Annotated in this window: 43 protein-coding genes (2 of these 43 cut by a window edge); 35 read left to right on the top strand and 8 right to left on the bottom strand. The window is 38.9% G+C overall.

Features of this window, described 5'->3' with window-relative positions; genetic code table 11:
* From tal to dnaJ, 5 genes are all read left to right on the top strand, one after another.
* Positions 1–643, top strand: the 3' portion of a protein-coding gene (gene tal, locus JEP36_RS05145; RefSeq protein WP_198619308.1) for a transaldolase. Its footprint begins 311 nt before the window's first position; 643 of the gene's 954 nt are visible here — the last part of the coding sequence; its start codon lies off the left edge, out of view; it ends in the stop codon at positions 641–643.
* Positions 644–826: 183 nt separating this feature from the next.
* Positions 827–1,810 (top strand): tetratricopeptide repeat protein, encoded by a 984-nt coding sequence (locus JEP36_RS05140; protein WP_109371853.1) that lies wholly within the window; start codon positions 827–829, stop codon positions 1,808–1,810.
* A 224-nt stretch (positions 1,811–2,034) separates the two neighbouring features.
* Positions 2,035–2,622, top strand: a complete 588-nt coding sequence (mog, locus tag JEP36_RS05135) for a molybdopterin adenylyltransferase (protein WP_198619309.1) — start codon at positions 2,035–2,037, stop codon at positions 2,620–2,622.
* A gap of 484 nt (positions 2,623–3,106) precedes the next feature.
* A complete protein-coding gene (gene dnaK / locus JEP36_RS05130) occupies positions 3,107–5,032 on the top strand; it encodes a molecular chaperone DnaK (protein WP_198619310.1) in 1,926 nt (641 codons plus the stop codon).
* Between the two features lie 105 nt (positions 5,033–5,137).
* Entirely contained in the window at positions 5,138–6,277 is a 1,140-nt protein-coding gene (gene dnaJ, locus JEP36_RS05125) for a molecular chaperone DnaJ (protein WP_196532347.1), read from the top strand.
* 74 nt (positions 6,278–6,351) lie between these two features.
* On the opposite strand, the gene JEP36_RS05120 is transcribed toward dnaJ, so the two are convergent.
* Positions 6,352–7,197 carry a DMT family transporter gene (locus tag JEP36_RS05120; protein ID WP_198629933.1) on the bottom strand — a complete coding sequence of 282 codons (846 nt, stop codon included), beginning with the start codon at positions 7,195–7,197 and terminating at the stop codon, positions 6,352–6,354.
* Between the two features lie 455 nt (positions 7,198–7,652).
* On the opposite strand from JEP36_RS05120, the gene nhaA reads away from it, so the two are divergent.
* Both nhaA and nhaR read left to right on the top strand, forming a co-directional pair.
* Positions 7,653–8,831, top strand: coding sequence for a Na+/H+ antiporter NhaA (nhaA, locus tag JEP36_RS05115; RefSeq protein ID WP_196532345.1), 1,179 nt, complete (start codon positions 7,653–7,655; stop codon positions 8,829–8,831).
* Between the two features lie 190 nt (positions 8,832–9,021).
* The gene (nhaR, locus tag JEP36_RS05110) at positions 9,022–9,942 is read left to right on the top strand and encodes a transcriptional activator NhaR (RefSeq protein WP_196532344.1); all 921 of its coding nucleotides are present in this window, start codon (positions 9,022–9,024) and stop codon (positions 9,940–9,942) included.
* Between the two features lie 72 nt (positions 9,943–10,014).
* On the opposite strand, the gene rpsT is transcribed toward nhaR, so the two are convergent.
* Complete coding sequence (gene rpsT / locus JEP36_RS05105; protein WP_004248964.1) at positions 10,015–10,275, bottom strand: 30S ribosomal protein S20; 261 nt, start codon at positions 10,273–10,275, stop codon at positions 10,015–10,017.
* Between the two features lie 431 nt (positions 10,276–10,706).
* Between rpsT and ribF the strand changes: the two genes are divergently transcribed.
* From ribF to JEP36_RS05060, 9 genes are all read left to right on the top strand, one after another.
* Positions 10,707–11,648, top strand: a complete 942-nt coding sequence (gene ribF / locus JEP36_RS05100; RefSeq protein WP_198619312.1) for a bifunctional riboflavin kinase/FAD synthetase — start codon at positions 10,707–10,709, stop codon at positions 11,646–11,648.
* Between the two features lie 29 nt (positions 11,649–11,677).
* Entirely contained in the window at positions 11,678–14,488 is a 2,811-nt protein-coding gene (gene ileS / locus JEP36_RS05095) for an isoleucine--tRNA ligase (protein WP_198625965.1), read from the top strand.
* Between the two features lie 3 nt (positions 14,489–14,491).
* Complete coding sequence (lspA, locus tag JEP36_RS05090) at positions 14,492–15,007, top strand: signal peptidase II (RefSeq protein WP_109371833.1); 516 nt, start codon at positions 14,492–14,494, stop codon at positions 15,005–15,007.
* A 69-nt stretch (positions 15,008–15,076) separates the two neighbouring features.
* Entirely contained in the window at positions 15,077–15,547 is a 471-nt protein-coding gene (fkpB, locus tag JEP36_RS05085) for an FKBP-type peptidyl-prolyl cis-trans isomerase (RefSeq protein ID WP_075673711.1), read from the top strand.
* Positions 15,528–16,481, top strand: coding sequence for a 4-hydroxy-3-methylbut-2-enyl diphosphate reductase (gene ispH / locus JEP36_RS05080; RefSeq protein ID WP_109371829.1), 954 nt, complete (start codon positions 15,528–15,530; stop codon positions 16,479–16,481). The genes fkpB and ispH overlap by 20 nt, the downstream gene beginning before the upstream one ends.
* A gap of 233 nt (positions 16,482–16,714) precedes the next feature.
* Positions 16,715–17,536, top strand: coding sequence for a 4-hydroxy-tetrahydrodipicolinate reductase (gene dapB / locus JEP36_RS05075; protein WP_198619314.1), 822 nt, complete (start codon positions 16,715–16,717; stop codon positions 17,534–17,536).
* Between the two features lie 434 nt (positions 17,537–17,970).
* Positions 17,971–19,134 carry a glutamine-hydrolyzing carbamoyl-phosphate synthase small subunit gene (gene carA / locus JEP36_RS05070; RefSeq protein WP_198619315.1) on the top strand — a complete coding sequence of 388 codons (1,164 nt, stop codon included), beginning with the start codon at positions 17,971–17,973 and terminating at the stop codon, positions 19,132–19,134.
* Positions 19,135–19,151: 17 nt separating this feature from the next.
* Positions 19,152–22,379: a carbamoyl-phosphate synthase large subunit gene (gene carB, locus JEP36_RS05065; protein WP_198619316.1), complete on the top strand. Its 3,228-nt coding sequence runs from the start codon at positions 19,152–19,154 to the stop codon at positions 22,377–22,379.
* A 478-nt stretch (positions 22,380–22,857) separates the two neighbouring features.
* Entirely contained in the window at positions 22,858–23,007 is a 150-nt protein-coding gene (locus JEP36_RS05060; RefSeq protein ID WP_409283055.1) for a Hok/Gef family protein, read from the top strand.
* A 227-nt stretch (positions 23,008–23,234) separates the two neighbouring features.
* Here the strand turns inward: JEP36_RS05060 and JEP36_RS05055 are convergent, their stop codons facing one another.
* The 3 genes from JEP36_RS05055 to JEP36_RS05045 all read right to left on the bottom strand — a co-directional run bounded on the left by JEP36_RS05055 (position 23,235) and on the right by JEP36_RS05045 (position 32,600).
* Positions 23,235–30,368, bottom strand: coding sequence for an Ig-like domain-containing protein (locus JEP36_RS05055; RefSeq protein ID WP_198629932.1), 7,134 nt, complete (start codon positions 30,366–30,368; stop codon positions 23,235–23,237).
* Positions 30,369–30,583: 215 nt separating this feature from the next.
* Complete coding sequence (gene dkgA, locus JEP36_RS05050; protein ID WP_198619318.1) at positions 30,584–31,414, bottom strand: 2,5-didehydrogluconate reductase DkgA; 831 nt, start codon at positions 31,412–31,414, stop codon at positions 30,584–30,586.
* Between the two features lie 28 nt (positions 31,415–31,442).
* The gene (locus JEP36_RS05045; protein ID WP_198625968.1) at positions 31,443–32,600 is read right to left on the bottom strand and encodes an iron-containing alcohol dehydrogenase; all 1,158 of its coding nucleotides are present in this window, start codon (positions 32,598–32,600) and stop codon (positions 31,443–31,445) included.
* 179 nt (positions 32,601–32,779) lie between these two features.
* Here JEP36_RS05045 and JEP36_RS05040 point away from each other — a divergent pair, with 179 nt between their 5' ends.
* On the top strand, positions 32,780–33,562 hold the full coding sequence (locus tag JEP36_RS05040) for a class I SAM-dependent methyltransferase (RefSeq protein ID WP_198629931.1): 783 nt from the start codon (positions 32,780–32,782) through the stop codon (positions 33,560–33,562).
* Between the two features lie 163 nt (positions 33,563–33,725).
* Here JEP36_RS05040 and JEP36_RS05035 read toward each other — a convergent pair whose 3' ends face one another.
* The gene (locus tag JEP36_RS05035; RefSeq protein ID WP_198625970.1) at positions 33,726–34,394 is read right to left on the bottom strand and encodes a DedA family protein; all 669 of its coding nucleotides are present in this window, start codon (positions 34,392–34,394) and stop codon (positions 33,726–33,728) included.
* Positions 34,395–34,519: 125 nt separating this feature from the next.
* Positions 34,520–35,710, bottom strand: coding sequence for a cystathionine beta-lyase (gene metC, locus JEP36_RS05030; RefSeq protein ID WP_198629930.1), 1,191 nt, complete (start codon positions 35,708–35,710; stop codon positions 34,520–34,522).
* Positions 35,711–36,039: 329 nt separating this feature from the next.
* On the opposite strand from metC, the gene exbB reads away from it, so the two are divergent.
* The 14 genes from exbB (at position 36,040) to yedF (ending at position 50,753) form a co-directional block, all read left to right on the top strand.
* The gene (gene exbB, locus JEP36_RS05025) at positions 36,040–37,050 is read left to right on the top strand and encodes a tonB-system energizer ExbB (RefSeq protein WP_198625972.1); all 1,011 of its coding nucleotides are present in this window, start codon (positions 36,040–36,042) and stop codon (positions 37,048–37,050) included.
* Between the two features lie 6 nt (positions 37,051–37,056).
* Entirely contained in the window at positions 37,057–37,485 is a 429-nt protein-coding gene (gene exbD / locus JEP36_RS05020; protein WP_099074169.1) for a TonB system transport protein ExbD, read from the top strand.
* Between the two features lie 1,873 nt (positions 37,486–39,358).
* Positions 39,359–40,483: a hydrogenase 2 small subunit gene (gene hybO / locus JEP36_RS05015; RefSeq protein ID WP_109371805.1), complete on the top strand. Its 1,125-nt coding sequence runs from the start codon at positions 39,359–39,361 to the stop codon at positions 40,481–40,483.
* Positions 40,480–41,493: a hydrogenase 2 operon protein HybA gene (gene hybA / locus JEP36_RS05010; RefSeq protein ID WP_109371803.1), complete on the top strand. Its 1,014-nt coding sequence runs from the start codon at positions 40,480–40,482 to the stop codon at positions 41,491–41,493. Before hybO ends, hybA begins: the two co-directional genes overlap by 4 nt.
* A complete protein-coding gene (hybB, locus tag JEP36_RS05005) occupies positions 41,480–42,661 on the top strand; it encodes a Ni/Fe-hydrogenase cytochrome b subunit (protein ID WP_023580918.1) in 1,182 nt (393 codons plus the stop codon). The genes hybA and hybB overlap by 14 nt, the downstream gene beginning before the upstream one ends.
* Positions 42,658–44,361, top strand: coding sequence for a hydrogenase 2 large subunit (gene hybC, locus JEP36_RS05000; protein ID WP_064718974.1), 1,704 nt, complete (start codon positions 42,658–42,660; stop codon positions 44,359–44,361). The genes hybB and hybC overlap by 4 nt, the downstream gene beginning before the upstream one ends.
* A complete protein-coding gene (locus tag JEP36_RS04995) occupies positions 44,361–44,849 on the top strand; it encodes a HyaD/HybD family hydrogenase maturation endopeptidase (RefSeq protein ID WP_023580916.1) in 489 nt (162 codons plus the stop codon). Before hybC ends, JEP36_RS04995 begins: the two co-directional genes overlap by 1 nt.
* Positions 44,846–45,340, top strand: a complete 495-nt coding sequence (hybE, locus tag JEP36_RS04990; protein WP_198619324.1) for a hydrogenase-2 assembly chaperone — start codon at positions 44,846–44,848, stop codon at positions 45,338–45,340. Before JEP36_RS04995 ends, hybE begins: the two co-directional genes overlap by 4 nt.
* Before the next feature lie 62 nt (positions 45,341–45,402).
* Positions 45,403–46,683, top strand: a complete 1,281-nt coding sequence (hypB, locus tag JEP36_RS04985) for a hydrogenase nickel incorporation protein HypB (protein WP_198629929.1) — start codon at positions 45,403–45,405, stop codon at positions 46,681–46,683.
* A complete protein-coding gene (gene hybG, locus JEP36_RS04980) occupies positions 46,674–46,940 on the top strand; it encodes a hydrogenase maturation factor HybG (RefSeq protein WP_006535180.1) in 267 nt (88 codons plus the stop codon). The genes hypB and hybG overlap by 10 nt, the downstream gene beginning before the upstream one ends.
* A complete protein-coding gene (gene hypD, locus JEP36_RS04975; RefSeq protein WP_075674243.1) occupies positions 46,927–48,063 on the top strand; it encodes a hydrogenase formation protein HypD in 1,137 nt (378 codons plus the stop codon). Before hybG ends, hypD begins: the two co-directional genes overlap by 14 nt.
* The gene (gene hypE / locus JEP36_RS04970) at positions 48,060–49,079 is read left to right on the top strand and encodes a hydrogenase expression/formation protein HypE (RefSeq protein ID WP_109371795.1); all 1,020 of its coding nucleotides are present in this window, start codon (positions 48,060–48,062) and stop codon (positions 49,077–49,079) included. Before hypD ends, hypE begins: the two co-directional genes overlap by 4 nt.
* A gap of 208 nt (positions 49,080–49,287) precedes the next feature.
* The gene (yedE, locus tag JEP36_RS04965) at positions 49,288–50,514 is read left to right on the top strand and encodes a selenium metabolism membrane protein YedE/FdhT (protein ID WP_198629928.1); all 1,227 of its coding nucleotides are present in this window, start codon (positions 49,288–49,290) and stop codon (positions 50,512–50,514) included.
* Positions 50,511–50,753: a sulfurtransferase-like selenium metabolism protein YedF gene (gene yedF, locus JEP36_RS04960; RefSeq protein WP_069368619.1), complete on the top strand. Its 243-nt coding sequence runs from the start codon at positions 50,511–50,513 to the stop codon at positions 50,751–50,753. The genes yedE and yedF overlap by 4 nt, the downstream gene beginning before the upstream one ends.
* A 71-nt stretch (positions 50,754–50,824) precedes the next feature.
* Here the strand turns inward: yedF and rdgC are convergent, their stop codons facing one another.
* Positions 50,825–51,733 (bottom strand): recombination-associated protein RdgC, encoded by a 909-nt coding sequence (gene rdgC / locus JEP36_RS04955; RefSeq protein ID WP_198629927.1) that lies wholly within the window; start codon positions 51,731–51,733, stop codon positions 50,825–50,827.
* A gap of 1,332 nt (positions 51,734–53,065) precedes the next feature.
* Here rdgC and JEP36_RS04950 point away from each other — a divergent pair.
* The 4 genes from JEP36_RS04950 to JEP36_RS04935 all read left to right on the top strand — a co-directional run.
* Positions 53,066–54,250, top strand: a complete 1,185-nt coding sequence (locus JEP36_RS04950; RefSeq protein ID WP_232797549.1) for a porin — start codon at positions 53,066–53,068, stop codon at positions 54,248–54,250.
* Positions 54,251–54,336: 86 nt separating this feature from the next.
* Complete coding sequence (locus JEP36_RS04945; protein ID WP_109371787.1) at positions 54,337–56,292, top strand: bifunctional 2',3'-cyclic-nucleotide 2'-phosphodiesterase/3'-nucleotidase; 1,956 nt, start codon at positions 54,337–54,339, stop codon at positions 56,290–56,292.
* A gap of 86 nt (positions 56,293–56,378) precedes the next feature.
* Complete coding sequence (locus JEP36_RS04940; RefSeq protein WP_069368615.1) at positions 56,379–57,155, top strand: ribonuclease T2 family protein; 777 nt, start codon at positions 56,379–56,381, stop codon at positions 57,153–57,155.
* A gap of 19 nt (positions 57,156–57,174) precedes the next feature.
* Positions 57,175–57,671: the 5' portion of a bifunctional metallophosphatase/5'-nucleotidase gene (locus JEP36_RS04935; protein ID WP_198619330.1), read on the top strand. Its footprint extends 1,126 nt past the window's final position; only the first 497 of its 1,623 coding nucleotides appear in the window; it begins with the start codon at positions 57,175–57,177; its stop codon lies beyond the right edge, outside the window.

Here is a 57,671-nt window from a genome sequence, read left to right as displayed (position 1 = left end):
CACACAAGCATGTATCGAAAAAGCACGTCATTTAATAAAACTTTATAATGATGCAGGTATCAGTAACGACCGTATTCTTATCAAATTAGCATCTACTTGGCAGGGGATCCGTGCCGCAGAGCAATTAGAAAAAGAAGGTATCAACTGTAATCTGACTTTACTGTTCTCTTTCGCTCAAGCGCGTGCATGTGCTGAAGCAGGTGTTTACCTGATTTCTCCATTTGTTGGTCGTATCATGGATTGGTATAAAGCCAATACAGATAAAAAAGAATTTGCTCCAGCTGAAGATCCAGGTGTGATTTCTGTTACTGAAATCTATAACTATTACAAACAACACGGTTATAACACTGTTGTTATGGGCGCAAGCTTCCGTAATATGGGTGAGATTTTAGAATTAGCAGGTTGTGACCGTTTAACTATTGCACCAGCACTGTTAAAAGAATTATCAGAAGCTGAAGGTGAAGTTGAACATAAATTATCTTACAAAGGTGAAGTGAAAGCGCGTCCAGAAGCTATCACTGAAGCTCAATTCTATTGGGAGCACAACGCTGACCCAATGGCAGTAGATAAATTATCTGACGGTATTCGCAAATTTGCTGTCGATCAGGAAAAATTAGAGAAAATGATTGCGGATTTATTATAATTCGTCGTTAAATTCTTATAAAAATCTTAAATACCCATCTTATACAGGTGGGTATTTTCATTTTTTGCTTCTCAAAATAACATTTAAGTAAATTTTAAGATTAAATTGATTGGAATATATTATTTATCCAGTAATAATTATAAAAATATATTATTAAAATACTCTATTTATTATTGGTGAATTATGAAAAAGATTGTCTTGGCAACGGTACTTGCATCGTTATTTTTTAGTGGCGCTGCAATGGCAGAAAGTAAAACGGCTTTCTCTTTACCTGCAATTGAAAAAAGTGCTGAAAGTGGAAATGCAGCATCTCAGTATCAATTGGGTGTGAAATATGAGAATGGTGAAGGTGTTGAGCAAGACTCACAAAAAGCACTAGAGTGGTATACCAAAGCGGCAGAACAAGGCCATGCTGAAGCACAGTTAAATTTAGCACTTATGTATGACATGAGTGATGATATTGACCGTGATGCAGAAAAAGCGGTTTATTGGTATAACAAAGCGGCTGTTCAAGGTGTCTCTTTAGCCCAATACAATCTTGCGGTTTCTTACGATGATGGTGATGGCGTAGCGCAAGATCATGAGAAAGCAGTGTATTGGTATACTAAAGCGGGTGAGCAAGGTGATAGTGATGCTCAATACAACCTTGGGATCTCTTATGATGAAGGTATCGGTGTAGCACAAGACCATGAAGCAGCGGTTGTTTGGTATACAAAAGCAGCAGAGCAAGGTCATGCAGACGCACAATATAACCTTGCTGTCTCTTATGATGATGGTGAAGGTGTAGAACGTAACGGCACTAAAGCGGTTTTCTGGTATACCAAAGCAGCAAACCAAGGTAATCGTGATGCGCAAAATAACTTAGGCGTAATGTACGATGAAGGCGACGGTGTCGCTAAAGATGCACGTAAAGCCGTTGAATGGTATAGAAAATCAGCTATACAAGGTAATGGTTTGGCACAAAATAACTTAGCTTTAAACTATTATTACGGTAAAGGCGTTAAACGCGATCTGAAAGAAGCTTATGCATGGTTCTCTGTTGCTGTTGAAAATGGTGATGGTGATGAAGCTATGCTAAAACGTACTGCTCGCGCATTAAATGCAGCACAATTAGCTGAAGCGAAAAAATTAGCAGCATCTTATATTACTAAATATATTGATGAGTAATATTAATTAATATTATTCAAGATTAAAGAGGGGGAGCTTATGCTCCCTTTTTTATTTTTAGCTAAAGCCAAATAAAAATAGATTATTATCATTTCTTTATTATCTATTCTCAATAATCAAATTTTAAATATCAATAATATATTGAGATTCTTTTTAATTCTCTTGTGTTCTCATGGTAATATCTGCGCGCAAGTTAGACGGTGATTGATTAATAGAGGTTTGATATGAACGAATTACGCATAGGGTTAGTTTCTGTTTCTGATCGCGCATCAAGTGGGATTTATGAAGATAAAGGCTTACCCGCTTTAGAAGCTTGGCTAAAGGCTGCATTAACAACGCCTTTTCATATCGAATCACGTTTAATTCCTGACGAACAACTCATGATTGAGCAAACACTGTGTGAGCTAGTTGATGAAGTCGGCTGTCATTTAGTGTTAACAACAGGGGGAACTGGCCCTGCTCGTCGTGACGTTACTCCTGATGCTACGTTGGCTATCGCAGACAGAGAAATGCCAGGTTTTGGCGAGCAGATGCGTCAAATTAGTCTGCAGTTTGTACCCACAGCTATTTTATCTCGCCAAGTTGGTGTTATTCGTAACCAAGCGTTAATTCTAAATTTACCAGGACAACCTAAGGCTATTGCAGAAACATTAGAAGGGTTAAAAGATAACGACGGTAATGTGATTGTTAGCGGTATTTTCGCTAGTGTACCGTACTGCATTCAACTGCTTGATGGTCCTTATGTCGAAACTAATGAAGCTATTGTTGCTGCTTTTAGACCTAAATCAGCCCGCCGTTCCACTTCAGCATAAATAATGTAAGAGGTTATTTTTGTCACCAAACTTCTGGCTAGGAAAAGCTTTGACTAAGTTTGGATAACGCAAAAGTAACCCTATATTTATTTGATATTTTTATTATAAAAGTTAAAAAACATTATTTTTCAAATAGTTATTCTCTTATTCTAAGCATGGTCTTAAAAATACACTTTAGATAAGTCATAATGTTATTTGTGAATGATGTAACGTAATGAAAAATAACAAGTTTTAATTCTCGTTTTATTCTCAGACACAAAATTTTCGCATTTTTTGCATTTTTTTTCATTATTCCCCTTGATGAATGTATTTATGACCCCATCTTCTTTTTCAACTGCAATTACCACTATTGAGTTGCGTTGATTTTGTATCCGCTTGGAGATGATGTTGTTTAGTCTATTAATTTATGACTTGAAAAATGAATATTCATCCTCATATAGATTGGTAATCAAATTGATAAAGAATTCTCTTTGGAGGCGTTTAAATGGGTAAAATTATTGGTATTGACCTGGGTACAACTAACTCTTGTGTTGCTGTAATGGATGGCAAAGCTGCCCGGGTTATTGAAAACGCAGAAGGCGATCGTACTACTCCTTCAATCGTTGCTTATGCACAAGATGGTGAAATCTTAGTTGGTCAACCTGCAAAACGTCAGGCTGTGACTAACCCACAAAATACTTTGTTTGCCATCAAACGTTTAATTGGTCGTCGTTTTGAGGATGCCGAAGTTCAACGTGACGTTGCTATCATGCCTTACAAAATTGTAAAAGCAGATAACGGTGATGCTTGGGTTGAAGCACGTAACGAAAAAATGGCTCCACCACAAGTTTCTGCTGAAGTCCTGAAAAAAATGAAGAAAACAGCAGAAGATTATTTAGGTGAAGCAGTTACTGAAGCTGTTATTACTGTTCCTGCTTACTTTAACGATGCTCAACGTCAAGCAACTAAAGATGCTGGTCGTATCGCTGGTCTTGAAGTTAAACGTATTATTAACGAACCAACAGCGGCTGCTCTGGCTTACGGCTTAGATCGTGAAGTGGGTAACCGTACTATCGCAGTTTACGACTTAGGTGGTGGTACATTCGATATCTCTATCATCGAAATCGATGAAGTTGATGGCGAAAAAACCTATGAAGTTCTGTCAACCAATGGTGATACTCACTTAGGTGGTGAAGACTTCGATAGCCGTTTAATTAACTATTTAGTTGATGAATTTAAGAAAGAACAAGGCATTGATCTACGTAACGATCCATTAGCAATGCAACGTCTGAAAGAAGCAGCAGAAAAAGCGAAAATCGAATTATCTTCTGCACAACAAACAGATGTTAACTTGCCATACGTTACAGCTGATGCGACTGGTCCTAAACACTTAAATATCAAAGTCACTCGTGCAAAACTGGAATCTTTAGTTGAAGATTTAGTTAAACGTTCAATGGAACCAGTACGTGTTGCATTAGAAGATGCAGGCCTGAAAGTTAGCGAAGTTAGCGACGTTATTCTGGTTGGTGGTCAAACTCGTATGCCAATGGTTCAAAAAACCGTTGCTGATTTCTTCGGTAAAGAGCCACGTAAAGACGTTAACCCAGATGAAGCTGTTGCAATGGGTGCGGCTGTTCAAGGTGGTGTGTTAGCGGGTGATGTTAAAGACGTTCTGTTACTTGACGTAACACCACTGTCTTTAGGTATCGAAACAATGGGTGGTGTAATGACTTCCCTGATTGCGAAAAATACCACAATTCCAACTAAACATAGCCAAGTGTTCTCTACCGCAGAAGATAACCAATCTGCTGTAACTATTCACGTATTACAAGGTGAACGTAAACGTGCAAGTGATAACAAATCACTGGGTCAGTTTAACTTAGATGGTATTCAAGCTGCGCCACGCGGTATGCCACAAATCGAAGTTACTTTTGACATCGATGCTGATGGTATCTTGCATGTATCAGCGAAAGATAAAAACAGTGGTCGTGAGCAAAACATCACAATCAAAGCTTCTTCAGGTTTAAATGAAGATGAAATCCAAAAAATGGTTCGTGATGCAGAAGCAAACGCAGAAGCTGACCGTAAGTTTGAAGAATTAGTACAAACTCGTAACCAAGCTGACCAATTAGTTCACGGTACACGTAAACAAATTGAAGAAGCGGGTGATAAATTACCAGCGAACGATAAAGAAGCTATCGAAAAAGCGGTAAGCGAGTTAGAAATCGCTTCTAAAGGCGAAGATAAAGACACTATTGAAGCAAAAATTAAAGCATTAGTTGAAGCTTCTGAAAAACTGCTAGAAATCGCACAACAACAAGCTCAAGCAGGCGCAGCAGGTAATGCGACGGGTGCTGATGCAAGTGCGAAGAAAGATGACGATGTTGTCGATGCAGAATTTGAAGAAGTTGACGGCAAAGACAAGAAATAATGCCCTTAACGGGCCGCGGTAACTCACCTGTGAATAGTTACTGATACCGAACACGGGCGTCGAGGAAACTCAACGCCCGTGTGCTTATGTCAAGGGTAATCTAGAATGGCGAAAAGAGATTTTTACGAAGTACTCGGTTTAAGTAAAACTGCCGACGAAAAAGAAATTAAACGCGCATATAAGCGTTTAGCAATGAAATATCACCCAGACCGTAATCAAGGTGATAAAGAGTCAGAAGCAAAATTCAAAGAAATCAAAGAAGCCTATGAGATCTTAAGTGATGCTCAAAAACGTGCTGCTTATGATCAATATGGTCATGCTGCGTTTGAACAGGGTGGATTTGGTGGTCAAGGTGGCGGCGGCTTCGGCGGTGGTGCTGACTTTGGTGATATCTTTGGTGATGTATTTGGCGATATTTTTGGCGGTGGTCGTCGTCAACAACGTGCAGCACGTGGTTCTGACTTACAATACAACATGGATCTAACGCTTGAAGAAGCGGTTCGTGGCGTCACTAAAGAAATTCGTATACCAACACTGGAAACATGTGACAAATGCCATGGTAGCGGTGCTAAAGAAGGCACATCAGCAGAAACCTGTTCTACTTGTCATGGCGCTGGTCAGGTTCATTTACGTCAAGGTTTCTTCACTGTACAGCAAGCATGTCCAACTTGTCATGGTCGCGGTAAAGTGATCAAAGAGCCTTGTTCTAAATGTCATGGTGATGGTCGTGTTGAACGCTCTAAAACGCTGTCTGTCAAAATTCCAGCCGGTGTTGATACTGGTGACCGTATTCGCTTAAGTGGTGAAGGTGAAGCCGGTGAAAACGGCGCGCCAGCAGGCGATTTATACGTACAGGTTCATGTTCGCCAACATCATATTTTTGAACGTGATGGCAATAATCTTTACTGTGAAGTTCCTATCAACTTCGCCATTGCTGCTTTAGGTGGCGAGATTGAAGTCCCAACACTTGATGGCCGTGTGAAACTTAAAATTCCAGCAGAAACACAAACTGGAAAAATGTTCCGCATGAAAGGCAAGGGCGTTAAATCAGTACGCAGTAGTAGTATTGGTGACTTAATGTGTCGCGTTGTGGTTGAAACACCCGTCAAACTGAATGAGAAACAAAAAGAGTTAATGCAACAACTGGGTGAATCATTCGGTGGCAAGAGTGGTGAGAAAAATACCCCTCGTTCTAAAAGCTTCTTAGATGGTGTGAAAAAATTCTTTGATGATTTAACCAAATAATTTTTCTTATCACCTTCAAAAGGCCTGATGATAAATTCTGTCATCAGGCTTTTTTATTTGAATTATGTTTTGTTCTATCCCATCTTGATAGCAACAATACCGGCTAAAATCACTAAACACGCCAATAGCTGTTTACGGTTAAATTGCTCTTTTAACAGATAAACAGATAAGATCATGGCAAATAACACGCTGGTTTCCCTTAGTGCAGCGACAAGCACAATAGAGGCATGACTCATCGCCCATATCACTATGCCATAACTTACCAATTGCATCACGCCACCAAAGAAAGCTGGTTTCCAATAATCCTTTATCTTAGTTTTTAAATGTTGGCGATAACGAAGCCAAGCAAGTAAATACATTGCGATGCCATTTAAAAAGAAGAGCCATAAAATATAAGCAAACGGTGTTTCACCTACACGAGAGCCATTACCATCAGATAGGGTATAACTTGCGGTAAATAATGCGGTAAGTAGCGCAAAAAAGAGTGCATCTTTACGTAAATTAAACTCTGCTATTTTTCTACTACGTGAGATAAGGATAATACCCAAAATGATAAACAAAATGCCAATGAGCCCAGCAATAGGTAGTGTTTCATGGAAGAGAAAAAAACCAAGAAAAGCAGTCATTAATGGCGCACTGCCACGAGAGATAGGGTAGACCTGATTAAAGTCAGCTAGGGTATAACAGCGACTTAAAGAGAGTGTGTAACCAATATGAAATAAAACAGAAAGAATAAGCCATTTCCAAGCACCGGCATCAGGGAGCCCAACCCAAAACAGGGCGGGTAGAGTTACAGCACCCGAAAAAAAAGTCAGTAACGAGATCCCTAAAAATCGATCACTACCTACTTTAACTAATGCATTCCAACATGCATGAAAGATAGCAGCAAATAAAACGGCAATAAAAACAGTAATCGACATATTGATAGAAACCTTAATGTAACGAGAGTATTCACTATCTATAGGACAATAACACAATGGTTAAATAGTGAAACATGCAACATTTTCTTTTTATTTATAATTGCGGGGTATATTTTAATATGAAGAATAACATTAGCATTATTTATGTAGATAAGAAAAATTGATACTTTTGATCTATTTTGTTGATTGGTGTTAATTATTAAATTAGATGCTTATTTTTATTGTTTTTTAAATAAAGTATTATTAAATCAATATGATAAAAATAACTTTTATAAATCTACTTTTATTCTATTTTTTTCGATATTTTGTTGATTGACGACGATTATTTGCTTTGTTTTTCTTGATATTTTCTCTTTATTTCGGAAATATCGATTTATTATCCATAAATAATCTGTTTTTTACGAATTCATAATTAGCATATTATTAACAAAATTAGTAATTTTGAGGTTAATATTATGACGGCAATTATTAGACAATTTTTGAGATTAGAGGCATCAGGCGGTATTCTTCTGATTATTGCTGCTATTATCGCATTGATTATGGCGAATACACCTCTAAGTGCTTTGTATAATGAGTTTTTATCTATTCCAATTATGATCAAATTCGGTGCATTCGAACTTGATAAACCATTATTACTTTGGGTAAATGATGCCTTAATGGCGATCTTTTTCTTAGTAGTCGGATTGGAAGTTAAACGTGAATTAAAAGAAGGCTCTTTGGCTCAGCGTGATAGAGCCATTTTCCCTGCGATAGCCGCAGTAGGTGGTATGTTAGCACCCGCATTGATTTATTTGATGTTTAATCATGCGGACGCAATTGGACAGCAAGGTTGGGCAATTCCAGCGGCAACTGATATTGCTTTTGCACTGGGGGTTATGGCGTTACTGGGTAAGCGTGTTCCTGTCGAGTTAAAAGTCTTTTTGTTAGCGTTAGCTATCATTGATGACTTAGGTGTGATAGTCATTATTGCGCTCTTTTATTCAAAGAGTATTGCATTAATGCCTCTCGCTTTGGCAGGTTTAATCGTGATTGCTCTGGGCATAATGAACTGGCGTAAAGTGGGTAATACGGCTGCTTATTTAATTCTAGGGTTCATCTTGTGGGTGTGTATTTTAAAATCAGGTATTCATGCAACGATTGCAGGTGTGATTGTTGGATTCCTCATCCCATTAAGAAATAAAGAAGGTGATTCTCCTTCTGAAGAATTAGAGCATGTGCTACACCCTTGGGTTGCCTATTTTATTTTACCGCTGTTTGCATTTAGTAACGCAGGGGTTTCTTTAAATGGCGTAACGCTTGATGGCATGTTATCTGCCTTACCGTTAGGTATCGCGTTAGGTCTATTTTTAGGTAAGCCGATTGGAATTTTCCTCTTTAGTTGGGTTTCGGTAAAACTAGGCATTGCAAAATTACCAGATGCGATTAATCTTAAGCAAATATTTGCAGTATCTGTGCTATGTGGTATCGGTTTTACTATGTCTATCTTTATCGCAGGGTTAGCATTTGATGGCGCGGATGAAGCTTATAATACCTACGCTAAACTTGGTATTTTAGTCGGTTCAACAGTAGCCGCTGTTGTGGGATATTTGTTACTTCATTCTGTTTTACCGAAGTTAAAGACAAAGTCAATATAGGGAAATTTATTACGGATTTGAGTTTCTCAACACAATAAATACCGAGCTATATATTTAAACCTACGGTGCAATACAGTGTATTGTGCCGTAGGTGTTTTTATGAGGATTGGGTGCAAGGAAAGCCAATCGCAAACTAATGCGTTATTACATAGTCTGTGTATGAAGCACAGAAGTTGAAAGGAAGATAACTATGCGGGTGTCACATCTCAATTTTAACCATCTTTATTATTTTTGGCATGTGTGTAAAGAAGGCTCTGTTGTGGGTGCAGCGCAAGCGCTGTATCTGACACCTCAGACAATTACAGGGCAAATTAAAGCATTAGAAGAAAGATTGGGTGGCAAGTTATTTAAACGCCAAGGAAGAGGATTAGTTCCTTCAGAATTGGGTCAGCTCATTTTTCGTTATGCCGATAAAATGTTTATGCTCAGCCAAGAAATGCTGGATATCGTCAACTACAGTCGTGAGTCGAATTTACTGTTTGATGTCGGTGTTGCTGATGCGTTATCAAAACAATTAGTCAGTCGCGTATTAGAAACGGCTGTCATTGATAATGAGCAAATCCATTTGCGTTGTTTTGAATCTACTCATGAACTATTACTAGAACAATTAAGTCAGCATAAGCTGGATATGATCTTATCAGATTGCCCCGTGGATTCGTCACAACAAGAAGGTCTGTTCTCTGTAAAACTTGGCGAATGTAATATGAGCTTTTTTTGCAGTCATCCGCTTCCTGAAAAGCCGTTTCCTGAATGTTTAGAAGAGCGAAAGCTCCTCATTCCAGGGCGTAGATATATGTTAGGTCGCCATTTATTAACGTGGATACGTAATAAAAACCTGCAAGTAGAAATATTGGGTGAGTTTGATGATGCGGCATTAATGAAAGCATTCGGCTTAAATTATAATGCTATCTTTGTCGCGCCTTCACTGTATACCGACGAAACTTTTGCTCATAGTAATATCGAAGAGATTGGGAAGCTTGATACGGTAAAAGAAGAGTACTACGCGATTTTTGCAGAGAGAATGATCCAACATCCAGCGGTTCAACGTGTTTGTAATACTGATTTTTCAGAACTCTTTAATGGAGATAAAAAGAGCGTTGTAAACCCATAAAGTGTTTGCGGTTAAAAAGTAGAAAATAAAAAACCGGCATAAGCCGGTTTTTTATAACACAAGAAAGCAATATTACATTGCTTTGATTTGTGCTTGCAGATTAGCTTTATGACGTGCAGCTTTATTCTTGTGAATTAAGCCTTTAGTTGCCTGACGGTCAACAATTGGTTGCATGTCATTAAATGCTTTTTGTGCTGCTTCTTTATCACCTGAAGCAACTGCTGCGTATACTTTTTTGATGTAAGTACGCATCATAGAACGACGGCTTGCGTTGTGCTGACGACGCTTTTCAGACTGAACCGCACGTTTCTTAGCTGATTTGATATTAGCCAAGTTCCAACTCCCAAATATATTCTAGCGAGGACAAATACAAAGGTGAAGGAATATGCCTTTTCAACCTAAGTTTGTCAATGGATTTATACAAAATTAGCGTCGTTGTACGCGACACTTGTTTCGTTGTGATGGCGCAAGATTTTATCAGTTAAGACGGGTAGAATACAGTCTTTTGAGTGAAAAAATCATCAAAATCGTGTATATGAGTAATAAATAATAGATTCTAATAGGATCTATGCTTGATTTTATGCGATTTTATAACCAAGAAGTGAGTGATAGTCCATTTTTTGTTTGATGTGAGCAATCAAATTTAAGAATAACAGTGAATCGACTTGTCGAGATATTACTCATCAATAAACATTGATATATTGGGTTACTCTCAAGCCTTTGACAAGGTATAATCCAATAATTTCCACGGTATTGAGCCAGTTATGGAGCTAATTCGCGGTATACAAAATATTAGAGCGCTACACCACGGTTGCGTTCTGACAATTGGGAATTTTGATGGTGTCCATAGAGGCCATCAGGCATTATTGAAACACTTGAAGCAAGAGGCATCGCAGCGAGGATTACCCACGGTTGTGATGACATTTGAGCCTCAGCCACTTGAGTTCTTTTTACCAGAAAAGGCACCAGCACGTCTGACTCGTTTACGAGACAAGATTAAGTATTTAGCTGAATGTGGTATTGATTACCTTTTGTGTGTCAAATTTGATAAACAATTTGCGGCACAAACACCGGAAGAATTTGTTTCATCACTGTTGGTGAATAAATTAGGGGTGAAGTTTCTTGCTATTGGTGATGATTTTCGCTTTGGCAAAAATCGTGAAGGTGATTTCCATTTTTTACAACAAGCCGGTGTTAGATATGGATTTGAAGTCGCTAATACTGAAAGTTATTGCGATAAAGGATTGCGTATCAGTAGCACTGCGGTACGAGAAGCGTTGCTCAATGATGATTTAGATCTTGCTGAATCACTACTAGGACACCCTTACAGCGTTTGTGGGCGTGTTGTTCATGGTAATGAATTGGGTAGAACCATTGGTTTTCCGACAGCCAATATTCCTATGAAACGCTTAGTTGCACCAGTTAAAGGCGTTTATGCCGTTGATGTCTATTTATCAGATAATCAATCACCTTTACCCGGTGTGGCAAATATCGGAAGTCGTCCTACTGTACAAGGGAAGGGCGTACAATTAGAAGTGCATTTAATCGACGTTAATATGGATTTATATGGACGTCGTATTGATGTTGTGTTACGAAAGAAATTACGTAATGAACAGCGATTTGCATCATTGGATGCATTGAAGCAGCAAATCGCAGATGATGTGGCTACTGCTAGGGATTTTTTATCGCAGCGGTCGGAGTCATAAACTAGCGGAAAATTGGAACTGAGAATCGAATGAGTGACTATAAAAATACCCTGAACTTACCAGAAACAGGGTTCCCTATGCGCGGGGATTTAGCAAAGCGCGAGCCAGAGATGTTATCACGTTGGTACAAAGAAGGTTTGTATCAAGCAATTCGTCAGGCTAAAAGTGGTAAGAAAACATTTATTTTGCACGATGGCCCTCCATACGCCAACGGCAATATTCATATTGGTCACTCAGTAAACAAAATTCTCAAAGATATTATTATTAAATCCAAAGGGCTGTCAGGCTTTGATTCTCCGTACATTCCAGGATGGGATTGTCACGGATTACCTATCGAACTAAAAGTTGAACAAATCGTAGGTAAACCAGGAGAGAAAATATCTGCAGCGCAATTCCGCGAGGAATGCCGTAAGTATGCTTACGAGCAAATTGAAGCACAGAAAAAAGATTTTATTCGTTTAGGTGTTCTAGGAGATTGGGAAAAACCTTATCTCACTATGGATTACAAAACCGAAGCGAACACTATTCGTGCGTTAGCGCGTATCATCGCAAATGGTCACCTGTTAAAAGGGGCTAAACCTGTTCACTGGTGTACTGCGTGTGGTTCATCGCTGGCAGAAGCTGAAGTTGAATATTACGATAAAACTTCACCGTCGATTGATGTGCGTTTCACCGCCGTTGATCCAAACGCCGTTGCCGCAAAATTCCATGCAGTAACAGATAAGCCTATTTCTTTGGTTATCTGGACAACAACGCCTTGGACATTACCTGCTAACCGCGCTATCGCATTAAATGCTGAATTTAATTACGCATTAGTCTCTTTTAACGATGAATGCGTGATTTTAGCCGCTGATCTTGTTGAAGGCGTAATGAAGCGAATTGGCGTAACAAGCTGGGCTGTTTTAGGCGAATGCAAAGGTGCTGATTTAGAGTTATTGCGCTTTAATCATCCATTTATGGGCTTTGATGTACCAGCAATTTTAGGTGATCACGTTACTTTAGAAGCGGGTACAGGTGCTGTGCATACTGCACCAGGCCACGGCCCTGATGACTTTGTTGTCGGTCAAAAATACGGTTTAGAAGTGGCAAATCCTGTTGGGCCTAATGGTTGTTACTTGCCGGGCACTTATCCAGCATTAGATGGCGTTTTTGTTTTCAAAGCAAATGATGTCATTGTTGAGCTGTTAAAAGAAAAAGGTGCTCTGTTACATCACGAAGCCATGCAACACAGTTACCCATGTTGCTGGAGACATAAAACGCCAGTTATTTTCCGTGCTACACCACAATGGTTTATTGGCATGGATAAAAACGGTTTACGTCAGCAATCATTAAAAGAGATCAAAGGTGTTAAATGGATCCCTGATTGGGGTCAAGCACGTATTGAATCAATGGTTGAAAACCGCCCTGACTGGTGTATCTCTCGTCAACGTACTTGGGGCACGCCAATGTCTCTGTTTGTTCACAAAGAGACTCAAGAGCCACATCCACGTACTTTAGAGTTGATGGAAGAAGTCGCAAAACGTGTTGAAGTCAGCGGTATTCAAGCATGGTGGGATTTAGATATCCGTGAAGTGTTGGGTGATGAAGCTGACGATTACATGAAAACGCCAGATACACTGGATGTTTGGTTCGATTCAGGATCAACACACTCAACAGTGGTTGATGCGCGTCCTGAATTCCACGGCAATTCAGCAGATATGTACTTAGAAGGCTCTGACCAACATCGTGGTTGGTTTATGTCTTCACTGATGATCTCGACTGCAATCAAAGGCAAAGCGCCTTACCGTGAAGTTTTAACACACGGTTTTACCGTAGATGGACAAGGCCGTAAAATGTCTAAATCTATCGGTAACACAGTAAGTCCACAAGATGTAATGGATAAGCTGGGTGCTGATATCCTACGTTTATGGGTTGCATCAACAGATTACACTGGTGAAATCGCCGTATCTGATGAAATCTTAAAACGCTCGGCTGATACTTATCGCCGTATTCGTAATACTGCACGTTTCTTCTTAGCGAACTTAAACGGTTTTGATCCTGCAAAACACCAAGTTAAGCCAGAAGAGATGGTTACGTTAGATCGCTGGGCAGTAGGTCGTGCGAAAGCAGCACAAGCTGATATCTTAAAACACTATGAAAATTACGATTTCCATAATGTTATTCAGCGCCTAATGCAGTTCTGTTCAGTAGAAATGGGTTCTTTCTACTTAGATATCATCAAAGACAGACAGTACACTGCGAAAAGCGATAGCGTTGCTCGTCGTAGTTGCCAAACAGCGTTATTCCATATCTGTGAAGCATTAGTTCGTTGGATGGCGCCAGTTATGTCATTCACAGCAGATGAGATCTGGAATGAGTTACCAGGCGAACGTGCAAAATATGTCTTAACTGAAGAATGGTATACCGATTTATTTGGCTTAGATGCGTCAGAAACCTTAAATGATGACTACTGGGCTGAATTACTTGCCGTTCGTGGTGAAGTCAACAAAGTATTAGAGCAAGCACGCACAGATAAACAACTGCGTGGCTCTTTAGAAGCATCAGTAACTCTGTATGCAGATAAAGCTTTAGCAGATAAGTTAAATGCGTTAGGTAACGAATTGCGTTTTGTTTTATTAACTTCTCAAGCGAAAGTGGCAGATATTAATGAAGCGCCAGAAACAGCATTAGCTTCTGATATGGCGGGTTTAAAAATCGCCTTTAACAAAGCAGACGGCGAAAAATGCCCTCGTTGCTGGCATTATGCGACAGATATCGGTCAAGTAGCGGAACACGCTGAATTATGCGGACGCTGTGTTACTAACGTAGCCGGTAACGGTGAAGAACGTAAGTTTGCTTAATTAATGAAGAAAACACTTTGCTCTACAGGTTTACGCTGGCTATGGCTAGCCGTCGCCGTAGTGGTGTTGGATTTAGGAACGAAACAGTATTTCATGCAGACATTTCGTCTGTATGAATCTGTTGCCGTGATGCCTTTTTTCAACTTCACTTACGCCCATAACTATGGTGCTGCCTTTAGCTTTTTAGCAGATAAAGGAGGATGGCAACGTTGGTTTTTTGCACTGATTGCATTGGCAATCTGCATTACTTTATTGGTAATGATGTATAAAAACAAAGCGAGCGCTAAGCTAAGTAACGTTGCTTATGCGCTAATTATTGGCGGAGCATTGGGTAATCTCTCTGATCGTCTGATCCACGGGTTTGTCATCGATTTTCTTGATGTTTATATTGGAGATTGGCATTGGCCTACCTTTAATATTGCTGATATGGGGATTTGTATCGGTGCAGGGCTTATCATTATTGAGAGCTTTTTCCCTGATAAAAATGTCAGTCCTCAAGATACAAAAAAGCAAAAGTAATCAGACAAGAAGTTAACTAAAATAACCCCTGCCTTATGGCGGGGGTTACGCTTAATAGAAGGTATTAGTATGGTTATGCAGGTACTCAACGACAGCGCAGTGTTGCTGAATTTCACTTTAAAGTTAGCAGATGGCTCTGTTGCTGAATCTACACAAGCGCATGGTAAACCCGCTCTTTTTCGTTTAGGTGATGAAAGTTTATCGCCAGCCTTAGAAGCTGAATTATTGGGATTATCAACGGGAGATAAAAAAACTTTTACGCTTGCGGGTGAACATCTTTTTGGTAAATACAATCCTGACTTGATCCAATACTTTATGCCTTCTGACTTCGCAGAGTCTGGTGTGCCTGAGGCTGGCACTATCATGCTATTTACAGCAATGAATGGCAGTGAAATGCCAGGCATTGTAAGAGATGTCACTGAAGATTCTGTAACTGTTGATTTTAATCATCCGTTAGCGTCAGAAGAAGTGACATTTGATATTGAAGTTGTCAGCATCAATCCTGAGGAGGAAACAACACATGCAAATACTGCTGGCTAACCCACGAGGCTTTTGTGCGGGTGTTGACCGAGCTATCAGCATTGTTGACCGCGCTCTGGAAATCTATGGCGCACCTATTTATGTTCGTCACGAGGTCGTTCATAACCGCTATGTCGTTAACGACTTACGTGAACGAGGTGCTATCTTTATTGAAGAAATTTCAGAAGTACCCGATAACGCGATTTTAATTTTTTCAGCTCATGGTGTTTCTCAAGCTATTCGTCAAGAAGCTCGCTCACGTAATTTAACAATGCTTTATGATGCAACTTGTCCACTCGTAACCAAAGTGCATATGGAAGTGGCAAGAGCGAGCCGTAAAGGCAAAGAAGCTATCTTAATAGGTCATGCAGGACACCCTGAAGTTGAAGGCACTATGGGGCAATACAACAACCCTGAGGGGGGAATGTATTTAGTTGAGTCGCCTGCTGATGTGTGGAAATTAGAAGTCAAAGATGAAGATAATCTTTGCTTTATGACCCAAACAACGCTTTCTGTTGATGATACATCTGAAGTGATTGATGCTTTAAATGCACGCTTCCCCAAAATTATTGGGCCTCGCAAAGATGATATCTGCTACGCAACAACCAATCGCCAAGAAGCCGCAAGAGAGCTTGCTGAAAAAGCGGATGTTGTATTTGTCGTTGGCTCTAAGAACTCATCAAACTCTAATCGCTTAGCGGAGCTTGCACAGCGTGCAGGTAAGCCTTCTTATCTGATCGATAGCTTTGAAGATATTGATGAGTCATGGGTGGCTAATGCAAATATTGTTGGCGTTACAGCAGGGGCTTCAGCACCAGATATTTTGGTTCAACAAGTATTAGAACGTTTAAAAACCTTTGGTGCTGATGACGTGATTGAATTATCAGGGCGTGAAGAAAATATTGTTTTTGAAGTGCCTAAAGAGCTTCGCCTAGATTATAAAGTTATCGAATAATCTCACTTAAATGTGATAGTGAATTTAAAAAGCAGAGTGAATGACTCTGCTTTTTTTATGTATAAAGTAAAGTTAAATGAATAATCATGCTGTTCATCTCTTTTACTGATAATGACTACGGTTTTGTGTGTTTTTCTTATCTCGAACGTTAAATGCTGGCATCAAGTGGATGACATCGTTAATCTGTAAACAATAAATAGAGACAATAAGTATTGTTAAGGAGAAATTGAGTTATGTCTGCAAAAGAACTTCGTCTTGCCGTTGTTGGTGCGGGTGGTCGTATGGGGCGCCAATTAATTCAGGCAATTTCTCAACAAGAAGGAACCGTTTTAGGTGCTGCTTTTGAGCGTACTAATTCTTCATTGATTGGTGCTGATGCTGGAGAATTAGCGGGTATTGGGCATATTGGTGTCACAATCACCGATAACTTGCTGTCTCAAGCGAGTGAATTTGATGTGTTAATTGATTTTACACGCCCTGAAGGCACGCTTTCTCATATTGCATTTTGCGTAGAACAGAAAAAAGGCATGATTATTGGTACGACAGGCTTTGATGATGAAGGTAAAAAAGCCATTGAAAATGCCGCCAAAATGATCCCAATAGTGTTTGCTGCTAACTTTAGTGTTGGTGTTAACTTGGTGCTTAAATTACTTGAAAAAGCGGCGAAAGTGATGGGTTCTTACAGTGATATTGAAATTGTAGAAGCGCACCATCGTCATAAAGTTGATGCACCATCAGGCACAGCATTAGCAATGGGAGAATCTATTGCAGATGCGTTAGGCCGTGATCTTAAAGAGTGCGCAGTTTATGAACGTGTAGGACATACTGGAGAGCGAGATCCTCAAAGCATTGGTTTTGCCACTATTCGTGCAGGTGATATTGTGGGAGAACATACTGCAATTTTTGCCGATATTGGTGAGCGTGTAGAGATAAGCCACAAGGCTTCTAGCCGAATGACATTTGCAAATGGCGCAGTTAAGGCTGCTATTTGGTTAAAATCCAAAAAAACGGGTCTTTATAATATGAAGGATGTTCTTTCATTGGAAAATTTGTAGTTTTTAAAAAGATGTAATTTATTGAAAACTCATAACTATTTTTATAATTATGAGTTTTTTTATGTTTGTTTTATAAATTATTTTATAAGGTTTATTTTTATATCTTATCTCTATTTTTTCTCTGTTTTTTTCTCTCTAAAAAGAATAAATCATCTATTTTTCCTATTTAAACTCTAATTTAAAATTATCTTGGTAAGCAAACGGTTAAATTTGTAAGATTGATTATATAAATTGTCACTTGGCTAACTAAATTGCTAATGACTGATATTTTTTTAATTAAAAAGGTGTTTTTTCTAGACATCTGCTCGTTCGATCTTTAGAATGCGCCCAATTTGCCAAAAATTTGCCCAATTTTATGTTTTTGGCATTGATTTAGAGTCTTAAATCTGAATTAATATGCATGAAATGTGATTTATTATTCTCTGGAGGGCGTTTTGATTAAATCAGCTATACTGGTTCTAGAAGATGGGACCGAATTCCACGGCAAGTCGATTGGCGCAGAAGGCGCCGCCATCGGTGAAGTCGTTTTTAATACTTCAATGACCGGTTACCAAGAAATATTAACCGACCCTTCTTACTCCCAACAAATTGTTACTCTCACTTATCCCCACATTGGCAATACCGGCGTTAATCGTTCAGACGAAGAATCAGAAACAATCCATGCTCAAGGCTTAATTATTCGCGACTTGCCATTAGTGATGAGCAACTATCGTGCTGAAGAAACGTTATCTGATTATCTTAAACGTCATAACATTGTTGCGATTGCGGATATTGATACACGTAAGTTAACGCGTTTGCTGAGAGAAAAAGGCGCGCAAAACGGTTGCATTATCGCAGGCAATCATCTTGATGCTCAACAAGCTCTCGAAAAGGCCAGATCATTTCCTGGTTTAAAAGGAATGGACTTAGCAAAAACGGTGACAGTGAAACAGCCTTACCAGTGGACTCAAGGAAGTTGGACGCTAGAGAATGAATTACCAGAAGCTAAATTAGCGACTGAGTTGCCATTGCATATTGTGGCGTATGATTTCGGTGTAAAACGTAATATTTTACGTATGCTGGTGGATAGAGGATGTCGCGTTACTGTTGTACCTGCTCAAACGTCAGCTCAAGATGTTTTAGCCCTTTCGCCAGATGGTATTTTCCTTTCGAATGGCCCCGGAGATCCAGAGCCCTGTGATTATGCCATTAACGCCATTCAAACCTTTTTAACCACTGATATTCCGGTATTTGGTATCTGTTTAGGACATCAGCTATTAGCATTAGCTAGCGGTGCAAAAACCATCAAAATGAAATTTGGTCACCACGGTGGTAATCATCCTGTTAAAGATTTAGATAAAAATACGGTGATGATCACAGCGCAAAATCATGGATTTGCCGTTGATGAAACCTCTCTGCCTGCCAGTTTACGTGTGACACATAAATCTCTATTTGATGGTTCTTTACAAGGTATTCATCGCACAGATAAACCTGCATTCAGCTTCCAAGGCCACCCAGAAGCCAGTCCTGGCCCTCATGATGCGGCACCTCTTTTTGATCACTTTATCGAGCTTATCGCGCAATATCGTCAAAACCTGCAATCAGTGACAACAAAATAAATCAGGAGCGAAAGAAAATGGCTAAAAGAACAGATATCAAAACAATCCTGATTTTAGGTGCTGGGCCTATTGTTATCGGACAAGCGTGTGAATTTGACTATTCAGGCGCTCAAGCATGTAAAGCCCTACGTGAAGAGGGATATCGAGTTGTTTTGGTAAATTCAAATCCTGCAACCATTATGACCGATCCTGAAATGGCCGATGCAACGTACATCGAGCCTATTCACTGGCAAGTTGTGAGAAAAATTATTGAAAAAGAGCGTCCTGATGCAGTGTTACCGACAATGGGGGGGCAAACAGCTCTGAACTGTGCGCTAGAGTTAGAGCGCCAAGGTGTTTTGGCTGAATTTGGCGTTACCATGATTGGTGCAACAGCCGATGCAATTGATAAAGCAGAAGATAGACAACGCTTTGATAAAGCGATGAAAAAAATTGGTTTAGATACAGCACGTTCTGGTATCGCTCATAATCTTGAAGAAGCTTTTGCCGTTGCTGAACAAGTCGGTTTCCCTTGTATTATTCGCCCTTCATTCACGATGGGCGGAACCGGGGGCGGGATCGCCTATAATCGTGAAGAATTTGAAGAAATCTGTACGCGAGGCTTAGATTTATCACCCACTAATGAACTGTTAATTGATGAATCATTAATTGGTTGGAAAGAGTATGAAATGGAAGTGGTACGCGATAAAAATGATAACTGTATTATCGTCTGCTCCATTGAAAACTTTGATGCCATGGGCATTCATACGGGTGATTCCATCACTGTTGCACCTGCACAAACACTGACCGACAAAGAATATCAAATTATGCGTAATGCCTCGATGGCAGTATTACGTGAGATAGGTGTTGAAACTGGCGGTTCGAATGTTCAGTTTGCCGTTGATCCTAAAACCGGGCGCTTGATTGTTATCGAAATGAACCCTCGAGTTTCTCGTTCATCAGCGCTTGCATCTAAAGCAACAGGTTTCCCAATTGCAAAGATCGCCGCTAAATTAGCCGTGGGTTATACCCTTGATGAGCTAATGAATGATATCACTGGAGGGAGAACGCCAGCTTCTTTCGAACCTTCTATTGATTATGTTGTGACAAAAATTCCTCGCTTTAACTTTGAAAAGTTTGCGGGAACCAATGACAGATTAACAACACAAATGAAATCTGTCGGGGAAGTCATGGCGATAGGTAGAACACAGCAAGAGTCGATGCAAAAAGCGTTACGTGGTCTTGAAGTTGGCGCAACAGGTTTTGATCCTAAAGTTGACTTAGATGATCCTGAAGCATTAACGAAAATTCGTCGTGAACTAAAAGAAGCGGGTTCTGACCGAATTTGGTATATCGCAGATGCTTTCCGCGCAGGGTTATCGGTCGATGGCGTGTTTAATCTGACTAATATTGACCGCTGGTTCTTAGTGCAAATTGAAGAAATTGTACGTCTTGAAGAAAAAGTGGCAAAAGTGGGCTTAAAAGGCTTAACCGCAGATTTTTTACGCCAGTTAAAACGTAAAGGCTTTGCTGATGCGCGTTTAGCTAAGGTACTCAATGTAAAAGAACAGGCTATTCGCCAATTACGTGAGCAATATCAACTCCATCCTGTCTATAAACGTGTTGATACTTGTGCCGCAGAATTTGCCACCGATACCGCTTATATGTACTCGACTTATGAAGAAGAGTGTGAGGCGAACCCTCATCAAGATAAGCCAAAAGTGATGATTTTAGGTGGAGGGCCAAACCGTATTGGTCAAGGAATTGAATTTGATTATTGTTGTGTTCATGCGGCACTAGCACTGCGTGAAGACGGTTACGAAACCATTATGGTGAACTGTAACCCAGAAACGGTTTCAACAGATTACGACACCTCTGACAGACTCTATTTTGAACCTGTCACATTAGAAGATGTACTTGAAATTGTACGAATTGAAAAACCGAAAGGGGTGATTGTGCAATACGGCGGACAAACTCCGCTAAAACTAGCCAGAGCGCTAGAAGCTGAAGGCGTGCCAGTTATTGGTACAAGCCCTGATGCTATCGATAAAGCAGAAGATCGTGAACGTTTCCAAAAAGCAGTGGATAAATTAGAGCTTAAACAGCCTGAAAATGCCACTGTAACAGCGTTAGAAGAGGCTGTAGAAAAAGCACAATTGATTGGTTATCCGCTGGTGGTTCGTCCTTCTTATGTACTTGGTGGACGCGCAATGGAAATTGTTTATGACGACGTTGATTTACGTCGCTATTTCCAAACTGCGGTTAGTGTGTCAAACGATGCTCCCGTGTTGTTAGACCGTTTTCTTGATGATGCGATTGAAGTCGATGTTGATGCGGTTTGTGACGGTCAACAAGTCGTGATTGGTGGCATTATGGAGCATATCGAACAAGCGGGTGTTCACTCTGGTGACTCCGCTTGCTCATTGCCTGCTTATACCCTAAGCCAAGAAATTCAAGATGTGATGCGTAAACAAGTACGCGCACTTGCGTTTGAGCTTGGAGTCAAAGGGCTAATGAACGTACAATTTGCGGTGAAAGGTAATGATGTTTATCTTATCGAAGTCAATCCTCGTGCTGCTCGTACTGTTCCTTTTGTCTCAAAAGCCACAGGTGTGCCATTAGCGAAAGTCGCTGCGCGTGTCATGATTGGTCAAAGCCTTGAAGAGCAGGGAGTTACAAAGGAAGTTATTCCACCTTATTACTCTGTAAAAGAGGTGGTTTTACCTTTCAATAAGTTTGCAGGTGTTGATCCGATTTTAGGGCCTGAAATGCGTTCAACAGGTGAAGTGATGGGCGTCGGTGCAACCTTTGCTCAAGCCTTTGCTAAAGCGATGTTAGGCAGCAGTTCTACCATGAAGAAAAAAGGCAGAGCGCTTCTTTCTGTGCGTGCTGGTGATAAAAAGCGAGTTGTTGATTTAGCAACGAAATTACTAAAAAGTGGATTTGAATTAGATGCTACACATGGTACAGCCATTGTATTAGGTGAGGCGGGAATAAATCCACGTTTAGTGAATAAAGTTCATGAAGGACGACCGCATATTGAAGATAGAATTAAAAATGGTGAGTATGACTATATTGTCAATACCACTTCAGGTCGCCAAGCCATTGAAGATTCTAAAATTATTCGTCGTAGTGCATTAAGATATAAAGTCCATTATGACACGACATTAAATGGCGGATTTGCGACAACGCTGTCATTAACAGCGGACCCTACAGAAAGTGTTATCTCAGTTCAAGAAATGCATAAAAAGATAAGTAAATCTTAAGATTTACTTATTGTTGTAATAATGATCCCGAATATGAGGAGACTTGTATTCGGGATTTTTTATTTTTCTATTTGATATAAAAAAGATAGCCCCAAATAAATTTATTTGGGGCGAGTGCAAAACAAAGAGATGGGTGCGGATCTTTTTTTCAAGTAAGGAGTCAAGAAAATAAAACAAGTTAATTTCTTTGTTTTAGCGGGTTGATTTTGTCTTTTTTTGTCGCTTGAGTCAAGAGGAAATTATTTCACGAGGTTGAGTAACGTATTGTTTTAATTGATTTAAATTTGTTATTTACTACGGATAAGGTATAGGGAATAGAGAAATTTCTGTTACTATATTGGCGGGTGCTTGGATCATTTTGGTTCAAGCATTTTGTAAGAGCCAAAAAGAGAAAAGCCCCGAATTCTATTTTCATAAAATCCGGGGACAGACTCAAACATCAACAACTTGATTTTGTCTCCTTTTCCGAAAGGAGTCAATGAAATTGACGAAAATAACCTTATTTGGCATTACGGTTATCTGTGTGACTGTTCTATGTTTTACAATAATTGTAGGCGAACGATTATGTTCACTTAACATTAGTAATGGAAACACAGTCGTTCAAGCTATTTTGATGTGTAATAAATAGCTTGGTTGGGGGGAGGTTTTCTCCCTCCCAATTTTTTCTTCAAGTTGTCAGAGTTTTGGTACAAGCACCCTATTATCTGAAATCAATGCGATCCAAATTGCGGGGGTAATGGGGGGACTTTTCTTAGGAGGCGCAGGAATGATGATATTAAACGATACATTAGAAAAACAGCTTTAAATTAATAAAGAGCCTCGAGAGGCTCTTTATGGTTAATCGAATGATTTTAACTAAAGTTGGCTAATTCTCGTTATATTATTTTGTGATGGAGCACCATCTCCATCCCAATTAACATGTTGTTTAAACTCATATGTTTCACCTGCGATAGTGACAGAGGTAATTAACGTTGCATTACCATGATGGGCAGAAGCACCGGCACCACTCCCCCAACAGTCTTCTTCTATTGCCAGTGAATGACTATTAGATGGGAAACGTTGGTTCTCAATTATAGATGTATAAGTATCTTCATCGTTGTAATCGACTGAACTTCGAGTAGAATCGCCTTGTATATTAATAAGTTTGTGAGATACCGTGACTGGCTCAAAGAAATCACTTGCGTGGTTTCCTAATGTAAACATCGGCCTTGCAATAACATGAACCATCTCATCCAATCCACTCATTCTACATGAATTTCTCGGCACACTAGCATTATTAGTAGTAATAAATGAAATAGAGCCGTTTAATTCTAAATCCATATACATAGGATGGATCGGTTTTACATCTAGTGGATAATAAACCGCATATTCTCTACTTCTATTTGTACTTGGATCATGATCGTGAATGTCAAACACAATGACTTTGATTTTAAGTTGAGTACTTTTAAATAAATTTTTATCAAGCTTAAATGAGCTAGTGATTTTTGGTCTACTAAGAAGCTGATTTTGGTCATAAGCAAGGATTTGACTGGTTTTTTGATTTCCATCCCATAATTCAAGATTAACTGCATAATCACTTGCTGCTGTATCTGGCGGTAACCAAGAAAAAGTTAACGAATCATCTTCATAAACAGGAGTCCAATTTATCGATATATTATCATGAGGTATGATTTGTGCATTTTTATTGTTATCAACCCTTCGTGTTACTGAGTTAATAGTGATATGAGGTACTTTTCTGACATCGACAGAATAAGAACCTTGAGATTGATAAAAGTAGTCATTTTCTTTTGATGTCAAAATGATATCTGTTTTACCTGGAGTGACTTTAACAATAACCCCACTTTCTTTTATTGCTACAATATTAGGATCTTTTGCTGACCAGGTACCTAGAGCTTCTTTAGGCAATGGAATTGTTGGTTGTTGTACATCAATATTAGTATCCATTTCAGATAAAATAATGTCTTTTTGTGCAAAAGTGATTTGGAGTGTTCCTTTACCTTGCTCGTAATCCACTGCCACTGCATCTGCTAGAAATTGATCAGTCGCATCACTTTTGATGTGTATTTTCGTTTTGCCTGGTTTTACTTCTGTAATACTGCCTTGTGTATCAACAGTGGCTACACGTTGATCATCACTGATATAATACAAAGGAATATTTTTTACGTCTGTATTGCCAAAAGTGGCGTTAACGTTATGCACTACTCCATCATTCCATACCGATTTAATCGTACCCGATGACGCTAATTGCAAAATAGGCTTCGCTTTTTCAATGACTAAAGGATAACTACTTTGCGCTGGTTGATATTGATCATTACCTGATGTTTGTAATGTGATAACTGCAGTACCCGCTTTTTTCATCGAAATACGACCGCTAGTTGTATCAATAGAGGCAATAGTCGGATCGGAACTAGACCACATCATATTAATATTATTAGGTAATCCTGTATAACCTAGTGCGCTGATTGGTGCTGAAGCGTAGGTTTCTTGTTGGATTTGTTTGTCAAAAATAATATCAGGTTTAGGAATAGTGACTTTAATAATAACGGGTTTAGCAACAGCGATCCCTTCAGCTTCTGCGGCTAATGTAATATCTGTTTTAACATTAGAAGTTAGTTTGGTTTGATATTGACCATTTCCTAATGGTTTTAATGGATTATCACTAAAATGCGCAGTACCCGTTGTGGCTGTTAAGCTAACCGTTTTGCCATCAATCGTGTTGTCATATTTATCAACTAATTTTACTGTTAAAATAGCTTCGTCTTTATCATCGCCGCCAATAGACTGGCGACTTGTTGTCAGTGTTGACTTATTGGCATCAATATCTGCAGGGAGCACAGTCACATCTTGAATTGGCTTATAGTTGCTTAAATCAAGATAAGCACTCATCTTGATGATACCCGCAACATGGCTAGTTACTTTGGTTCTTGCGACACCTTTAGCATCTGTATAGGTACTAAAATCATAATCATCAGCTAAACCTTGTAATTTCCATGACACAATAACGTTTGGCAAAATATTATCATTAGCATCAACAATAGCTGCTTGATAATTAACGCCTTTATCACCTGCAATTATGCTCGTTCTATCCACATCAACAGATTTTACTTGCCATGTTGTTGCATCGGCACGAAGTTGTAAGGTTTTTTGCTTTTTAAAATCAACGCCATTGATATTGACACTTAACTGCGCTGAGCCTGATTTTTTTCCTGTTGCTTCAATTTCATAATGGCCAGGAGAGACTTGTTTCGCTGGGCTAAATATAATGGTTGGGTTATCCGATATTCCTTTCACTTGTTGATCTGGCAGAATATTACCGCCTTTATCTTTAATGATTAAACTCAATAGGGCTTTTTCTTTACCATTAGCTACGATATTCGCTGGGATTAATGTGATTTCTGAACGGTTTTCATCAACATCATCCGCGACAAAGTTAACATCTTTAGCGTGATAAATACCTGATTTTAAAACCACATTAACTTTAGCTAACCCAGCAGGCCCTCGTGTTAATTTTGTTTGGGTAACGCCTTTATCATCTGTAAAAGTCAATGCAGAGCTTAAGACACTGACATTGTCAGATGTCCATGTGACAGGCGTATCTTTACTGACTGGATTATCATATTTATCAATTAAATAAGCGGTATAGGTGATAGTGTCTCCGGCTTTAGGCGTTAGATCACTGATAACAATATCACGCACTTTGGCACTGATATTATCTGGAATAACGGTCAATGAAACCGATTGAGTTAAGGTGACACCGCTAATGATGGCATGAATTTGCGTTGTACCCATTTTTTGTGCACTGATTGTGGCTTTATAAACACCTGTGCTGCTCTCGGTAAATTTACTCTCTTTAATATTAAGCTGAGTAGAATATTGAAGTTTAATATCATCTTTCAATCCAGGGAGTAAATTTCCTTGATTGTCTTTTGCAATGACCGTAATTTCGGATTGATCATAAGTCCGAGTACCATCCCCCGCTGTAATAATGGAAGGGGAAAGAGCAAGAGTTGAGTGCGTTGGGGATATGACATCCGTTGCAAAGACAATGTCATGATCAGCTTCAAGAAACTCTTGCGCATCTAGCATAGCAGTGACTTTTGCTACACCTGCTTGTGTGCTTGCCAGCGCAATCTCTGCAACCCCATTTTTATCTGTTTTACTAATTGGTAATGGTGAAAGTTGACCTAATGATGTTTGCCAACCTACCGTAATGCCTTCCATGCTTGGGTTGCCTTGCTTATCTACAATATGGGCTTTAATAACGACACTATCTTTCCCATTTGCAGTGACAGTATAAGGCGCAATGACATTAACTGATTGAATCATGGCATTTTGTGTATCAGCAACAAAACCAAGAGGTTGTGTTAATACAAATGGATTTGCTGCACCATATTTTGCTGTTATCTCACTAACACCTTCTTTTTTTCCTTTAACCTCAAATTGATAAAGTCCGTTATTTTTATCAATAACATTACTGAATGTAATAGTGGGATTATTGCCACTAAGACTGATATATTTTTCTTGTTTAGGAACTGGGTTATCAAATTGGTCTTTTAATTCGACTGTACCAGTAGAAATACTTTGTCCATTAGCCACGATAGTTTGCGGATCCAATTTAAAGTGGCTATGGTTTTTATCTACTTCCCCTGGTTTAAATAAAAGATTAATTGATGCGCTTTGATTGTTATTTAGACGGCCAGTTAATGTTTCTGCCTGTGCTATTTTTCCTTTTATTTCGACTTGTGCATTACCATGAATATCTGTTTTTACCATTTCTCTATTTGGATGATTGGGTGATGCATTCCAAAAAACAGATTGTTGGATTAACGGATTATTATTAGCATCAACGACATGTGCTGTGACGGTAATAGTGTCATTATCATCAGCAATGGCTTCTGTTTTATTATTAGCCGATAAAGAAATTGTTGCACTCTTTGGATCAGAAATGGCGTTTATTGTGGTCTGTGCTTTATTCCCATTTTTAAGTGAAGCAATGGCGGTAATAGTTCCCGCTTGAGCGGTATTAATCGAAATAGCTGTTTCACCTTGTTGGTTAGTTTTTGTCTCTTTTTGATTCGCTGTTCCACCGTTAATATCCCAATTTACGGTAACGTTAGGTAATTTATTGCCGAATTTATCTTTTACAACTGCGGTTAATATGGCTTGCTCTTTATTATCCGCAATCAATTGGGTTTTATTAGTGGTTAAGGTAATTAAACCTTTCTGGTTATCAGCAATAAAAGTAATAGGTGATGCATCCAGTGACCCATTACTGATACTGGCAGTAACAATAACATCAAAGGCTTGAGTACTGGTCACTGTAGTTTGAGCGATACCTTGGTTATTGGTGGTTGAAACTTCATTAATAGAAACAATCTGTTGGTCACGATTAGTCGACCAAATGACTTTTGCATTTGGCAAGATGTTGTGATTGTTATCTTCAACGACCGCGGTAAAGGTTACTGCTGTTTTACCATCAGCAATATAAGGTTTTGCCGATGGCGTTAATGAAATAATTTTACCGTTGGATAGATCGGCAATAAATTGCGTTGTCTTTTTGGTGACTATTTTATTAACTAATGCACTTACAGTGGTTGTGCCTGATATTTGGCTGGTCATCGTTGTTGATGCATTACCTTGATTATCAGTCAATAATTCAGTTTCTTTGAGCAGGGCTTGGTTATCAGCAGATAATTGTATTTTAGCGTTGGGAACAGGATTATTGTTTTTATCAATAACATTGAAAGCAATATGTTTTTCATCTGTTCCATTAGCGAATGAACTGTTTGGATTGATGGTAAAGGTATTTATTTTTGCTGAGTTAATATCGGCAATAAAATCAACATTGGTTGAATAGGTGATTTTTTTAACGCTAACACCAATCATACTTTTACCAATATGGGTATTGGTAATAGGAACAATGATTTTACCGTCTGAGTCTGTATTGGTTTGCTTGATTATCGTTGCGCCATTATCGGCAGTAAATGAGACTGGATAGTTAGGAATTCTATTCGCATTAATATCAGTCACAATAACTTGTATTTTATTTTGGCTTTTACCATCAGCAGGGGCATTATTTTTGATTACGGTTAATCCCCCTTTTGCAATAATGGCGGAATGTGTATCAGCGACAAAAGTGACTTGTGCTTTATTAAATGTGTTATCCCTAAATTTAGGTGTTAATGTCACAATTTCAGGAGAACTTCCCGCGGTGACAGTGATTTGATATTTCCCTGTATCTATTCGGTTGAAATTGGAAACTTTGCTACTACTGGCAGGGTTATCAGATTGAACCTGTAGTGAGAGTTCTTTGAGATTGATATCAACAGGAAGATTATCATTATCTAAAATTGATAAAGTCAGATTTTGTGCAGAGTAATTGTCTGCGGGCAGTTGTGTGGCTTTCGGCGTAAATTGGCTATTTTGTGTATTGATAGCGGATTGATCAACTATAATTTGACTTTGTACGGGATCAGAACGATTACCTTGTTCATCAATAGCAACAGCACTTATTATGTAGCTGTTTTTTTCAGCTGAACCTGAAATATGACGAGGAAGGATTATCGAGTAGTTAAGATTATTATTATGATTAATTTTACCCCCATTGGCGATTAAGCGACTTGCTGACCACTCAATCTGTTTAACGGGATATTTTGAACGAACTTGTACACCTAAATCTTTTTCTTCTTTTGCGTAACCGTTAAGGGTTGGATTCATTGAAAGGAAGACTAAGGTTTTCTTTTTATATTCCAAAACAATGTCATTATTTCTATCAACAAAATCATAGCGATTTCCCGACATTAAACGCATTGCTCGCACATTATCTGAATTGAGCTGTGAAGCGATTGATTCACCAAGGCGATACTGGATATTTACGTCAAATTTATTATCACTATTGTCATTTAAACCAAAACGACGTTCAGCGCCAAAGGTAATTAAAGGCACTGGTGTATAAGTTAATCCCGCAGTATAAGAGTGGGGATTTTCTTGGCGATTATCCTTGCCAAATAAACCAACTTCTTTACCATAATATTGCTCAAAAATAAGCTTTGCACCTAATTGCGGATAAGCAGGTAGATAGCCCTCGGTTCTAATATCCCAACCATTGGCAGGGCGTTCATTATAATCCATGACATCATCGGAAGTGCGCCAGTTGGATAAGCGATGATAGTGGTTTGCACTCAGTTTAAAGTAATCTCGCCACACTTCGGCACCCACACCAAAGCGACTGTGATAGCGACTTAAGTCATAGTCATAAAAGGCATTAAGACCCACCATAAATTTATCAGTAAAATGCCGGTAACCAATCCCTTGGTTTAATTGGCTACGAGAATCTTTACGGTGATAACTGGTTTGAGAGAAAACTAAGTTTTTTTCTTGATCGTATAATGGGATCAAGAGATCTGCTGAGCTATTTTCTAATGTGAAATTTTTATCAGTAGAAAGTGACACACGAGCATGGCCAAATTGATTAAGCCACTGTTCTATTTGTTGATTGGCTTTACTTGAAACTCGGCTTATTGCGTATTGAGTTGCATCAGTATCTCTATTTAATAAAGATGAATTATCGACAATAATCTGTGCCAGTTCTTGCCCATTAGTCGAAGGGATCGGAATATCTTGACTGTTATTATTTAGCCATTTTTTTGTTAATAAAGGCTCATCGGGGATATTAAGTGTTATGCCCACCTTTATTTTTAATTTACCCACTAAAGAGACATAATCAGGATTAGCTTCTATAAGTTTAAATAATTTTATATTAAATTGCTTAGCGATAGATTCAGGTGTATCTCCTACTTTAACCTGATAAGTTTTCTGTTTTTTTAATAAATTAATAGCCTGTTTTTCTTGGCTGTTTCCATTAGCAAATACATTGGCTGGAAGGGTTGCTGAGATAGGAAATGCCAGTTGAATAAAAATATTAAACCAAGCAACTTTCTTTGTAATAGAAGAGAGTTGAGGCGTTAGTCCACTTTTAAATTTTGTCATTTTTAAACTCACCGTAACAAATAATGATGAGATTCTCGTATTTATAGATGTTTTAGATATCAGAAAGTGAACTTGAATTAATTAATTATTCAATATATAAAAATAAATGATCAAAAAAATAAAATAAGTTTAGAAATAAAAATTGAAAAGGAATTTTAGGTATAAAAAAGCCAATAGAAATAAATACTATTGGCTTTTTTATTCAGGACAAAAAATTAGATATCAACAAAAATATCAGGATCAGGACCTAAACGTTTTTTCTGATCAAGTGCTGCCATTTCTGCAACTTCCTCTTTCTCCAATTTAAAATCAAAAATATGGAAGTTTTCTTCTATGCGAGAAGGTGTGACAGATTTAGGGATCACCACAAGCCCACTATCTAGATGCCAACGTAAGACAATTTGTGCTGGGGTTTTATGATATTTTTCGGCAAGTTTTTGAATGATGGGTTGGTTAAAAACACCTTCACCCCCCTGTGCTAAAGGGCTCCAAGATTCGGTCACAATATTATGCGTTGTATTCCATGCTCTTAATGGTGCTTGTTGCATTAAAGGGTGAATTTCAATCTGATTAATGACGGGTGTAACACCTGTTTCTGTAATAATACGTTCAAGATGTTCTTCTTTAAAATTACAGACACCAATACTTTTTACCAAGCCTTCTTTTTGCAAAATAATCATCTGTTTCCACGCTTCAACATAAAGTTCGCGTGAGGGGGCAGGCCAATGCATTAAATAGAGATCAATATAATCAAGTTGCAAACGCTGGAGACTTTCTAAGACAGCACCACGAGCATGCGTTTGATCGTTGTTCCATAATTTTGTTGTGATAAAGAGTTCATCACGAGGAACCGTAATCTGTTTTAGCGCTTTACCCACACCTTCTTCATTATGATAAATTGCCGCAGTATCAAAAAGGCGATAGCCTGTATCAAGTGCGTGATGAATAGCGTTAACAACTTGATGATTATCTGCTTGCCAAACACCCAGCCCCAGTTGTGGGATGGCATTTCCATCAGATAATTTGATCAGTTTAGGTTTATCCATTTCTGTCTCCAAAGTCGCATTAAAGTACTTAGAGTGCTGCTGTATAAATGCGTTGACTGACTTCTAATGTGATATCTTGATGCTCGCCTAGTGCGGTTTGTCCATGCTCTTCCAATTTTCGCACTAAAGCTGGAATATCTTCTTCAGTAATTTTGAAATCAGCCAGTCGAGTTCTAAGTCCCATTAATTCAAAGAATTTTCGAGTTTCATTAATCGCAGTTTCAATTTTAAAAGCGTCAGAACCTTGGTTTATACCCCAAACTTTTTGTGCATATTGGATTAACTTCTCATATTTAGCCTGCCGTTTTTCATTTAATAGGGCAGGTAAAACGATGGCGAGAGTTTGTGCATGATCAAGCCCGTGTAATGCCGTGAGTTCGTGGCCTAATGCATGTGTAGCCCAATCTTGAGGAACACCAACACCAAGGATACCATTAAGGGCTTGTGATGCTGTCCACATTATATTAGCACGGATATCATAGTCTGTAGGTGATGCCAGCGCTTTTGGTCCTTGATCAATCAAAATCCGTAAAAGACCTTCTGCATACTCATCTTGTACACGAGCATTCACAGGATAAGTGAGATATTGCTCTAATATATGAATAAAAGCGTCAACAACGCCGTTTGCTGTTTGTCTTGGTGGTAAAGAATAAGTGGTTGTTGGATCTAAAATCGCGCAATGAGGATAAACATAAGGAGAGGCGAAGCTTTGTTTATCCATTGTCTGTTTTTTACTGATCACGGAAAAACTGTTGGTTTCTGTTCCTGTTGCTGGAAGTGTTAATACACAACTTAGAGGAATGGCTTTTTCGACCACTTTACCGCGACTGGTTACGATTTCCCAAGGTTCACCTTGATAAGGTATCGCGGCTGCAATAAATTTGGTGCCATCAATAACCGATCCACCGCCGACAGCCAATAGGTGTGTAATACCATGATATCGGGCGTAAGAAACGGCTTTCATCAGTGTTTCATAAGAGGGATTGGGTTCAATACCACTAAATTCATGAATTTGATAACCAGGAAGAGCCGTATAGATTTGATCTAAAACGCCGTTGCGTTTAATACTGCCACCGCCATAAGTCAGCAAAATTCTTTCATTTTTTCCGATTTCAGAACGTAATTTTTCTATTTGCCCTTGACCAAAATGAAGGCGAGTGGGGGAGTAATAAGTAAAGTTTTGCATTTTATATCCACCTTGATTTGATGTTCTGCAATATGACAATTAATCAGGAAAAAGTTTTTCACTGTGTCTAGACGAAATAGCATGACATAACTATAACTGTAAGGTTGTAGAAATAAGAGATGAATTATTTTCTTAATGACTACAACAATTCAAATTGTAGCTAATTTATAAGGAGTGATATGGAAAGTCATTATTTAACATTAAACCAAGAACATTGGGATAAACAAGCCGCAATGGAAAATCAGTGGTCTAAACCTGTTAGCGACGAAGAAATTATCGCTGCAAAACAAGGCAACTGGAAAGTCCATTTAACACCTAATCCGGTTAAAAAAGAGTGGTTAGCAGATATTAAAGGTAAAAAAATACTCTGCTTAGCTTCTGCTGGTGGGCAACAAGCGCCTATTTTAGCTGCTGCTGGTGGCATTGTGACGGTATTTGATTTATCAGAAGGCCAATTAAGCAAAGACCATCAATTGGCACAAAAGCATCAGTTAGATTTGGTTACAGTACAAGGTGATATGGCGGATTTAACTGCATTTGCTGATGAAAGTTTTGATATTATTTTTCACCCTATCTCAAACTTATATGTAGCGGATGTTAATCCCGTTTGGCAAGAGTGCTACCGTGTTTTGAAAAAAGGCGGTGTACTTATGGCGAGTTTTTATAATCCTGTTGTTTTTATTGATGATAGAGATCCGCAATTGCGCTCACAGGGATTAATAAGACCGACTTACCGATTACCATATAGCGATCAAGGTTCACTACCTTCGGATATTCTGCAAGAAAAAGTCGCAAGAGGTGATGGACTTGTATTTGGTCATTCTTTAACTGACCTTATTGGTGGGCAGCTAAAAGCGGGTTTCTTATTACAAGATTTTGTTGAGGATTTTGCTCCTCATGCTCGCTTTCTCGTTGATAGTTATATTCCAACGTTTCTTGCGTCAAAAGCCATTAAGCTTTAACGACAAATAGATTAAGGTAAAAAGATGACGGTGATAAATATCAACGGATTTTTACTAAGATATTAATAAGATAGGAGATAAGAAAATGAACAACTGAACTTTTGAGGTATTAGATGATTAAAAAACGCCATTATGATGATTAAAATAATGGCGTTTTTTTTAATTACTTATTACCCGTACTATTTTTACGATGGCGAATATACATCACAATCGAACCAATTAAACCTGCACTTAAGAGTAATACAGGTAATGTCATCAAAATATTCATGACTAAGGTTTCATGCTTTTGAATAAAGGGAATAAGATTTAGCACATAGCCTAAAGAAACAATAATCCCCACCCATAAGAAGCCACTTAACCAGTTAAATATTTGAAAACGACGTTGTTGTAATTCTGATAAGCCAGCCAGAGTAGGTAATAATGTACGCACGAATCCAATAAAACGACCCAGTAATAGTGCATATAAGCCTTGGCGATGGAAGAGATCATTTGCCTTATGATGATATTGCTCTGGTAATTGAGCCATCCAACGTTTAACCACTTTTGTATCACTTAGCCAACGGCCTTGCAAAAAGCCGAGCCAACTCCCAATACTCGCGGCAGCGCCTAATATAATGATAGTCGGGAAAAAGTGTAAAACACCTTTTGCAATTAAGGCACCGCAAAGAATAAGCAGTGTATCTCCTGGTAAAAATGCGGCGGGTAATACCCCGTTTTCCAGCATAATAATAACAAAAAGAACAATATAGATAACCCACAGCACATTTGGATTAGCTAACACCATATAATCGTGTTGCATTAGTGCGTGAATGATCTCTTTTAATGTACCCATTAGCGAACTCGCATTAAAAAAGGACTTTATGTTCGCTATTCTAACGCAAAATAAAGAGAACAGTTTGATTTAATCCCTGTGGAACCACAGGGATAGATTTTTTTTAATAAAAAATTCATTCTTTATTAAGAAATACGTAAAAAGGCTTGTTCTAGATCTTCAATAAGGTCATCTACATTTTCTAATCCAATATGAATGCGAAATAGTGTTCCTGTAAATGTTGGCTGAGTTTCATATTGGCGCATCGCTTTAATATCATTAGGTTGATAACCCAAAATTAAAGATTCAAATCCTCCCCATGAAAATGCCATCTTAAATAATGAGAAGTTATCCAAGAAAAGTGCAAATTCTTCAGTGGTTAGGATTTTCTTTAAACTAAAAGAGAATAACCCATTGCTACCGGAGAAATCACGTTGGAAATATTCATGTCCTGGGCAAGAAACTAAAGCAGGGTGATAAACATTATCAACTAAAGGATGTTGTTTTAACCAGCGAGCGACTTCTAATGCACTTTGTTCGTGTTGTTTCATCCTGACGGGTAATGTTCTTAATCCTCTTGCTGTCATATAAGCAGTATCAGGATCAACACATTGACCTAATAAATAGGTATTTTCACGTAACTGCGCCCAGCAACGTTCATTAGCTACAGCAAAACCTAACATGCCATCAGAGTGACCATTAATATATTTTGTGGCAGATTGGATTGAAATATCAGCACCCAATGTTAGTGGTTTAAGCAGTAATCCCGCCGCCCAAGTGTTATCAATCATAATAATGATTTCAGGGTTATATTGGCGCACTGAATTGACTATTCCTTGTAGATCTTGAATTTCCATCGTGATTGATCCTGGAGATTCAAGAAAAACGATTTTTGTTTCAGGAAGTAGCAATTGGCTGATCTCTTTGCCGATTAAAGGATCGAAATAAGTCGTTGTCACTGAGAATTTACGTAAGATCTGATCACAAAAATTTTGAGTTGGATCGTAGGCAGAGCCTGTAACAAGAATATGAGCACCTTGCTCAATAAATGCGAGTATAGATTGCGTAATCGCAGCTGCACCTGAAGGAAATAATGCGCAGCCTGCACCTTGCTCTAATTCAGTTAAAGCTTCTTGTAAGGCAAAATGTGTGGTTGTACCTCGACGTCCATAAAAAAGGGCACCTTCCGCTCGTTTTTTCGTTGCTTCACGTTTTTGTGCAACGGAATCAAAAATAACGGATGATGTTCGTTGTATAATTGGGTTTACTGCGCCTTGGGAATATTTTTTAGCTCGACCAGAAAGGAGGAGTGAGGTTTCTTGTTTTTTTAGCGTCATCCTTAATACCTTCTTTTAATTGATGGTGTGTTTACCTCAAGTTAATTCATTTTTTGGATAAGTACAAAAGGCTTGCAGGGTAGTTGATAAAATTTCACGTTACGTGAAAGAACGATAATTTGCCTTAAAAATCGACAAATGAAAAAAAAATAGCCAAATAGTAATGATAATTACTATCAAAATGCTTCATGTTTGATATCATTTGAGCGTTTTCTCTTTCCTGATGGCAAACAGGATGATTGTAAGCGAACGATTTTGGGTAAGTAGTGAAGAAAAAGCTTCATTACTGAATAAATAAATAGATAAAAAAGAGAGTAAAAGGCCAACTGATGCGTAATTTGACAGCTTCTATTCTATTGGCAATCGGTCTGACAGGCTCTGCTTTTGCGGATACGACTCCTGCCACACCAACTGAACAGCCAACTACTGCTGCCGTTTCTTCAACAGCTTCTACACCGGGAACCGCTACACCAACAACTGCTACTGCTTCAACGACCTCTACAACGGGTAATGAAGTGAAAGCAGTAGGTACTGAAACCACTAAGCCTGAAGGTGAAAATACACCTGTAACAACGGCTGAGAATTCAGAAAATGTACCTTCAGCGACAGAAAATACACCATCAGAAGTACAACCTGAAATGGTTGCTGGTGGTGGATTCGCTGAAGATTTATCTGTAATGGGCATGTACCGTAATGCAGACTTAGTCGTTAAAAGTGTCATGATTGGCTTATTGTTAGCCTCTATTGTTACTTGGGCACTGTTTTTCGCGAAAGGAAGTTACTTGATCTCACTGCGTCGTCGCTTAAGAAATGAGACGGCTCAGTTAGTTGAAGCTAAATCACTTAACGATGCGTTAGCGATTAGCAAAAAATTTGGCAATAAGAGCGCAACCGCTGATTTCTTTAATGATGCAGAATTAGAGCGTACTTACTCTCAAGAAAGTAAAGTGGCATCAGGCATTAAAGAGCGTGTTGAAATGCGTATGGAACGTCGCGTTGCAGCAATTATTCGTGAATTAGGCCGCGGTAATGGTTACTTAGCCACAATCGGTGCAATTTCTCCTTTTATCGGCCTTTTCGGTACGGTTTGGGGGATCATGAATAGCTTCATCGGTATTGCACATTCTCAAACGACAAATCTTGCTGTTGTTGCACCAGGTATTGCAGAAGCGCTATTAGCAACCGCGATTGGTCTGATTGCGGCGATTCCAGCGGTTATTATCTATAACATTTTTGCTCGAATGATCGCAGGTTATCGTGGTGAAATTGGTGATATCGCAACAGGTGTGGTGACATTAGTCAGCCGTGATTTAGATATCGAAAACAGCAAAGCAAGGTAATAAATTATGGCAATGCGTCTTGGTGATGATTCAGGTGATGATAATGAATTGCATGATATCAATGTGACGCCTTTTATTGATGTCATGTTGGTTCTACTCATTATCTTTATGGTGGCTGCACCTTTAGCTACTGTTGATATAAAAGTAAATTTACCCGCTTCAAGTGCTAAACCACAGCCTCGCCCTGAAAAACCGGTTTATTTAACGATTAAGTCGGATAAACAAATTTTCATTGGTGAAGAGATGGTCACACATGAAACGATGGCGAGTGTGTTAGATACCATGACACAAGCTAACAAAGAGACAACAATCTTTTTCCAAGCTGATAAAACGGTTGATTATGAAACGTTAATGTCTGCAATGGATTCGCTAAGAAAAGCGGGTTATCTCAAAGTTGGACTAGTGGGAATGGAAACCGTCTCTACGGGTGGTTAAATTTTAGCAAATAAGCTATTTATTTAAGTATTATTACGCTATTTTAAAAGCACTTTATTTGTCGTTGTGAAATGATGAATAAAGTGCTTTTTTATTGTATAGAAGAAATCGCGTTTATATTTTTACCACTTTTAATGGTTATCGATATTATTAATAAAATTGAGTTAGAATAAAATTTAACTTTAGTGTTAAATAAGATTAATAATAAGTAGATTAAGTTTATGAGTAAACGATTAATTAAGTTTATTGAGTAATAGCGGGCTGAATCAATTAATGCTAAGTAGATATCATTATTTGAACTCCTATAACATTAATATTCATTAACTCTTCATTTTTTTTCATTTTTAGATTTGTTTAGCTCGACATTTTAAAGTTAAATATATCTATAACCTTGTGATTTATAATGTCTTTATGCAAATTTGATTTAAGTGTAAAAAAACTTGCGCAAAAAATCTTATTGGATATAATGCACTCACGTTACAAATTGAAATATTTTGTAACGTGTTATAACGCCTAATTTATTTATTATCTAAGTTATCCGTATTTGGGTACTTATTTTTTATTGCACCAGGTAGACCGTTGTTTTCAGTCATTCCAATTTCTGGTAAGTAGATTTTATTTACTTATTCAAACCACTACTTATCTTTGATAAGCAGTGAGTAAAATAAAACGTGAAAGGCAGAGAACTACACATAGCATTTTATTATTTTAATAAATTTAGAAGCCATAACATTTCGGTGTTATGGCTTTTTATTTTTATCAACTGGGGTTTTGCTTTTATCATTATTTTACCTGTCCTGTCTTTCTCATCACTTTAGAGGGCATACACCTCATTACCTGCTGATTTTCACAAGCACTTGTCGTACTCTGAATACTACAAACAGTTAACAAAGCATATTTCAATTTTTTAGATTTATGACCACTTCTTTTATCTATTCTCACAAAAAAAAGAAATCAGCTCTATTTAGGGATTATTTATCGATAAATTGTATTTTTTTTATCCACAAAAATAACAGGGATTTAACATGAAATTTTATTTACGTTAATTTCGTTATAAATTCGATATGTTATAAAATAACTTAATGAAACTATTGCTGCTGTGTACTAATTAGTAATTATTAATGATCTTATCTTTTTGATGATGTCCATATTGATATGTATTTAATTTTATAGCGATTTTATACTAAAGGAAATTCTTATTCCAAAAATGTATATACTTATAACTATATGAAAAACGATAAGAAAAACAGGTTAACTTTTGTCTATTAAATAAACGTAATTATGGTGATTAAAAATTAATAACGAAAGAAGATTAGCTAAATAGGTAATGAAAATAAGCTGAAATTAAATATATTAATGTAATCATTTCTTGTTTATGAAATGCAATTTTTAACATTACTTATGATGTAATATAAAGGTTGATATTATGAAAACAAGAGTCATCATTATAATTAAATAATATATTGAAACTTATTTTTAATAATTCTTATTGGAATATAGGAATAATGGATTATTAATTTTGTATTATTTTAAATATATTGTCTTATAATTTGAATGTTTTTTGTCTTTTTTGTATCTCATTGATTAATATTGATTTTAAAAATACCTTCATCTTATTTGTTGAGATAATGAGAATTATTTATATTTAAATTATCATTATTAAATAGAGTTTAAATAAATTTAAAATGACGAAATATATAAAAAATAGACATTAAACCTTATATTGCTGAAACGTTTTTACTCACATAAAAGCGTAATTTATTTTTTAATGAATTATCGCTTGATAATGATCAAGTCATTATTGTGTCGTAGTGTTAAAAAGGCGGTGTTTTAAAATTATTCCAATTAAAAATCATCATATCAGGAGAGATATATGGCCTTGGGGAATAATGTTTTTTCCCATCATGGTATTAACCGACGCGATTTTATGAAATTGTGTGCTGCGTTGTCAGCTACCATGGGATTAAGCGGCAAAGCTGCCGCAGAAATGTCAGATGCAATGGCATCATCTGAACGTCCACCCGTTATTTGGATTGGCGCTCAGGAGTGTACAGGGTGTACGGAGTCTTTATTACGTGCAACTCACCCGACTCTGGAAAACCTCGTTCTTGATGTTATCGCACTCGAATATCACGAAGTGCTTTCTTCGGCCTTTGGTGAACAGGCTGAAGAAAATAAACACAATGCGATGGAGAAATACAAAGGTAAGTACGTCCTCGTTGTTGACGGTTCAATCCCAGACAAAGATGGCGGTGTTTACTGTATGGTTGCAGGAAAACCAATTCTTGAGCATATCAAAGAAGCCGCTGAAGGGGCTGCTGCGATTATTGCTATTGGTTCATGTTCTGCATGGGGTGGTGTACCTGCTACTGGGGGTAACCCAACAGGCGCTAAATCACTGGAAGCAATTTTACCGGGTAAAACCGTTATCAATATTCCAGGGTGTCCACCAAACCCACATAACTTCTTAGCAACTGTTGCACATATTATTACTTTCAACAAATTGCCTAAGTTAGATAGCAAAAACAGACCGCTTTTTGCTTATGAGCGTTTAATTCACGAAAACTGTGAACGTCGCCCTCATTTTGATGCGGGTCGTTTTGCTAAAGAATTTGGTGATGAAGGTCATCGTCAAGGCTGGTGTTTATACCATTTAGGCTGTAAAGGCCCTGAAACCTATGGTAACTGCCCAACATTAGAATTCTGCGATGTCGGTGGTGGGATCTGGCCTGTCGGTATCGGTCACCCTTGCTATGGCTGTAACGAAGAAGGTATCGGCTTTACTAAAGGTATTTTCCAATTAGCGAACGTTTATCAGCCAACACCAAAAGCACAAGTACCTGATGTTAATGCAAAAGAAGGTGGTGGTGTCTCTTATGGTGCTGCTGGCTTACTGGGTGCTGTCGTGGGTGCAGTTGCGGGTGTCAGTGTGATGGCTGTGCGTCAATTAGGCCGTGACAAGAATGCCACAGGAGCCTCACAGGAGGATAAACGGTGAATAGGCGTCATTTCTTTAAGCTGGCATCAGGTGGGGTTCTCCTTGCGGGAATGGCACCCACTGCGAGTCATGCTGCGGCGCAGAACCGTCCCCCAATTCCTGGGTCTCTCGGTATGCTCTACGACTCTACACTGTGTGTAGGCTGTCAAGCATGTGTCACAAAATGTCAGGAAATTAATCACCCGGAGCCAATGGAGCGTGGTGATACTTACGCTAATGGTGATCCGATTTGGTCAAACAATGACAAATTAAGTCCTTACACAAATAACATTATTCAAATTTGGCGTGATGGTACTGGTGAAAATAAAGATCAACTGGAAAACGGTTATGCCTTTATTAAGAAACAATGTATGCATTGTGTTGATGCAAACTGCGTTTCTGTTTGTCCTGTTTCTGCGTTAACCAAAGATCCAAAAACCGGTATTGTCCATTATCACGCGGATATCTGTACAGGTTGTCGTTATTGTATGGTGGGATGCCCTTATAACATTCCAAAATACGATTATGATGATCCATTTGGTAAGCTCTATAAATGTGAGCTTTGTAACCAAAAAGGGGTTGAGCGCTTAGATAAAGGCTTATTACCAGGCTGTGTTGAAGTTTGTCCTACTGGCGCGGTTATTTTCGGTACACGCGAAGAGTTGTTGGAAGAAGCAAAACGTCGTTTAGCGAAAAAAGCGGGTGAAGAGTATCATTACCCACGTCAAACCATTAGTGGTGGCGATACTTATTTACATAAAATTCCTGAATATCAAGATCATATCTATGGTGAGTTTGAAGGTGGCGGTACGCAAGTCATGGTACTTTCTGCTGTTCCTTTCGAAAATTTAGGAATGCCAGAAGTGGCACCATTATCAACGGGTGCGCGTTCTGAACATATTCAACATACGCTTTACAAAGGCATGGTATTACCAATAGCAGCCCTTGCAGGGATCACCTATTTGGTTAACCGTAATAGTAAAAAACAAGAGCAGGAACACCACAAGGAGGATAACGATGTCGAGTCATGATCCTCGTCCACTTGGCGGTAAGTTATTTACTCTAGCAGTAAGAGTATTTTTACCGCTTGCTGTGCTCGGTTTTATTCTTATTGGTAAGCGTTTGGTATTAGGTCTGGGCGATGTCTCTGATCTGAATGGGGGATATCCTTGGGGTATTTGGATTGCCTTTGACTTATTGATAGGGACGGGCTTTGCATGTGGTGGTTGGGCACTTGCATGGGCTGTTTATGTCTTTAATAAAGGGGAATTTCACCCATTAGTGCGACCTGCATTGTTAGCGAGCTTGTTCGGCTATTCATTAGGTGGTTTATCTATCGCCATTGATATCGGTCGTTATTGGAACATGCCTCACTTCTTTATGCCGCAATACTTCAACGTTAACTCAGTGTTGTTTGAAACAGCGACCTGTATGACCATCTATATTATGGTGATGGCATTAGAATTCTTACCTGCGTTATTAGAACGTTTAGGTTGGAAAGTGTCGTTGAAACGCCTTAATAAAGCGATGTTCTTTATTATTGGTCTTGGTGCTTTACTGCCAACCATGCACCAATCTTCAATGGGATCATTAATGATTTCAGCGGGTTGGAAAGTACATCCACTGTGGCAATCTTATGAGATGTTACCGCTGTTTTCTCTGTTAACAGCCTTTCTCCTTGGTTTCACTATCGTTATTTTTGAAGGTTCGCTGTTAAAGGCAAGCCGCACCATGAACGATGATGAAACACCGCTATTTACCAAGTTAACCAAAGTGATTGAAGTATTACTGATTGCTTTCTTGGTCTGTCGCTGGGGCGAAATTATTTGGAACGGTAAACTGAGTTATATCGGAAATGGGGATATGTTCTCGTGGTTATTCATTGCTGAAAGTGCATTATTGTTACTTCCTCTTATTTTGATGCATTTAAATAATAACCGCCGTAGTCCAAAAATGTTGTTTGTCTGCGCTGTATTTATCTTAATTGGCGCAGCAATGTGGCGTATGAACTACTCTTTAGTTGCTTACAATCCAGGCAATGGTTACCACTATTTCCCAACAGCAAGTGAATTGCTGATTTCTATTGGTTTCGTTGCATTTGAAGTAACAGCTTACATTCTTATTATCCGTTTACTGCCGGTTTTACCTGCACAAACAGACTCAAATATACAATTAAAAAAGGCTGAGGTTAAATCATGAGCCAACGCATTACTATTGATCCTATTACCCGTATTGAAGGGCATTTACGCGTCGATTGTGAAATTGATAACGGAAAAGTTGTTAAGGCTTGGTCTTCCGGTACCATGTGGCGCGGAATGGAGGAGATCCTAAAAGGAAGCGATCCTCGTGATGCATGGATTATCGTGCAACGTATTTGTGGGGTTTGTACGACAGTTCACGCAATTGCCTCAGTACGTGCTGTTGAAGATGCCTTAGGTATGGATATTCCTGTCAATGCGCAGTATATCCGTAACATTATTTTGGCTTCGCATATTCTTCATGACCATATCGTCCACTTCTATCAGCTTTCTGCGATGGACTGGGTTGATATTACTTCAGCGTTACAAGCCGATCCTGAAAAAGCGTCAGCGATGCTAAAAGGTGTTTCTCAGTGGCAATTGAACTCTGCTGAAGAATTCAGAAAGGTTCAGAAGAAAATTCAAGGTCTGGTTGACAGCGGTCAGTTAGGTATTTTCGCTAATGGCTACTGGGGTCACTCAGCCATGAAATTACCACCAGAAGTTAACCTGATTGCTGTTGCTCACTATCTGCAAGCACTTGAATGTCAGCGTGATGCTAACCGTATCGTAGCGGTTCTGGGTGGTAAAACACCACACATTCAAAACTTGGCAGTAGGGGGGGTTGCTAACCCAATTAACCTTGATGCACCAAGTGTTCTTAACTTAGAACGTCTGATGTATGTGAAGCACTTTATCGATAATCTTGGCGATTTTATTGAACAAGTTTATAAAGTCGATACTGCGATTTTTGCTGCTTATTACCCAGAGTGGCTAAAAATTGGTAAAGGCGCGAACTACTATTTATCTGTACCTGAATTACCTATTAACGGTAATAACACTGAGTTTTTATTGTCTGGTGGTTATATGGAAGGCGTTGATTTCTCAACGTATCGTCCAATTAAAGACTGGAAAGATGAAAACCTGAAAGACGGTATCGAAGAAAGTGGTAAACACGCATGGTATGAAGATGATGAACCATTAAAACCGTGGGAAGGTTTGACTCGTCCTAAATATACAGGTTGGGATGAGAACGAAAAATACTCATGGGTTAAATCACCTACATTCTATGGCAAACCTGTCGAAGTGGGTACGTTAGCATGGTTAGTATGTGGTTTAGCAGGTAAGCATGAAGGAACTGTTAAACACTATAATGAAATCAATGGGATATACACTAAATTAACGGGTGAAACGCTGGTTAATGAGCAGTTAGAGTCAACTTGGGGACGCATTATTGGACGTACTGTTCATGCGTGTGTGTTACAAGATTCTCTAAACTTCTTGTGGCAATCACTGGTTGATAATATTGGTCGTGGCGATACTGCTGCCTTTATTAAACCAGAGTTTGAACCAGGTAAAGAGTACCGAGGTGTGGGTTTTGAAGAAGCCTCTCGCGGTATGTTATCTCACTGGATCGTGTTTAAAGACGGTAAAATCACTAACTATCAGGCGGTTGTTCCATCAACATGGAATGCGGGTCCTCGTAACTTTAATGATGAACCAGGTCCTTATGAGTTATCACTTGTTGGTACACCTGTTGCTGATCCGAAAAAACCATTAGAAGTGGTAAGAACGATCCACTCCTTTGACCCATGTATGGCGTGTGCTGTGCATATGGTTGATTTAACAGGTAAAGAACTAAGTAAGGTGAAGGTATTATAATGCGAACTCTCGTCTTAGGTATTGGTAATTTATTACTAAGCGATGAAGGCATTGGTGTTCGTATAGTAGAGGCGCTCGAAGAGCGCTTCTCTTTACCAGAGAACGTCGATGTTATTGATGGTGGCACATCAGGTATGGAAATTTTGCAAGATATCGCTGCAAGAGATCTCCTGATTGTTGCCGATGCGGTAAGAAGCAATCATGAACCTGGCAGTATTTTTGTGTTACATGATGATGATGTTCCCGCACTTTTTACGCAGAAGATCTCGCCTCATCAGTTAGGCTTATCTGATGTGCTTATGGCATTGCGTATGACAGATGAATTTCCACGCAAGCTTATTTTAGTGGGTATTGAACCTGCGTCATTAGAGCCAAGCATGTCACTGTCTGACATTGGTCAAAAATCAATGGAAATTGCGTTGGAACATGTCGTCAATATTTTGCGTGAATATGGTATTCCTGTCACACCCAAAGAGGTAACAGCATGAGTGAAATAAGCTGGGATATCGTAGGATACGATGAACCGCCTGTTGAGCAACTTGAAACGCGTTTTAGTGAAATTGCTGAAAAAGAGATGAAAGGGCTTCCTTTTTATCGAGAAGGTATTCCTGTAAAAGCAGGGGGCTTTACCTTATTTGAAAACCAGTGGATTGGGGCTGTTCTTACTCCTTGGATGCTAGAGCTTGTCGTTTTCCCAGGGCCTTCACAAGAATGGCCACATCGAAAAGTAGGCGATCGCATTGGGTTAGAATTGCCTTGTGGTCAGATTAAATTCGTTGTGGGTGAGCTTGCTGGTGATATGCAATATCTCGCGTGTTCATTAATGTCGCCACTTGATAGACACCTTTCAGGGGAACATGCTGTTGAGTTGGTGGAAAATAGTGTAAAAATGGCACTTTCTCTTCCTGTTCAGACACAATCCGTAGCAGAAGTTGATTTAAGTCGTCGTTCTCTCTTCCGTGGTCAGTTAAGATCATAGTGTAGAAATTTTACGCGACACAGAGTCACATTCTTCTTATTGAATAGTACAGGAGTCAGAATATGTGTAGCACTTGCGGTTGTGGCGAAGGCAATGTCAGAATTGAAGGCGTAGAGCCTCATTCACATGAGCACCACCATCATCACTCTCATGACCATGATCATCACGACCACGGTCATCATCATGATCACAGCCATCACGGGCATGATCATCATCATGATCACAGCCATCACGGGCATGATCATCATCATGAACACAATGCTACTCCAGCGAATACTGTTCATAAATATATTGATAAGTCTGAACAAAAGCATAAACATAACTACGAAACACATGGTCAGCCTATCATCGTTCATCACCACTATTACCATAACAGTGGTGATGTTCATCTCCATTTTCATAACGATGCACAGCTAAACGAAGCGCCTGTTTTCCATGAACATCATCATGGACATGACGATCATCATGAGCATGATCATTCACACAATCATGACCATGCTCACAGTCACGATCATTCTCATGATTATAACCATGAGCATTCACATCATCATTCTCACAGCCACGATCATGCACATGATCATGACCACGATCACGAACATGAGCACGAAGAGCAATTTAGCCCTGTGATTGAAAATCAGAATATGCATTATGGCCAAGGTGAAGCGGGAACACATGCTCCCGGTATTAGCCAAAAGCGTATGCTGAAAATTGAAATGGATGTGCTGGATAAAAATAACCGCATTGCTGTTCATAACCGTGAACATTTTGAACAACAAAATGTATTGGCATTAAACTTAGTTTCAAGCCCAGGCTCCGGTAAAACAACGCTATTAACACAAACATTAAAACAGTTAGCACAACGGATGCCTTGCGCGGTGATCGAAGGCGATCAGCAAACCACTAATGATGCGGATCGCATCCGTGAAACGGGTGTGCCAGCGATCCAAGTGAATACAGGAAAAGGTTGTCACCTTGATGCACAAATGGTGCATGATGCGACACATCAATTAGGTTTACAAGATAACAGCGTTCTCTTTATTGAAAACGTGGGTAACTTAGTTTGTCCTGCCAGTTTTGATCTGGGTGAAAAGCATAAAGTTGCGATTCTTTCTGTCACTGAAGGTGAAGATAAACCACTGAAATACCCGCATATGTTTGCTGCGGCTGATTTAATGATTATCAACAAAATTGATTTAGTGCCACATCTGAATATTGATGTTCAAGCCTGTATTGAATCCGCTCGCCGTGTTAACCCAAATATCGAAATCATTGCGTTATCAGCAACAACGGGTGAAGGCATGGAAGAGTGGTTAGCTTGGTTGGAGAGTCGTTTATGTGCTTAGGTGTTCCAGCTAAGATTGTTGAGGTGGGCGAAGACGTCCACCAACTCGCTTATGCCGAAGTCAGTGGCGTCAAACGTGCTGTTAATATTTCGATGGTATGTGAAGGCGAACCTAGTGAATTATTAGGCAAATGGGTACTTATTCATGTGGGATTTGCCATGAGTATTCTTGATGAGCAAGAAGCACAAGATACCCTTGATGCATTACAGCATGTCTATGGTGTGACCCTCGAAGAGGCTGATGATGCAGTACGTTGATGAATTTCGTGATCCCGAACTTGCGAAAGCCTTACTAGCCCAAATCCGTGAAACTATTTCACAATGGCCTCATCCTATTAAACGGCCATTACAAATTATGGAAGTGTGTGGTGGGCATACACATGCCATTTTTAAATTTGGTCTAGATCGCTTATTACCAGAAGAAATTGAATTTGTTCATGGACCGGGTTGTCCTGTTTGTGTATTACCGATGGGGCGAATTGATGCTTGTTTAGAAATTGCAGCCCGTCCTGATGTCATATTCTGTACTTTTGGTGATGCAATGCGAGTACCGGGACGTAATGGCTCAATGCTGGATGCGCGTCGTCGTGGCAGTGATATTCGTATTGTCTACTCACCGCTCGACTCCCTCAAAATTGCACAAGATAACCCAGATAAACAAGTCGTCTTTTTTGGTTTAGGTTTTGAAACTACGATGCCAAGTACTGCAATGACGCTACAACAAGCGAAATTGCGTGGACTCAAAAATTTCTCTCTGTTTTGTCAGCATATTACTATCGTGCCTACTTTACGTTGTCTACTAGAACAAGATGATGTTCGCATTGACGGCTTTATTGCTCCAGGGCATGTGAGTATGGTGATTGGCTGTACGCCATATCAACCGCTATGTGACGAATTTGAAAAGCCTTTTGTCGTGACAGGATTTGAACCATTAGACTTATTACAAGCTATACTGATGGTCATTAAACAACTTAAAGCAAAAGCAGAAAATACAGATTATGTTTTAAGTATTGAAAACCAATATAGTCGCATTGTACCGAATGAAGGTAATAAGTTGGCTCAAAAAGCACTTAGCGAAGTATTTATGTTAAAAGAAACCAGTGAATGGCGTGGATTGGGTGAAATCCCAATGTCAGGTATTCAATTAACACCTGCTTATTCTGAGTTTGATGCTGAATTACGTTTTACTCCCGCCCCGCAGAAAGTGGCTGATAATCCGCAATCTCGCTGTGGCGATGTATTAACAGGACGATGCAAACCTTCCGATTGCCCACTCTTTGGTAAAAGTTGTACACCAGAAACGGCATTGGGTGCCTTGATGGTATCATCTGAAGGTGCATGTGCGGCTTATTATCAGTATCGCCGTGAAGGTAATATATGAAACAACCTGATGAAATCACCTTAGCCCAAGGAAACGGCGGGCAAGGTATGCAGCAACTTATCGAAGGACTATTTTTAAAAGCGTTCGATAATCCATTATTAAATGAAAAAGAAGATCAAGCGCGGATCGCCTTAAATGAGTTAACCACACTGGGCGATCGTCTTGCTTTTAGTACAGATAGCTATGTCATCGATCCCATTATTTTCCCTGGTGGAAACATTGGTAAATTATCGGTCTGCGGGACGGCTAACGATCTTTCTGTTGGTGGTGCAGTTCCTCGTTACCTTTCATGTGGTTTTATTTTGGAAGAAGGACTTCCTTTTGAAACCCTAGAAACCCTTGTGATGGCAATGGCAAAAGCCGCGCAACAAGCGGGCATTCAAATTGTTACGGGTGATACGAAAGTGGTTCCTCGTGGTGCTGCGGATAAGATTTTTATTAACACCGCGGGTATTGGTGTGATCCCAACCAAAATTCATTGGGCTGCATCAAACATTAAAGCAGGCGATAAGATCTTAGTGAGTGGCACTATTGGCGATCATGGTGCAACAATCCTGAATCTTCGTGAAAATTTAGGGCTTGAAGCGGATCTGCAAAGTGACTGCGCGGTTCTTGAGCCAATGATTGCCCCTTTACGCCAAATCGAAGGAATTAAAGCATTACGTGATGCAACTCGAGGCGGTGTGACAGCGATTTTGCATGAGTTTGCTCAAGCCAGCGGTTGTGGCATGAACGTGCATGAAAGCAAATTACCTATGAAACAATCTGTTCGTGGTGTATGCGAATTATTAGGACTTGAAGCGCTTAATTTCGCTAACGAAGGAAAAATTGTTTTAGTGGTTTCACCTGAAGCGGAAGCACAAGTACTTGAAGCACTGCATCAACATGCTTTAGGCAAAGACGCTTGCACGATTGGCGAAGTCACAACGGATAATTATATTCGTTTAACAGGCATTTTCGGTACTAGTCGTATCCTCGACCTACCTTATAACGAGCCTTTACCTCGTATCTGCTAAACACTTATTCCCCACTTATAAATGGAAATGTTCACTGAATTTATAAGTGGGATAAGTTACCCACTTGTTACAAAAAATTGTTATAACGCAAATTTCTCTCATTTATCTGAATACTGACTCTTTGATAAAAAAATTATTGGAGTAACATGTTCGCCTCATCCTACTGCGTGGAGAGTGTCTCTCGTAGAGGTTAGTTCTAGGAAAAAACATGTCTTGGTCAGAATTTAAATCTCAATACCTGATCCGTTTTTGGAAGCCTCTTCCAGCAGTTATCGCGGCAGGTATCTTATCAACTTATTACTTTGGTTTAACCGGCACTTTCTGGGCTGTCACTGGTGAGTTTACCCGCTGGGGTGGTCACGTTATGCAATGGTTCGGTGCTCATCCTGAAGAATGGGGTTATTTTAAAATCATCGGTCTTGAAGGTACGCCATTAACGCGTATTGATGGCGTGATGATTATCGGGATGTTTGGAGGTTGCATTATGGCGGCTCTTTGGGCCAATAACGTCAAACTTCGTCATCCTCAACATAAAATTCGTATTCTTCAAGCTGTTCTAGGTGGGATCATCGCAGGTTTTGGTGCTCGTTTAGCAATGGGTTGTAACCTTGCTGCCTTCTTTACGGGTATTCCTCAGTTCTCTTTACATGCTTGGTTCTTTGCGGTTGCAACGGCAGTCGGTTCCTACTTCGGTGCTAAGCTGTCATTGATGCCACTGTTCCGTATTCCAGTAAAACTGCAAAAAGTCAGCCAAGCGTCACCTATCACTCAAGATAAACAACGTGCGAAACGTCGCTTTAGATTGGGAATGGTTATCTTTTTTGCCATGATTGCGTGGTCTTTAATTATTCTCTTTGATTCACCAAAACTGGGTTTCGCCATGCTAGGCGGTATTGGTTTTGGTATTTTAATTGAACGTGCACAAATCTGTTTTACTTCTGCTTTCCGTGACTTATGGATAACAGGCAGAACCCATATGGCAAAAGCGATTATCATCGGTATGGCGGTGAGTGCCATTGGGATCTTTAGCTATGTCCAATTAGGTGCATCACCTAAAATTATGTGGGCGGGTCCTAATGCCGTAGTTGGCGGCTTACTCTTCGGTTTCGGTATTGTGCTTGCTGGTGGGTGTGAAACTGGCTGGATGTATCGCGCTGTTGAAGGTCAAATTCACTTTTGGTGGGTTGGATTAGGCAATGTGATTGGTTCGACGTTACTCGCTTATTATTGGGATGATTTTTCAGCCATCTTAGCGACTGACTACGACAAAATTAATTTACTTGATACTTTTGGGCCTGTAGGCGGATTAGGCGTGACATATCTGATGTTGGGTCTGTCATTTGTGTTGCTACTTTGGTGGGAGAAACATTTCTTTCGTAAAAAAGCACAACAAGCACACTCTATTTCAACCCAGATTAATAAGGAAATCGCATGAGCCAGAAAGATACCATTGTTCCTGATTATCGTCTAGATATGGTCGGTGAACCTTGTCCTTACCCTGCGGTGGCAACGCTTGAAGCTATGCCATCACTGAAAAAAGGCGAGATTTTAGAAGTGGTCAGTGATTGCCCTCAATCAATCAACAATATTCCACTTGATGCGAAAAACTACGGTTATACCGTGTTAGATATTCAACAAGATGGTCCAACTATTCGTTATTTAATTCAAAAATAATCTTTATTTTTCATTAAATAAAAAACAGCCTATACATAGAGAATGATAGGCTGTTTTCTTGAATAATATTATTACTCTGCTTCGCCGCCTAGGACTTCGGTGACTCGTTCAATTAAAGCGCTGAGTTCACCGGTCATTAAAATAAAGTCGGCATCAAAACGTTGGGCAAAATCGGCTTTATCAATATCATCATTTTGCTCACGTAAAGTTTCACTGAATTTAATGCGTTTGATAGAACCATCATCACAAAGCATAAATTGCAGGCGATCTTCCCAATCTACAGAGAGTTTGGTGACAAATTTACCCGCTTCAATATGCGTCGCAATTTCATCAGAGACTAATTCCTGTTTCTTACAACGAATAACGCCACCTTCATCTAAGACCGCTTTTAGTTCTGCTTCATCCATCAAGGTAAAGCCAGCTGGGAGTTCTCCAGAGCGTACCCACTCTGTCATTTTTAATTCAACGGATTCATTGAAGTTCAAAGGAACAACAGGTAATGAACCTAAGGTCTTACGCAGCAAGGCTAAGTTATCTTCAGCGCGTTTTGCACTGCCCGAATCAACAATAACGAGTTGTTTTTCTAAATCGAGCCAAATAAATGTTTGTGAGAATTTACTAAAAGCACGAGGAAGCAGAGTGTGCACCACTTCATCTTTTAAGGTGGCTTTCTCTGTTTTTTTCAGTTTACGTCCTTGCTCACCTTCAAGTTTTTCAACTTTGTCTTGCAGTGCTTGTTTAATAACTGTCGCAGGTAAAATTTTGTCTTCTTTCCGTGCACATATCATGACTTGTTTGCCAGCAACATGGATAAGCGCTTCACCGCGATCACCCATCGGCGAAACCCAACCTGTCCGAGTCATATCTTGGCTACTACAAGGTGTGAATGCCAATGAGGCAAGCTGTTGTTCTAACTCATCCATTGACAGTGCTATCCCTTTATTTAAGCGATAGACTAAAATATTTTTAAACCACAGCATCTGACATTCCCCTTAATCATTATTTACCACAATATGATACTGAATGTTTAGGGTATCTAAAAGGTAATATCCCTTAAAAGAAAATCTATACCGTGTTATTTAATAAAAAGATAAAAAAAGCTGAAACGAATAATTAGTAAATCTACTCTATGATAATGAGTTTTATTCTTATCTGAATTAGATTGATTAAGAATATTAATAATGAAATAGCATGATTTTTAGTACAAACCATTATGTGACAATAATCACAAGATTTTATTTTTACACTCTTTTTTGTTTACAAACTGAAATCACTTTCAGATTTATCTCTGCATTAATTTACAAAACAAAAATATTCTTGACGCTCTTGTGTGATTATTATCACAAAATAAGGAAAATGTATGAGGAGATTTTTCACAATCAACAAAGTGATTAAGATCACAAATATTGATATTTTTTTTTCAAATATCGTTAAAAGAGCACGATTGGGCTTTTTATATTAACCAGTGTTATAGTTTAGATTTTGTAATGTTTCATTGGGTTTTGTTGTTACTTGTACGTATTGATTAGATATTGTAATTGAATAGCATTCTTGTGCTTCTCTTTTGAATATTTACAGATAATTATTCTTTTTATGATGGGATGTTACTCGTTACCACTAGTTAAATTGTATTTAAATTCGACTTTGCCTTTATTTAAATAAGAAATAAATATAAAGATAAAAAATTATTAATTAGGAATAACAATATTTAAATCTTTAGTGTTATTTATTTAGTGGTTAAAATTAATACTTCCTTTTAAATATATTAAATAGGGGGATAAATTTTTTATTAGCAAAAAAAAGAGTCTTATAAAGAAATGAAATATAAAAGAAAAATCTAAAAGTGCTATTTTTAAAAAGTTGATTAAGTTCAAAAAACACGTATCTTTACCTTTAATTGTGATACCTATCACTTGAGTATGTAACCATGAAAATACACATTGGTGTAATTGTGGACTGTATCACGAAAGTTGGGCTTTTTTTTGAGTAACATGCCATCGAAAACTCAACGACCTATTTCTTTTCCTGACAGAAATAAAAGCAATGCCCTTATTTAAATATAATGAGGATATTATTTTTGTGTCTTATTGGTGATTACGTCTGTGTCAAGGAAATTAAAGCCTTTAAGAAAATTTTGTAGAGTCATAATTAGTAGCTATAAAAATTATCAATTGTGAGAGCGATTTTCTTTTTCGAAATTCGTGGCAGAGATCTTTTGCCTGAATCTCAGGTCAACTATATACGGCGGTATTATTTTTGACCTTAAAGAAAGTCATAAAACTATAGAAAATAGATAGATGGGTATTTTAATCATGAAAAGCTTGAAGCCTCTAGCAGCACTGGTTGGTTTGTTGGTTCTTTCTGGATCGGCAAACGCGGTAAACGTGTATAACGATAAAGGTACACGTTTTGATGTAAATGGTCAGTTCCGTTTAAAAACACAAGTGACCAGCCAAAATCACGAAATGAAAATGACGGATGATGGTAGCCGTATCGGTTTCTTTGGTTCACACGAACTGACTAACGATATCAAAGTCTTTGGTAAATTAGAGTGGGGTTCAGACACTCAAAAAACAAACAGTGACAACCCTAAATCAAACTTTGAAATGTACAACCGTGTGGGTTATGTCGGTTTCTCTCATCGTGATTATGGTCAAATCCAGTTTGGTCGTACTTATATTCCAATCGACTGGGTGAAAAAATCAAGCTACGGCTATGGTAACACGGGTGTGTTCTACTTTAGTGATGTATTAGGTCGTGCCGTAGGTTATAGCAATGGTTATGCTGATGGTAAAGGTGTTGGTAAAAACAACTTTATGACCCGTTTACCACAAACTATCTTTATTGAAACTAACCGTTATGAAGGCTTTAAATTAGCCGGTACTGTAACAGGTAAAACAGGTGATGATAATACTCGTACCACTGGTGATATTACTCGTGCATATTCAGTAGTGGGTTTCTATAAATCAACTTTCGGTTTAGAGCTTGATGGTGGTTACTCTGCCGCTAAAGGTGAAGCGACTCATAGTAGTAAGAGTACAGTTCAAGGGAAAACTCCTGAAAACAGTATCTTAGCATTTGGTGCCGAATACTTCTTCCCAGGTCGTGAATTTTCTATCGGTTTAGACTATGGTCAATCTCGTGGTAAAAATTCAGGTTTAACTTTAGCAAGTAATGCAGTTTCAAAAGATTATAAATGGAACTCTGTTAAAGGTGACTGGAAAGCAGATTTATATGGTGTTGGTGTGAAATGGCACTGGGATCGTATTGAAAGTGGTATGTATGCGGGTTACTACCTGCGTGATGGTGATGCCAACACTTTCAACTACAAAAAAGAAACCTATACTGTGGGTGTAGATAAACGTTTTGCGGTATCTAAATACAACAACTTACGTTTATTTGCTGAAATGGCATATGATGATGCACGCAGTGACAACGAAGCATATAAAGACACTAAACAATATATCTTCGAAACGGGTATGCGTCTGTACTTCTAGTCCTGACAAAAGCATTACCGTTTGATAGAAGTAACCAAAGGAGAGCGATTTCGCTCTCCTGTTAACCAATATATAAGGGGTGTGTAATGGTTAAGAATGTGTTGAAAATTTCAACATTAGCAATGTTTGTCGCATTCAACGTGAATGCTGCGACAGTCGATCTTCGTATTATGGAGACGTCTGATGTTCACAGTAACTTAATCGACTTTGACTACTTCAAAGACAAACCAACAGAACAGTTTGGTTATGTCCGTACTGCTAATTTAATTAAAGCAGCAAAAGCTGAAGCAACCAATGCGATTTTAGTTGATAACGGCGACTTGATCCAAGGTAGCCCGCTGGCTGACTATCAAGCAGCTAAAGGCTTAGAAAAAGGCGAATCTCATCCAGCTCACCAGCTGATGAACACCATGGGTTACACAGTAGGTAACTTTGGTAACCATGAATTTAACTATGGTTTAGATTACCTGAAAAAAGCCATTGCCGGTGCTAAATTCCCTTACATCAACGCCAACGTGATGGATGCGAAAACAGGCAAAAACTATTTCACACCTTATATCATTGTTGATACACCAGTAAAAGATCGTGATGGTAAAGAACACACTATCAAGATTGGTTATATCGGCTTCGTTCCACCACAGATCTTAATCTGGGATAAAGCCAATCTGGATGGTAAGGTCGTTGTAAACGATATTACAGAAACAGCGAAAAAATTCGTCCCTCAAATGAAAAAAGAGGGTGCTGACCTGATTGTGGCTATTCCTCACTCTGGTTTTGCGTCAGAGCCGTACAAAGCAATGGCTGAAAACTCTGTTTATTATTTAAGCGAAGTTGAAGGCATCAATGCAATCATGTTTGGTCACGCTCATGGCGTATTCCCAAGCAAAGAATTTGAAGGCATTAAAGGTGTTGATGTTGCTAAAGGTACTGTAAATGGCGTTCCTGCTGTTATGCCTGGCCAATGGGGTGATCACTTAGGTGTCGTTGATATGGTTATCAACAACGACAGCGGTAAATGGGTGATGACACAAGCAACAGGTGAAGCGCGTCCTATCTTTGATAAAGCAAACAAAAAAGCATTAGTTGAACGTGATGCTGAATTAGCGCAAATCATCGAAAAAGCACACCAAGGTACTCGTGATTTTGTAGGTAAACACATTGGTAAAGCTTCTGCCAACATGTACAGCTTCTTAGCATTAGTACAAAGCGATCCAACTGTACAAATCGTGAATGATGCACAAGTTGATTACACCAAACACTTTATTCAAGGTGATCCGAACTTAGACGGTTTACCAGTATTAGGTGCAGCTGCACCATTTAAAGCGGGTGGTCGTAAAAACGCACCAGCAGACTTCGTAGAAGTTGAAAAAGGTGACTTAACATTCCGTAACGCTGCAGACTTATATCTGTATCCAAACACATTAGTGGTCGTTAAAGCGACCGGTGCTGATGTTGTTGAGTGGTTAGAATGTTCTGCGGGTATGTGGAACCAAGTTGATCCAAATTCAACTAAACCACAAGAACTAATCAACTGGGATGGTTTCCGTACTTATAACTTCGATACCATTAGTGGTGTGAACTATAAAGTTGACCTAACTCAACCAGCTAAATATGACGTTGATTGCCAAGTCGTTAATAAAGATGCGAATCGTATCAAAGACGTGACTTATGAAGGCAAGCCAATCGATCCTAAAGCAACATTCCTGATCGCAACAAATAACTACCGTGGATACGGTGGTAAGTTTGCAGGTACTGGTGAAGCAAATATTGCGTTCGCATCTCCAGATGAAAACCGTGCAATCTTAGCGTCTTACATTGCTAAACAAACGAAAGAAAAAGGCGAAGTTGCAACTAAAGCTGCTAACAACTGGTCATTCTTACCTATTAAGACTGACAAAGCGTTAGATGTACGTTTTGAAACGTCACCAAGTGAGAAAGCGGCTGCATTTATTAAAGATTTCTCTCAATATCCAATGACCTTTGTGGAAAATGATGAAATCGGTTTTGCAATTTACAAAATTGATTTAACAGAGAAGAAATAAGCCATTAAAGCCTGTCCATTCTGGGCAGGCTTCTCTTACCTTTTTGAACCAAAAGAGTAAAACTTATTGCTCTTTAAGGGGATTTTATGCGCTTTATGAAGCTATTACCTGCTGCTTTTGCTTTAGTGTTAGCAGGATGTGCAACGCAAGCACCTGAAATTACAGAACCATTAAAACCTCAAGCTAAATTAGTTGAAGGCGTATCTTGTATTTTACCTGATGCACCAACAGCACCTTACGACTACATTGCTTCTAATGATCGCTATGGTCAAAACAGTACAGCATCAACAGATTACTTTAAGTTAGCGATTAACTACTCACCCGCTTTTTGTGATTATAAAAGTAATAACATTAAGCGGTTAAATAACGACAATGAAAAAGATCGTGCAAAACGTGAGTATGATAAATTTGAAATCCAATGCTTCTCAGATAATAAATTTGGTTGGATTGTTCATGGGCTGTGGGCTGAAACCTGTGATGGTAAATCATGGGAAGAGTGCCGTGATTGGAAAGACATACGCAAGCATCCTCGTTTATGTAAAGGCGATTTACCACCTTTAGAATACTCTGCTATCAAACCTTATCTGTGTGATTCTCCGGGTATCGACTTACTACAAGGTGAGTGGGAAAAACACGGTGTATGTGCGTTTGATACACCAGATGCATTCTTTGGTAAACAAAAAGAGTTGTATGAAGCGTTAGTATTACCAGAAGGCCGTCCTTCAAACAGTGCATTGATTAAGTTCTTAAAAGAACACAATCCATCATTGAAGGATAAGGAAATTCAAATTAATCGAGATGAATTCTATATCTGTTATAGCAAAGATTTCGAAGTCATTGATTGTCCGAAACGTGAATTTTGATCTTAGGGATAAATTTTAAATGAACCATAAATATAAACTCGTTGCACTGGCAGTAAGCTCAGTCTTATTAGCTGGTTGTGCAAAGAACTACGACGAAGCTAATGTTGTTGATGTGCGTGTTATCGCAATGAACGACTTCCACGGTGCGCTAAAAGCGCCAGGTCCAAACAAACCTGGTGGCATCGAGCACATGGCAACATTAATCAAAGAAATGAAGAAAGATAACCCGAACAACATCGTTGTTGCCGCGGGTGATATGGTTGGTGCAAGCCCACTGTTATCTTCAATGTTCCATGATGAGCCTTCTATCGAAGCATTATCATTAGCAGGCTTAGAAGCAACGTCTGTGGGTAACCACGAATTTGATAAAGGCATGGGCGAGTTACTGCGTAAACAGAACGGTGGCTGCCACCCTGTGACGGGTTGCCAAGGTCCAACTGAATTTAAAGGGGCTGATTTCCAATACTTATCAGCAAACGTAACTGTTAATGAAACAGGCAAAACGTTATTCCCTGA

This window comes from Proteus sp. PR00208 (assembly GCF_016238545.1).
Lineage (GTDB): Bacteria > Pseudomonadota > Gammaproteobacteria > Enterobacterales > Enterobacteriaceae > Proteus.
The sequence above is the reverse complement of the archived record's forward strand: the minus strand, read 5'-3'. Positions and strand labels throughout refer to the sequence as shown.

Coding starts and splice junctions, on each gene's coding strand:
- JEP36_RS05120 (WP_198629933.1), bottom strand. CDS start 7,197: ATGTCGATTACTGTTTTTATTGCCGTTTTATTTGCTGCTATCTTTCAT.
- JEP36_RS05060 (WP_409283055.1), top strand. CDS start 22,858: ATGAAATTGACGAAAATAACCTTATTTGGCATTACGGTTATCTGTGTG.
- rdgC (WP_198629927.1), bottom strand. CDS start 51,733: ATGCTGTGGTTTAAAAATATTTTAGTCTATCGCTTAAATAAAGGGATA.
- hybB (WP_023580918.1), top strand. CDS start 41,480: ATGTCGAGTCATGATCCTCGTCCACTTGGCGGTAAGTTATTTACTCTA.
- hypB (WP_198629929.1), top strand. CDS start 45,403: ATGTGTAGCACTTGCGGTTGTGGCGAAGGCAATGTCAGAATTGAAGGC.
- nhaA (WP_196532345.1), top strand. CDS start 7,653: ATGACGGCAATTATTAGACAATTTTTGAGATTAGAGGCATCAGGCGGT.
- nhaR (WP_196532344.1), top strand. CDS start 9,022: ATGCGGGTGTCACATCTCAATTTTAACCATCTTTATTATTTTTGGCAT.
- JEP36_RS04945 (WP_109371787.1), top strand. CDS start 54,337: ATGGTTAAGAATGTGTTGAAAATTTCAACATTAGCAATGTTTGTCGCA.
- yedE (WP_198629928.1), top strand. CDS start 49,288: ATGTCTTGGTCAGAATTTAAATCTCAATACCTGATCCGTTTTTGGAAG.
- dnaK (WP_198619310.1), top strand. CDS start 3,107: ATGGGTAAAATTATTGGTATTGACCTGGGTACAACTAACTCTTGTGTT.
- hybG (WP_006535180.1), top strand. CDS start 46,674: ATGTGCTTAGGTGTTCCAGCTAAGATTGTTGAGGTGGGCGAAGACGTC.
- lspA (WP_109371833.1), top strand. CDS start 14,492: ATGAAGAAAACACTTTGCTCTACAGGTTTACGCTGGCTATGGCTAGCC.
- ribF (WP_198619312.1), top strand. CDS start 10,707: ATGGAGCTAATTCGCGGTATACAAAATATTAGAGCGCTACACCACGGT.
- JEP36_RS04995 (WP_023580916.1), top strand. CDS start 44,361: ATGCGAACTCTCGTCTTAGGTATTGGTAATTTATTACTAAGCGATGAA.
- dapB (WP_198619314.1), top strand. CDS start 16,715: ATGTCTGCAAAAGAACTTCGTCTTGCCGTTGTTGGTGCGGGTGGTCGT.
- carB (WP_198619316.1), top strand. CDS start 19,152: ATGGCTAAAAGAACAGATATCAAAACAATCCTGATTTTAGGTGCTGGG.
- JEP36_RS05035 (WP_198625970.1), bottom strand. CDS start 34,394: ATGGGTACATTAAAAGAGATCATTCACGCACTAATGCAACACGATTAT.
- yedF (WP_069368619.1), top strand. CDS start 50,511: ATGAGCCAGAAAGATACCATTGTTCCTGATTATCGTCTAGATATGGTC.
- ispH (WP_109371829.1), top strand. CDS start 15,528: ATGCAAATACTGCTGGCTAACCCACGAGGCTTTTGTGCGGGTGTTGAC.
- hybO (WP_109371805.1), top strand. CDS start 39,359: ATGGCCTTGGGGAATAATGTTTTTTCCCATCATGGTATTAACCGACGC.
- ileS (WP_198625965.1), top strand. CDS start 11,678: ATGAGTGACTATAAAAATACCCTGAACTTACCAGAAACAGGGTTCCCT.
- exbD (WP_099074169.1), top strand. CDS start 37,057: ATGGCAATGCGTCTTGGTGATGATTCAGGTGATGATAATGAATTGCAT.
- JEP36_RS05140 (WP_109371853.1), top strand. CDS start 827: ATGAAAAAGATTGTCTTGGCAACGGTACTTGCATCGTTATTTTTTAGT.
- dkgA (WP_198619318.1), bottom strand. CDS start 31,414: ATGGATAAACCTAAACTGATCAAATTATCTGATGGAAATGCCATCCCA.
- JEP36_RS05045 (WP_198625968.1), bottom strand. CDS start 32,600: ATGCAAAACTTTACTTATTACTCCCCCACTCGCCTTCATTTTGGTCAA.
- mog (WP_198619309.1), top strand. CDS start 2,035: ATGAACGAATTACGCATAGGGTTAGTTTCTGTTTCTGATCGCGCATCA.
- fkpB (WP_075673711.1), top strand. CDS start 15,077: ATGGTTATGCAGGTACTCAACGACAGCGCAGTGTTGCTGAATTTCACT.
- JEP36_RS04950 (WP_232797549.1), top strand. CDS start 53,066: ATGAAAAGCTTGAAGCCTCTAGCAGCACTGGTTGGTTTGTTGGTTCTT.
- dnaJ (WP_196532347.1), top strand. CDS start 5,138: ATGGCGAAAAGAGATTTTTACGAAGTACTCGGTTTAAGTAAAACTGCC.
- JEP36_RS05055 (WP_198629932.1), bottom strand. CDS start 30,368: ATGACAAAATTTAAAAGTGGACTAACGCCTCAACTCTCTTCTATTACA.
- JEP36_RS04940 (WP_069368615.1), top strand. CDS start 56,379: ATGCGCTTTATGAAGCTATTACCTGCTGCTTTTGCTTTAGTGTTAGCA.
- hybE (WP_198619324.1), top strand. CDS start 44,846: ATGAGTGAAATAAGCTGGGATATCGTAGGATACGATGAACCGCCTGTT.
- hypD (WP_075674243.1), top strand. CDS start 46,927: ATGCAGTACGTTGATGAATTTCGTGATCCCGAACTTGCGAAAGCCTTA.
- metC (WP_198629930.1), bottom strand. CDS start 35,710: ATGACGCTAAAAAAACAAGAAACCTCACTCCTCCTTTCTGGTCGAGCT.
- exbB (WP_198625972.1), top strand. CDS start 36,040: ATGCGTAATTTGACAGCTTCTATTCTATTGGCAATCGGTCTGACAGGC.
- hypE (WP_109371795.1), top strand. CDS start 48,060: ATGAAACAACCTGATGAAATCACCTTAGCCCAAGGAAACGGCGGGCAA.
- hybC (WP_064718974.1), top strand. CDS start 42,658: ATGAGCCAACGCATTACTATTGATCCTATTACCCGTATTGAAGGGCAT.
- JEP36_RS05040 (WP_198629931.1), top strand. CDS start 32,780: ATGGAAAGTCATTATTTAACATTAAACCAAGAACATTGGGATAAACAA.